This is a genomic window from Streptomyces sp. NPDC001157 (assembly GCF_053598255.1).
Map to the genome: position 1 here is coordinate 1 of NZ_JBSFJW010000034.1, position 56833 is coordinate 56833.

The 56833-nt window shown below is 70.0% G+C and carries 51 protein-coding genes, 2 tRNA genes and 1 riboswitch (1 of these 54 cut by a window edge); of the genes, 20 read left to right on the forward strand and 33 right to left on the reverse strand.

Annotated elements, in window-relative coordinates:
* Window positions 1-392: 392 nt before the first annotated feature.
* Window positions 393-944 carry a MarR family winged helix-turn-helix transcriptional regulator gene (locus ACWDAG_RS38075; protein WP_450700140.1) on the reverse strand — a complete coding sequence of 184 codons (552 nt, stop codon included), beginning with the start codon at window positions 942-944 and terminating at the stop codon, window positions 393-395.
* 110 nt (window positions 945-1054) lie between these two features.
* On the opposite strand from ACWDAG_RS38075, the gene ACWDAG_RS38080 reads away from it, so the two are divergent.
* A complete protein-coding gene (locus ACWDAG_RS38080) occupies window positions 1055-2341 on the forward strand; it encodes an MFS transporter (protein WP_450700141.1) in 1287 nt (428 codons plus the stop codon).
* A 6-nt stretch (window positions 2342-2347) separates the two neighbouring features.
* Here the strand turns inward: ACWDAG_RS38080 and ACWDAG_RS38085 are convergent, their stop codons facing one another.
* The gene (locus ACWDAG_RS38085) at window positions 2348-4000 is read right to left on the reverse strand and encodes an ATP-binding SpoIIE family protein phosphatase (protein WP_450700142.1); all 1653 of its coding nucleotides are present in this window, start codon (window positions 3998-4000) and stop codon (window positions 2348-2350) included.
* A 226-nt stretch (window positions 4001-4226) separates the two neighbouring features.
* The gene (locus ACWDAG_RS38090) at window positions 4227-5606 is read right to left on the reverse strand and encodes an NAD(P)/FAD-dependent oxidoreductase (RefSeq protein WP_450700143.1); all 1380 of its coding nucleotides are present in this window, start codon (window positions 5604-5606) and stop codon (window positions 4227-4229) included.
* A gap of 386 nt (window positions 5607-5992) precedes the next feature.
* Between ACWDAG_RS38090 and ACWDAG_RS38095 the strand changes: the two genes are divergently transcribed.
* Together ACWDAG_RS38095 and ACWDAG_RS38100 are read left to right on the forward strand one after the other, a co-directional pair.
* Window positions 5993-6769: a TetR/AcrR family transcriptional regulator gene (locus ACWDAG_RS38095; RefSeq protein WP_450700144.1), complete on the forward strand. Its 777-nt coding sequence runs from the start codon at window positions 5993-5995 to the stop codon at window positions 6767-6769.
* Between the two features lie 352 nt (window positions 6770-7121).
* The gene (locus ACWDAG_RS38100) at window positions 7122-9086 is read left to right on the forward strand and encodes a sigma-70 family RNA polymerase sigma factor (RefSeq protein ID WP_450700145.1); all 1965 of its coding nucleotides are present in this window, start codon (window positions 7122-7124) and stop codon (window positions 9084-9086) included.
* 22 nt (window positions 9087-9108) lie between these two features.
* Here the strand turns inward: ACWDAG_RS38100 and ACWDAG_RS38105 are convergent, their stop codons facing one another.
* Together ACWDAG_RS38105 and ACWDAG_RS38110 are read right to left on the reverse strand one after the other, a co-directional pair.
* Window positions 9109-12450 carry a BTAD domain-containing putative transcriptional regulator gene (locus ACWDAG_RS38105; protein WP_450700146.1) on the reverse strand — a complete coding sequence of 1114 codons (3342 nt, stop codon included), beginning with the start codon at window positions 12448-12450 and terminating at the stop codon, window positions 9109-9111.
* Window positions 12451-12697: 247 nt separating this feature from the next.
* The gene (locus ACWDAG_RS38110; protein WP_450700147.1) at window positions 12698-14797 is read right to left on the reverse strand and encodes an asparagine synthase-related protein; all 2100 of its coding nucleotides are present in this window, start codon (window positions 14795-14797) and stop codon (window positions 12698-12700) included.
* A 683-nt stretch (window positions 14798-15480) separates the two neighbouring features.
* On the opposite strand from ACWDAG_RS38110, the gene ACWDAG_RS38115 reads away from it, so the two are divergent.
* The 4 genes from ACWDAG_RS38115 to ACWDAG_RS38130 all read left to right on the forward strand — a co-directional run bounded on the left by ACWDAG_RS38115 (window position 15481) and on the right by ACWDAG_RS38130 (window position 20663).
* Window positions 15481-16905 (forward strand): MFS transporter, encoded by a 1425-nt coding sequence (locus tag ACWDAG_RS38115; RefSeq protein WP_450700148.1) that lies wholly within the window; start codon window positions 15481-15483, stop codon window positions 16903-16905.
* 83 nt (window positions 16906-16988) lie between these two features.
* The gene (lhgO, locus tag ACWDAG_RS38120; protein ID WP_450700149.1) at window positions 16989-18209 is read left to right on the forward strand and encodes an L-2-hydroxyglutarate oxidase; all 1221 of its coding nucleotides are present in this window, start codon (window positions 16989-16991) and stop codon (window positions 18207-18209) included.
* Window positions 18210-18433: 224 nt separating this feature from the next.
* Complete coding sequence (trmB, locus tag ACWDAG_RS38125; RefSeq protein WP_450700150.1) at window positions 18434-19273, forward strand: tRNA (guanosine(46)-N7)-methyltransferase TrmB; 840 nt, start codon at window positions 18434-18436, stop codon at window positions 19271-19273.
* 70 nt (window positions 19274-19343) lie between these two features.
* The gene (locus ACWDAG_RS38130) at window positions 19344-20663 is read left to right on the forward strand and encodes a PrsW family intramembrane metalloprotease (protein ID WP_450700151.1); all 1320 of its coding nucleotides are present in this window, start codon (window positions 19344-19346) and stop codon (window positions 20661-20663) included.
* Between the two features lie 33 nt (window positions 20664-20696).
* On the opposite strand, the gene ACWDAG_RS38135 is transcribed toward ACWDAG_RS38130, so the two are convergent.
* From ACWDAG_RS38135 to ACWDAG_RS38160, 6 genes are all read right to left on the reverse strand, one after another.
* Window positions 20697-21647, reverse strand: a complete 951-nt coding sequence (locus ACWDAG_RS38135; protein WP_450700152.1) for an aldo/keto reductase — start codon at window positions 21645-21647, stop codon at window positions 20697-20699.
* Between the two features lie 108 nt (window positions 21648-21755).
* A complete protein-coding gene (locus ACWDAG_RS38140) occupies window positions 21756-22772 on the reverse strand; it encodes a M23 family metallopeptidase (RefSeq protein ID WP_450700153.1) in 1017 nt (338 codons plus the stop codon).
* A gap of 12 nt (window positions 22773-22784) precedes the next feature.
* A riboswitch (cyclic di-AMP (ydaO/yuaA leader) is annotated at window positions 22785-22941 on the reverse strand.
* A 253-nt stretch (window positions 22942-23194) separates the two neighbouring features.
* Entirely contained in the window at window positions 23195-24277 is a 1083-nt protein-coding gene (locus tag ACWDAG_RS38145) for a PP2C family protein-serine/threonine phosphatase (protein WP_450700154.1), read from the reverse strand.
* Between the two features lie 107 nt (window positions 24278-24384).
* Window positions 24385-24458 (reverse strand) — tRNA-Met (locus ACWDAG_RS38150).
* A 99-nt stretch (window positions 24459-24557) separates the two neighbouring features.
* Complete coding sequence (locus ACWDAG_RS38155) at window positions 24558-25781, reverse strand: alginate lyase family protein (protein WP_450700155.1); 1224 nt, start codon at window positions 25779-25781, stop codon at window positions 24558-24560.
* Window positions 25782-25985: 204 nt separating this feature from the next.
* Window positions 25986-27116, reverse strand: coding sequence for a dihydrofolate reductase family protein (locus ACWDAG_RS38160; RefSeq protein WP_450700156.1), 1131 nt, complete (start codon window positions 27114-27116; stop codon window positions 25986-25988).
* A 65-nt stretch (window positions 27117-27181) separates the two neighbouring features.
* On the opposite strand from ACWDAG_RS38160, the gene ACWDAG_RS38165 reads away from it, so the two are divergent.
* Window positions 27182-27697 (forward strand): MarR family winged helix-turn-helix transcriptional regulator, encoded by a 516-nt coding sequence (locus ACWDAG_RS38165; RefSeq protein ID WP_450700157.1) that lies wholly within the window; start codon window positions 27182-27184, stop codon window positions 27695-27697.
* Between the two features lie 123 nt (window positions 27698-27820).
* A complete protein-coding gene (locus tag ACWDAG_RS38170; protein ID WP_450700158.1) occupies window positions 27821-28453 on the forward strand; it encodes a GTP cyclohydrolase II in 633 nt (210 codons plus the stop codon).
* 358 nt (window positions 28454-28811) lie between these two features.
* Here the strand turns inward: ACWDAG_RS38170 and ACWDAG_RS38175 are convergent, their stop codons facing one another.
* Together ACWDAG_RS38175 and ACWDAG_RS38180 are read right to left on the reverse strand one after the other, a co-directional pair.
* On the reverse strand, window positions 28812-29138 hold the full coding sequence (locus ACWDAG_RS38175; protein WP_450700159.1) for an NADPH-dependent FMN reductase: 327 nt from the start codon (window positions 29136-29138) through the stop codon (window positions 28812-28814).
* The gene (locus tag ACWDAG_RS38180; protein ID WP_450700160.1) at window positions 29056-29367 is read right to left on the reverse strand and encodes an NADPH-dependent FMN reductase; all 312 of its coding nucleotides are present in this window, start codon (window positions 29365-29367) and stop codon (window positions 29056-29058) included. The genes ACWDAG_RS38175 and ACWDAG_RS38180 overlap by 83 nt, the downstream gene beginning before the upstream one ends.
* Before the next feature lie 199 nt (window positions 29368-29566).
* On the opposite strand from ACWDAG_RS38180, the gene ACWDAG_RS38185 reads away from it, so the two are divergent.
* The gene (locus ACWDAG_RS38185) at window positions 29567-30118 is read left to right on the forward strand and encodes a TSCPD domain-containing protein (RefSeq protein ID WP_450700161.1); all 552 of its coding nucleotides are present in this window, start codon (window positions 29567-29569) and stop codon (window positions 30116-30118) included.
* 127 nt (window positions 30119-30245) lie between these two features.
* Complete coding sequence (locus ACWDAG_RS38190; RefSeq protein ID WP_450700162.1) at window positions 30246-30509, forward strand: hypothetical protein; 264 nt, start codon at window positions 30246-30248, stop codon at window positions 30507-30509.
* Window positions 30510-30601: 92 nt separating this feature from the next.
* On the opposite strand, the gene ACWDAG_RS38195 is transcribed toward ACWDAG_RS38190, so the two are convergent.
* Window positions 30602-30868 carry a hypothetical protein gene (locus tag ACWDAG_RS38195; RefSeq protein WP_099929897.1) on the reverse strand — a complete coding sequence of 89 codons (267 nt, stop codon included), beginning with the start codon at window positions 30866-30868 and terminating at the stop codon, window positions 30602-30604.
* A 65-nt stretch (window positions 30869-30933) separates the two neighbouring features.
* Window positions 30934-31500, reverse strand: coding sequence for a hypothetical protein (locus ACWDAG_RS38200; protein ID WP_450700163.1), 567 nt, complete (start codon window positions 31498-31500; stop codon window positions 30934-30936).
* A gap of 621 nt (window positions 31501-32121) precedes the next feature.
* Between ACWDAG_RS38200 and ACWDAG_RS38205 the strand changes: the two genes are divergently transcribed.
* Together ACWDAG_RS38205 and ACWDAG_RS38210 are read left to right on the forward strand one after the other, a co-directional pair.
* Window positions 32122-32970 carry a DUF4231 domain-containing protein gene (locus ACWDAG_RS38205; protein ID WP_450700164.1) on the forward strand — a complete coding sequence of 283 codons (849 nt, stop codon included), beginning with the start codon at window positions 32122-32124 and terminating at the stop codon, window positions 32968-32970.
* Between the two features lie 104 nt (window positions 32971-33074).
* Window positions 33075-34061, forward strand: a complete 987-nt coding sequence (locus ACWDAG_RS38210; protein WP_450700165.1) for a hypothetical protein — start codon at window positions 33075-33077, stop codon at window positions 34059-34061.
* A 79-nt stretch (window positions 34062-34140) separates the two neighbouring features.
* On the opposite strand, the gene ACWDAG_RS38215 is transcribed toward ACWDAG_RS38210, so the two are convergent.
* Entirely contained in the window at window positions 34141-34320 is a 180-nt protein-coding gene (locus ACWDAG_RS38215; protein ID WP_450700214.1) for a hypothetical protein, read from the reverse strand.
* Between the two features lie 49 nt (window positions 34321-34369).
* On the reverse strand, window positions 34370-34993 hold the full coding sequence (locus tag ACWDAG_RS38220; protein WP_450700166.1) for a TetR/AcrR family transcriptional regulator: 624 nt from the start codon (window positions 34991-34993) through the stop codon (window positions 34370-34372).
* Window positions 34994-35141: 148 nt separating this feature from the next.
* On the opposite strand from ACWDAG_RS38220, the gene ACWDAG_RS38225 reads away from it, so the two are divergent.
* The 4 genes from ACWDAG_RS38225 (at window position 35142) to ACWDAG_RS38240 (ending at window position 38855) form a co-directional block, all read left to right on the forward strand.
* Entirely contained in the window at window positions 35142-36137 is a 996-nt protein-coding gene (locus ACWDAG_RS38225) for an NADP-dependent oxidoreductase (protein WP_275774681.1), read from the forward strand.
* A gap of 66 nt (window positions 36138-36203) precedes the next feature.
* The gene (locus ACWDAG_RS38230; protein WP_450700167.1) at window positions 36204-37070 is read left to right on the forward strand and encodes an alpha/beta fold hydrolase; all 867 of its coding nucleotides are present in this window, start codon (window positions 36204-36206) and stop codon (window positions 37068-37070) included.
* Window positions 37071-37101: 31 nt separating this feature from the next.
* The gene (locus ACWDAG_RS38235; protein WP_450700168.1) at window positions 37102-37908 is read left to right on the forward strand and encodes a strictosidine synthase; all 807 of its coding nucleotides are present in this window, start codon (window positions 37102-37104) and stop codon (window positions 37906-37908) included.
* Window positions 37909-38027: 119 nt separating this feature from the next.
* Window positions 38028-38855, forward strand: coding sequence for an enoyl-CoA hydratase/isomerase family protein (locus ACWDAG_RS38240; RefSeq protein WP_450700169.1), 828 nt, complete (start codon window positions 38028-38030; stop codon window positions 38853-38855).
* A 566-nt stretch (window positions 38856-39421) separates the two neighbouring features.
* On the opposite strand, the gene ACWDAG_RS38245 is transcribed toward ACWDAG_RS38240, so the two are convergent.
* Window positions 39422-40135 carry an SDR family oxidoreductase gene (locus ACWDAG_RS38245; RefSeq protein ID WP_275774685.1) on the reverse strand — a complete coding sequence of 238 codons (714 nt, stop codon included), beginning with the start codon at window positions 40133-40135 and terminating at the stop codon, window positions 39422-39424.
* 167 nt (window positions 40136-40302) lie between these two features.
* Between ACWDAG_RS38245 and ACWDAG_RS38250 the strand changes: the two genes are divergently transcribed.
* Window positions 40303-40890, forward strand: a complete 588-nt coding sequence (locus ACWDAG_RS38250; protein ID WP_450700170.1) for a TetR/AcrR family transcriptional regulator — start codon at window positions 40303-40305, stop codon at window positions 40888-40890.
* On the opposite strand, the gene ACWDAG_RS38255 is transcribed toward ACWDAG_RS38250, so the two are convergent.
* The 12 genes from ACWDAG_RS38255 to ACWDAG_RS38310 form a co-directional block, all read right to left on the reverse strand.
* Entirely contained in the window at window positions 40799-41893 is a 1095-nt protein-coding gene (locus ACWDAG_RS38255) for a cupin domain-containing protein (RefSeq protein ID WP_450700171.1), read from the reverse strand. The genes ACWDAG_RS38250 and ACWDAG_RS38255 overlap by 92 nt on opposite strands.
* Window positions 41894-41908: 15 nt before the next feature.
* A complete protein-coding gene (locus tag ACWDAG_RS38260) occupies window positions 41909-42043 on the reverse strand; it encodes a hypothetical protein (protein WP_450700172.1) in 135 nt (44 codons plus the stop codon).
* Between the two features lie 183 nt (window positions 42044-42226).
* On the reverse strand, window positions 42227-42550 hold the full coding sequence (locus ACWDAG_RS38265) for a hypothetical protein (protein WP_450700173.1): 324 nt from the start codon (window positions 42548-42550) through the stop codon (window positions 42227-42229).
* A complete protein-coding gene (locus ACWDAG_RS38270) occupies window positions 42544-42951 on the reverse strand; it encodes an ATP-binding protein (protein ID WP_450700211.1) in 408 nt (135 codons plus the stop codon). Before ACWDAG_RS38270 ends, ACWDAG_RS38265 begins: the two co-directional genes overlap by 7 nt.
* A gap of 172 nt (window positions 42952-43123) precedes the next feature.
* Complete coding sequence (locus tag ACWDAG_RS38275) at window positions 43124-43972, reverse strand: helix-turn-helix domain-containing protein (RefSeq protein WP_450700174.1); 849 nt, start codon at window positions 43970-43972, stop codon at window positions 43124-43126.
* Between the two features lie 15 nt (window positions 43973-43987).
* Window positions 43988-44521, reverse strand: a complete 534-nt coding sequence (locus ACWDAG_RS38280; protein ID WP_450700175.1) for a DUF6879 family protein — start codon at window positions 44519-44521, stop codon at window positions 43988-43990.
* Window positions 44490-44756, reverse strand: a complete 267-nt coding sequence (locus ACWDAG_RS38285) for a hypothetical protein (RefSeq protein WP_450700176.1) — start codon at window positions 44754-44756, stop codon at window positions 44490-44492. The genes ACWDAG_RS38280 and ACWDAG_RS38285 overlap by 32 nt, the downstream gene beginning before the upstream one ends.
* 150 nt (window positions 44757-44906) lie before the next feature.
* Window positions 44907-46619, reverse strand: coding sequence for a relaxase/mobilization nuclease domain-containing protein (locus ACWDAG_RS38290; protein ID WP_450700177.1), 1713 nt, complete (start codon window positions 46617-46619; stop codon window positions 44907-44909).
* Complete coding sequence (locus ACWDAG_RS38295) at window positions 46616-47185, reverse strand: MobC family plasmid mobilization relaxosome protein (protein WP_450700178.1); 570 nt, start codon at window positions 47183-47185, stop codon at window positions 46616-46618. The genes ACWDAG_RS38290 and ACWDAG_RS38295 overlap by 4 nt, the downstream gene beginning before the upstream one ends.
* Before the next feature lie 346 nt (window positions 47186-47531).
* A complete protein-coding gene (locus ACWDAG_RS38300) occupies window positions 47532-48368 on the reverse strand; it encodes a DUF2637 domain-containing protein (protein WP_450700179.1) in 837 nt (278 codons plus the stop codon).
* Window positions 48369-48887: 519 nt separating this feature from the next.
* Window positions 48888-50177 carry a DUF3631 domain-containing protein gene (locus ACWDAG_RS38305; protein WP_450700180.1) on the reverse strand — a complete coding sequence of 430 codons (1290 nt, stop codon included), beginning with the start codon at window positions 50175-50177 and terminating at the stop codon, window positions 48888-48890.
* Window positions 50178-50392: 215 nt separating this feature from the next.
* Window positions 50393-50623 (reverse strand): hypothetical protein, encoded by a 231-nt coding sequence (locus ACWDAG_RS38310; RefSeq protein ID WP_450700212.1) that lies wholly within the window; start codon window positions 50621-50623, stop codon window positions 50393-50395.
* Between the two features lie 94 nt (window positions 50624-50717).
* On the opposite strand from ACWDAG_RS38310, the gene ACWDAG_RS38315 reads away from it, so the two are divergent.
* Both ACWDAG_RS38315 and ACWDAG_RS38320 read left to right on the forward strand, forming a co-directional pair.
* On the forward strand, window positions 50718-51401 hold the full coding sequence (locus ACWDAG_RS38315) for a helix-turn-helix domain-containing protein (protein WP_450700181.1): 684 nt from the start codon (window positions 50718-50720) through the stop codon (window positions 51399-51401).
* On the forward strand, window positions 51398-53035 hold the full coding sequence (locus ACWDAG_RS38320) for a site-specific integrase (protein WP_450700182.1): 1638 nt from the start codon (window positions 51398-51400) through the stop codon (window positions 53033-53035). Before ACWDAG_RS38315 ends, ACWDAG_RS38320 begins: the two co-directional genes overlap by 4 nt.
* 34 nt (window positions 53036-53069) lie before the next feature.
* Here ACWDAG_RS38320 and ACWDAG_RS38325 read toward each other — a convergent pair.
* From ACWDAG_RS38325 to ACWDAG_RS38335, 3 genes are all read right to left on the reverse strand, one after another.
* Window positions 53070-53142, reverse strand: a tRNA-Lys gene (locus tag ACWDAG_RS38325).
* 100 nt (window positions 53143-53242) lie between these two features.
* On the reverse strand, window positions 53243-54790 hold the full coding sequence (locus tag ACWDAG_RS38330) for an amino acid permease (protein WP_450700183.1): 1548 nt from the start codon (window positions 54788-54790) through the stop codon (window positions 53243-53245).
* A gap of 48 nt (window positions 54791-54838) precedes the next feature.
* Window positions 54839-56833, reverse strand: partial view of an FG-GAP-like repeat-containing protein gene (locus ACWDAG_RS38335; protein ID WP_450700184.1) — the 3' portion only. Its footprint extends 1131 nt past the window's final position; the window shows 1995 of its 3126 coding nt (coding positions 1132-3126); the start codon falls outside the window, past its right edge; it ends in the stop codon at window positions 54839-54841.

A 56833-nucleotide genomic window follows, 5' to 3' on the forward strand; every position in this document is an offset into this window, starting at 1 on the left:
GTTTCCCGATCCGATTTCCTCGGCGCTTTCCAGGTTCCCGCTTTCGCGTTTCCCTTTCCGGCGGTTCCGACTCTATCAGATCCTTTCGGGCCTGACTCCCAGTCAGAGGGGCTGTCCTCCCGGCCGTTGGGCCGTTCCGACGTCTCAAACCTTAGCGGATCCCTTCGGCAGTTCCTAATCGAGCTGCCGGGTCCGAATCGAATTGAATTCGGGCATGCCGAAATCAATCCCATTGGGAGATCGTTCTGATGGTTTGAGGTGCCGCTTGTGCGGCGGAGGTGCTGTCGCAGAACCGTTACGGCTCCGTGGCAACCCGAAGAACTTTACGGATCCAGGAGGGGGCTGTCAAGCACCCCCTGTCAAGATCTTTTATGGCGACCTCGGTCCAGGCCTCAGTCCAGGTCGCTGAGGCGTCCGCCGGCGTCCGGCTGGGCGTGTTCCACCCTACGGAGGAGACGGGTGAGGACCTCGCCGAGGGCAGTGCGCTCGTCGAGGGACAGGTCCTGGAGGAGGTCCTCCTCGAAGACCGTGGCGAGGCGCATCGCTTCGAGCCACTTCTCGCGGCCCTCCGCGGTCAGCTCCACGATCACCCGGACCCGGTTGGACTCGTCGCGCTCCCGGGTCACCAGGCCCTCGGCGACCATGCGGTCGATCCGGTGGGTCATCGCGGCCGGCGTCAGACCCAGGCGCTTCGCGAGATCGCTCGGGCCCAGCCGGTAGGGGGCGCCGGAGAGGACGAGGGCCTTGAGGACCTCCCACTCGGCGTTGCTGATGCCGAGGGCGGAGGTCTGACGGCCGTAGGCGACGTTCATGCGGCGGTTCAGGCGGGAGAGGGCCGAGACGATCTTTTCGACCTGGGGGTCGAGGTCCCGGAACTCGCGCTGATAGGCGGCGATCTGCTCTTCGAGTGTCGGTTCGCCGAGGGTGCCGGGGGTGTCGCCCATGGGCGAAGTATGGCACGGGCGTGCTTGGCGTTGAAGTTCTTCTGGGTGTACTGTTTAGCTTCGAAGTTTAGCTTCGAAGTCTTCATACCTAACTACTGAGAGAGGTGAACGTGACCAGGGCGATGGGCGCAGCGATGCGCCGGATCCACGTGGGTAACGCACTCAGCGCGTTCGGGCTCGGCTTCACCGTCCCCTACCTGTACGTCTATGTGGCGCAGGTGCGGGGACTGGGGGCCATGACAGCGGGGCTCGTGCTCGCTGTCTTTGCCGTGGCCGCGCTGATCGTGCTGCCGTTCGCCGGACGGGCCATCGTCCGGCGCGGTCCCCGGCCGGTCCTGCTCGCCGCCTTGGTCACTGCCGCCGTTGGAGCGCTGAGCCTGGGGCTGGCGGGCAACAGCACCACCGTTCTGTTGTCGGCGGCCGCGCTGGGCGCCGGACAGGCCGTGATGCAGCCGGCGCTCGCGACGATGATCGTGGACTGCTCCACGGCGGACACGCGCTCGCGCGCCTTTGCCATGCAGTTCTTCCTGCAGAACCTGGGGCTCGGTGTCGGCGGGCTCATCGGCGGCCATCTCGTCGACTCTACGCGCGTCGACTCCTTCACCTTGCTGTTCTCGATCGAGGCTGCGGTGTTCGTGCTGCTCGCGGTCGTGATGGCCACCGTGCGGATGCCGCACTCCCCGCGCATCGAGGACGCGCCCGCGCAGTCCGCGAAGGGCAACTGGAAGCAGCTGCTCGGCAACCGGGCCATGGTGCAGCTGTCCGTGCTGGGCTTTGTGCTGTTCTTCGCCTGCTACGGACAGTTCGAGTCGGGGCTGAGTGCGTACGGGGTCGAGGCCGCGGGCATCTCGACGTCCGCGCTGGGGACGGCGCTCGCCGCCAACACGCTGATGATCGTCGTCGCGCAGTTCGCCGTACTGAGGTTCGTCGAGCGTCGGCGCCGGTCCCGGGTGATCGCCGGTGTCGGGCTGATCTGGGCCCTGGCGTGGGTCCTGGCCGGGTACGCCGGGCTCGGGCACGGCAGCCAGGAGATGGCGACGGCCGCGTTCGTGTCGACGTACGCCTTGTTCGGGCTCGGTGAGGCGATGCTGTCGCCGACCGTCGCTCCGCTGGTCGCCGATCTGGCTCCGAGCGGGATGGCGGGGCAGTACAACTCCGCCTTCGCCCTGGTGAAGCAGCTTGCGCTGGCCGTCGGGCCGGCGGTGGGCGGGCCGCTGGGGGCCTCGCTGCCCGCGCCGTACATCGTGATGTTCCTGCTGTTCTCGCTGGGGATCACCTTCCTCGCGCTGCGGCTGGGGCGGCAGCTCACCGCCGTACAGGACCAGCCGTGGCTCGGGAAGAGCCGGGTGGTCGCCCGGGGCGGGGCTGCTGCGGAGCCGGTGGTCGCGGAGGCCTGAGCGGGGTCAGGTCGAGCCCTTGGGGAGTACGAACTCGCACCAGACCGCCTTGCCTCCGCCCGGGGTGCGCCGTGAGCCCCAGTTCGAGGCGATCGTCGCGACGATGGCGATGCCCCGGCCCGACTCGTCGCCGGGCTCCGCGCGGCGGCGGCGGGGCAGGTGGTCGTCGCCGTCGGTGACCTCGATGATCAGGCGGCGGTCGGTGCGGCGCAGGCGCAGACGCATCGGTGGTGTGCCGTGCTGGAGGGAGTTGGCGACCAGTTCGCTGGCCGCGAGGACGCCGAGGTCGTGGAGGTCGGTGGGGAAGCGCCAGCTCGTCAGGACGCCGGAGGCGAAGGCACGCGCGCGTGGGGCCGCTTCGATGCCGCCGAGGAGTTCCAGGGCCGCGTTGCGGAAAAGGTCGCTGTCCGGGCCTGTGCGGGCCGGGTGCTGGAGGACCAGGACGGCCACGTCGTCGTCGTGGTCCGCCGTCACGCCCGCCGAGCGGACCAGGCGGTCGCAGACGACCTGGGGGGTGCCCGTGGCGCCGGCCAGGGCGCGCTCCAGGGCCGCGATGCCCTCGTCGAGGTCCTCGTTCCTGCGTTCGACCAGGCCGTCCGTGTAGAGGACGGCCGTGGAGCCGGGGCCCAGGGGGATCGAGCCCGACGCGTGCATCCAGCCGCCCGTGCCGAGGGGCGGGCCGGTCGGTTCGTCGGCGCGCAGGACGACTCCGCTCTCGTCGCGGACGAGGATCGGGAGGTGGCCGGCGGAGGCGTACACCAGACGGCCCTCGTTCGGGTCGTGGATGGCGTAGACGCAGGTGGCGATCTGGTTGGCGTCGATCTCCGTGGCCAGGCCGTCGAGGAGTTGCAGGACCTCGTGCGGGGGCAGGTCGAGGCGGGCGTACGCGCGGACCGCCGTGCGGAGTTGGCCCATGACGGCCGCGGCACGTACGCCCCGGCCCATCACATCGCCGATGACCAGGGCCGTGCGGCCGCCGCCGAGGGTGATGACGTCGTACCAGTCGCCGCCGACCGCCGCCTCGGTGCCGCCGGGCTGGTAGGTGGCGGCGATGCGCAGGTCGTCGGGTTCTTCGAGTTCCTGCGGCAGCAGTGAGCGCTGGAGGGTGACCGCTGTCTCGCGCTGGCGGCGTTCGCTGGCGCGCAGGCGTTCGGCGGCCTCTGCGTGGTCGGTGACGTCGGTCGCGAAGACCAGTACGCCCGCGTTCTCGCCTTCTGTCACCGGGGTGCAGGTGAAGGTGTAGGAGCGGCCGTCGGGGGCCTTGCGGGACTTGAGGGTGCGGGGCTTGCGGCTGCGCAGGACCTGGTCGAGGAGCGGGAGCAGGCCCAGTTCGTCGAGTTCGGGGAGAGACTCGCGGGTGGGCTCGCCGAGGGGCCGTACGCCGAAGGCCGTCACATAGGCGTCGTTGATGTAGGCGACGCGGTGGTCGGGGCCGTGGACGAGGGCGACCAGGGCGGGGACCCGGTCGAGGACCTCGCGGACGGGGAGTTCGTCGACGCCCGGTACGGGTGCGTGCTCGTCGGTGAGTTGTTCGGCGCGGGCCGCGGGCACGGCGTTCGGGGGCTCGGCCTGCCGGTCGGGGGCGGCCGTGTGATCGGTCCGCGCTGCGGCGCGGCGCTGCGTTCCGGGGAGCCGGGCGCTCCAGCGCGTGAAGTTCACGAATCCTTGCCTCGTGTCGTCGTCTTCGGCGTCTTCGGCCGGCTCCGGACCCGTCCGGAGGTCTGGGGGGGTGACACCCCCGGGATGCAGCACGGTGGAGAGAGCCTCTTGGGTTCGAAGGGCGAGCATCTGCTCGCCCCGGGGGGCGGGGATCAGTCTGGCAGTGTGGCCTACCGGGGCGACATCCGTGAGACGCCCACCCGGTCGGTGGAGTTCCTGGGTCCGGTCAGGACGACCCCTTCGGGTCGTTCATCGGGTCGGTAGGAGGCTTTCCACCGGCCGCGAGTTCGAACTCCGCTCGGGGATGTTCGAGCGAACCGAGGGAGACGATCTCCCGCTTGAAGAGGCCCGAAAGGGTCCATTCGGCCAGGACGCGGGCCTTGCGGTTGAAGGTCGGCACCCGGCTGAGGTGGTAGACGCGGTGCATGAACCAGGCAGGGTAGCCCTTCAGCTTGCGCCCGTAGACGTGGGCGACGCCCTTGTGGAGGCCCAGGGAGGCGACCGAGCCGACGTATTTGTGCGAGTACGTCTCAAGGGGTTCGCCGCGCAGGGAGTGCGCGATGTTGTCGCCGAGAAGCTTGGCCTGGCGGACCGCGTGCTGGGCGTTGGGGGCGGTCTCCATGCCGGGTTCGGCGGCGGTGACGTCGGGGACGGCGGCGGCGTCTCCCGCCGCCCACGCGTGCGTGGTGCCCTCGATCGTCAGCTGGGGGGTGCATTTCAGCCGACCACGTTCGGTGCGGGGGAGGTCGGTGGCGGCGAGCAGCGGGCTGGGTTTCACGCCGGCTGTCCAGACGACCGTACGGGTCGGGAAGCGGGCGCCGTCGCTGAGGACGGCGACGCGGTCGGCGCAGGACTCCAGGCGGGTCTGCAGGCGTACGTCGATGTTGCGGCGGCGCAGTTCGGTGACCGTGTAGCGGCCCATCTCCTCGCCGACCTCGGGGAGGATGCGGTCCGAGGCCTCCACGAGGATCCACTTCATGTCCTCGGGCCGGACGTTGTGGTAGTAGCGGGCGGCGTAGCGGGCCATGTCCTCGAGTTCGCCGAGCGCCTCGACCCCGGCGAAGCCGCCGCCGACGAAGACGAACGTGAGGGCCGCGTCGCGGATCGCGGGGTCGCGGGTGGAGGAGGCGATGTCCATCTGCTCGATGACGTGGTTGCGCAGGCCGATGGCTTCCTCGACCGACTTGAAACCAATGCCGTGGTCGGCGAGGCCGGGGATGGGCAGTGTGCGCGAGATCGAGCCGGGGGCGAGGACGAGTTCGTCGTACGTCATGTGCTCGGGACCCGCTCCCTCCTCCTCCGTGGCGAGGGTGGTGAGGGTGGCGGTGCGCTTGGCGTGGTCGATCGACCGGACCTCGCCTACCACGACATGGCACTGGTCCAGGACCCGGCGCAGCGGTACGACGACATGCCGGGGTGAAATGGCACCGGCGGCCGCTTCCGGAAGGAATGGCTGATAGGTCATGTACGGGTCTGGAGTGACGACTGTGATCTCGGCCTCGCCCCGCTTGAGTTCCCGTTTCAGCTTCTGCTGGAGGCGCAGGGCCGTGTACATCCCGACGTAGCCACCGCCGACAACGAGAATGCGCGCACGTTCCTTCACCATCCCATGACGCACCCGGCGCTTGCGTTTGTCCACAGCCCCGACAATTTGTGTGACGCGGGGCCGGGGACGCCCAGGGTTGGCCGAATTGCCCGAGTGCACGGAAGGATTGCAGGTCAGCGGGTGTGCGCCGGATGACCTTGGGGGGCGCAATCGGGACGTATGCGACCCGTACTCCGATCGGGGGGCGCTCCGTGCGGAACCTGCCCCTTCTGAATTGACTCCCTCTCAACTATGTTCGTGTCTCGACGGGGTGTAGGGGGATGTGCTCATCGGTCGTCGAGTCCGCGACGGGCGGGCCGGTGAACCGGGCTTGTTCCCACGCTCCGGCAACCAATGAATGGCGGGGAGAGTCTCCGGGGGGAGACGTCATTACCGGGGGAACGCTTATGCATGTTCAGGACTCTCATTGGTCGTCCGCGTCTGCACTGACATCGGGCGGCATGGTGAGCGCGGCGACGGGCAACGGACGCGGGGACGCCTCGCGTACGACGCCGCTGCGCGTGGATGCACAGCGCAATCTGGAGCACGTACTGCGCGCGGCGCGCGAGGTCTTCGGCGAGCTGGGGTACGGCGCGCCGATGGAGGACGTGGCGCGGCGGGCGCGGGTGGGTGTGGGGACCGTGTACCGGCGGTTCCCGAGCAAGGACGTCCTGGTGCGGCGGATAGCCGAGGAGGAGACCTCCCGGCTGACCGACCAGGCCCGGGCGGCGCTCGGCCAGGAGGACGAGCCGTGGTCGGCGCTCTCGCGCTTTCTGCGGACGTCGGTGGCCTCGGGCGCCGGGCGGCTGCTGCCGCCGCAGGTGCTGCGGGTCTCGGTCGCCGACGAGGGGTCCGAGCGGGCCGACGGGACGGTCTTCGACGAGACCCGGGTGCCGCAGCAGCGGACGCAGCCGGGTTCCGGGGAGCTGCGCCTCGTTCCCGAAGGGGCCCCGAGGGCCTCGGCGGAGGACGACACGGGTGCGGCGACGCTGCTCGAGGTCGTGGGCCGGCTCGTGGAGCGGGCGCGCGAGGCGGGTGAGCTGCGGGCCGACGTGTCGGTCTCGGACGTACTGCTGGTCATCGCGACGGCGGCACCCTCGCTGCCGGACGCGGCTCAGCAGGCGGCCGCTTCGGCACGGCTGCTCGACATCCTGCTGGAGGGGCTGCGGTCGCGGCCGGCCTGAGGTGGCGGGCCGGTCTGCGGGAGGGGGCGTGTCAGCGTCTCCGGCCGCCCGTACCTCGAACGGTCCGTCACTCGAAGAGGTGACTGTGGGGCGTGGGCACTGCGCAGCCCGCGCGCCCGGCGTGAGCCCGGAAAGAGCGGGACATTTCCGGCATGCCACTCAACTGCCGCTCAACTTCCGCCTGTCGGGCGTCAATTGAGCCTTCCCCGAATGGGCGAGGGCTAGTACTACGGCACGACAAGTCCCCACGGACGGGTGGATGGTCCGCTCGGATGGGTCCTGAACAAAAGCCAATATGGCACTCTGACCCGGTGTTCGGGACTGGTTGGGCAGGCGTCGGGGGCTTTCCGCGATGAGCGTTGACGGGCGGGACGAGCCACTGGGTGACGGTGACCCGGAGGCCGGCGGTTCGCCGCAGGTGCCGAGTCAGGGCGGGCCGGGCGGACGCGCGGGCGTCCCCCGCGGCGGCGGTCGCCCGGAGACCGTCATCCCGCCGCAGGGCGGCGAGCCGGTCGAGCCCGTCGAGGGCAGCGTCCCGGCGCAGCGCGACCGGCGGGAGGACGGCGTCCTGCCGCCCCCCAGGGATCTGCTGCCCTCCGACGCCGATCTGATCGGGCGGATGCGCTCGGGCGACGACAGCGCGTACGAGGAGCTGTACCGGCGCCACGCGGACGCGGTGCGCCGCTACGCCCGCACCTGCTGCCGTGACGCACACACCGCGGACGACCTCACCGCGGAGGTCTTCGCCCGCATGCTCCAAGCGGTACGCGGCGGCCACGGCCCCGAGCACGCCGTACGCGCGTATCTGCTCACCACGGTCCGGCGCGTGGCCGCGAACTGGACGAAGTCCGCGAAGCGGGAGCAACTGGTCGACGACTTCGCGGTGTTCGCGGCGCAGGCCGCGCGCTCCTCGGAGGTGTCCGACGACACTGCATCCATCGGCTCCTTCGGAGCGGGCTTGGATCTCGGCGCCGACGTGCGCGCGATGCACGAGGCCGAGCAGTCCATGGCCATGCAGGCCTTCCGGTCGCTGCCGGAGCGCTGGCAGGCCGTGCTGTGGCACACCGAGGTCGAGGACGAGTCGCCGAGCGAGGTCGCCACGCTCTTCGGTCTTGACGCCAACGGCACGCGTGTGCTCGCCAGCCGCGCCCGCGAGGGCCTCAAGCAGGCCTACCTCCAGGCCCACGTCAGCGCCGCGCTCGCCGGGGACGAGGAGTGCGCCCGCTACGCCGACCGGCTCGGCGCCTACGCCCGCGGCGGACTGCGTACGCGCGCCGAACGGGGGCTGCGCAAGCACCTGGAGGAGTGCGCCAAGTGCCGACTGGCCGCGGGCCAGATCAAGGAAGTCGCCAGCGGTATCCCGGGCGTCGTGCCGGTCGCGGTCATCGGCTGGTTCGGTGCCGCCGGGTACGCCAAGGTGGCCGCGCTCATCGCGGGCGGCACCGGAGCCGGTGCGGCGGGCGCCGCGGGTGCGGCCGCGGCGGCGAGCGGCGGCTCCTCCAGCGGGGCGGGCACCGGTGGCGCGGCTGCCTCCGAGGGGCTGGGGGCACCCGCGAAGATCGGCATCGCCGCCGGTGTCCTCGCCGCGGCGGGTGTGGCGGTGGCCCTCGCGCTGTCCGGGAGCGACACCCCGGTCAGGAAGCCGGACGCGAAGCCGCCCGCCTCCGCGCCGGTCGTCCGGCCCGAGTCGCCCGAGCCGACACCGCCGACGAAGAAGCCCAAGCCGAAGCCGAAGCCGCCGGTGATCGTGCACGCGGCGGCTGCCACGCCCGCTCCGACCCCGACTCACCCGCCGAAGTCCACCCCGACACCCACCCCCAGGCCGACACCGAAACCGACACCGAAGCCCACGCCCACGCCCACCCCCACTCCGCCGCCGGTTCCGGCCGTCTACCAGTGGAGCGGGCTGTCGTACGACCTCGGCGGCGACGGCACCAAGCCCGAGATGCGGCTCGGTGAGAGCAGCTGGGTGTGGCAGCGGTACGGCATGGCGATCGCCGGCAAGCAGTACACGCAGGGTGTGACCGTGCACGGCACGTCCTCCGTCACCGTCGACCTCAACCGCACCTGCTCCGCCTACGACGCCGTGGTCGGTATCGACGACATGACCCTGGGGCTCGGCAAGGTCTACTTCTCCGTCTACGCCGACGGAGTCCGGCTGTGGCAGTCCGGGCTGATCCAGGCCGGCTACCAGGCGGTCCCGGTCCATGCGAACCTCGCCGGGCACCGGACCGTACGGCTGGTCGTCCAGCCGCAGAGCAGCTTCGACACCCTGACGCTCGCGGACTGGGCCGAGTCGAAGTTCACCTGCTCATAGCGCCGTACAGCCCCCGTCCGGGCTACGGGAGCTGCTCGGCCGGGTGTCTGCGCAACGCCTCGCCGAGTTCGGCGAGGAGGCCGTCGGCGAGGAGGCCGTCGGCGGTGAGGGCGGCGCCCCGGGTGCGCTCCTCCTCGTACTCCTCGGCGCACAGTGCGGCGCGGGCGGCGGCCTCGGCCCGCTCGGCCTCGGAGCGCTCCGGCACGGGGCGCGGTTCGCCGCCCCGCAAGTGCTCCGCGGCGGCGAGCAGGCGGACCGCGCGCGGATGGTCTCCCAGATCGGACAGCAGGACCGCCGCACCGTCCACGAGGCTTGCCATGACCACGTCGGCGCAGCGCCGCTCCATCGCCTCGCGGACGGTGTCGGCCAGCTTCGGCAGTCCGTGCGCCGGGCCCGACTCGGCGACCGTCACCAGGCCGTCGATCGCGTTCAGCATCACCATGAACTGGGGCGGAGGCGTGCCCCGCTCGATCTCCGCGCGAGCCGCGTCGTGCAGTGCGCGGGCGCGGGCGGTGTCCTTCTCGTCCAGCGCGAGCTGGGCGCGCATCAGCAGGACGAACGCCCTCGAGTCCGGTACGCCGTAGCGGTCCGCGGCGGCGGTCGCCTCGTCCAGACCGCGGACCGCGGCCACGCGATCGCCCGCCCGGTAGGCGATCTCGGCGAGCCGGGCCAGCAGGAACGGCGTCTCGGCGTACGCGCCCACCTCGTAGGCCAGCCGCAGCGCCTCCCCGTACTCGCCCTCGGCCTCCTCCAGGCGGCTTCGGGCCATCGCCGCCTCGCCGGCCGCACTGCACACCTGGGCCCGCATCCAGCGGTCGCCGACGCGCCTGCTCAGCTCCCTGAGCTCCGCCAGGTCCTCGTCCACGCCCTTCATGCCGCCCGGTGAGTCGACAGCCATGTGCGTACGGAACATCAGGGCGACGCCGACCGCCCAGTCGTCGCCGTGGACACGGCAGTTGGCGACGGAGACGTCCAAGGCGGCGCGGGCGTCCTCCGCGCTGTCCAGGACGAAGGTGGTGAACGGCCAGACGAGGCCCGGCATACGGGCCGCCTCCGGACCGCCCCGCTCGAAGAACTCCCGCAGCCGGCCGACGTACTGACGCATCCGGTCGCTCAGCAGCGACTCCATCGGTTGGGTGTCCGACTTCATGAAGAGTTGCAGCATCCGGAGGTTCATCCGGAGGGTGTGGCGGGGGTGGTGTGCCTCGGCGTCGGGGGCGGAGAGGAAGGCGTCCATGGGATCCAGGGGATCTGTCGCGGCTTGCCGGGTCGGGGCGGGGGTCGGCGAGGCGACGGTGGTGTTGTCCAGAGCGACGCCCAGGCGGAGGACCTGGTCCAGCCAGGACCCGGCCTCGTGGCGGTAGTTGCGCAGCCACCAGAACCAGCCCATGGAGAGGGTGAGCGCGGCGGCCTCCGGCTCATCGCCCGCGGTGAGGGCACGGTGGAGAGCGGCGCGGATGTTGTCCAGCTCGGTCTCCAGACGGGAGATCCACGGGAGTTGGCCGCCGGAACGCAGGAGGGGGTCGGCCTCCTCCACGAGCGCGCGCACCCACGCGCTGTGCCGGCGCTCGGCCGCGGCGCGCAGTTCGGGGACCTCCGCGGCGCGCTCCGCGGCGTACTCGTGGATGGTCTCCAGCATGCGGTAGCGCATGCCGCCGGAACCGGTCCCGTCGCACGGCGTCTCCGTCGCGGTGGCGACGATCAGGGACTTGTCGACGAGCGCCCCGACGACATCGGTCGCGGGGCCGGTGCACACGGCCTCCGCCGCCGCGAGGTCCCAGCCGCCGGCGAACACGGAGACCTCGCGCAGCACCGTGCGCTCCCGTTCGTCGAGCAGTTCCCAGGACCAGTCGACGACTGCGCGCAGGGTCTGCTGGCGGGGCAGGACCGTACGGCTTCCTGAAGTGAGGAGGCGGAAGCGGTCGTCGAGACGGTCGGCGATCTGGCGGGGGGTGAGCAGCCGGAGCCGGGCCGCGGCCAGTTCGATGGCCAGCGGCAGGCCGTCCAGGCGGCGGCAGATCTCCTCCACCGCCTCGCGGTCGCGGAGCACGGCGGCCGCGTCGGGACGGACGGCGCACGCGCGCTCCTCGAAGAGGCGGTGCGCCTGGTCGAGGACGAGGGGTTCGACCGGGCGCACGGACTCGCCGGGGACGCCCAGCGGCTCACGGCTGGTGGCAAGGATCGTGAGCCCGGGGCAGCGGGTGAGCAGCGTCTCGGCGAGGGCTGCCGCTGCTTCGATGACATGTTCGCAGTTGTCAAGGATCAGGAGTTGGCTGCGCGGGGCGCAGTACTCGACGAGCAGGGCGAGGGGGTCGTCCTGCGGAGCCGTCAGCTCGGAGGTCATCAGCACGGTCTCGCGCAGACCGAGCGCGCTGACCACCGCGCCGGGCACCGCCTCCGGGCGGTCCAGCGGTGCCAGTTCGACCAGCCACGCCTGGGGGAGCCCGGCGGCGGCTTCCTCGGCGAGGCGGGTCTTTCCGGAGCCGCCCGGACCCGTGAGGGTGACGAGCCTTGCCCTGTGCAATTCGGAACGGATGGCGTCGAGTTCTGGTTCCCGGCCCACGAAAGAGGTAAGGCGGGGACGGATGTTGCCGGTGTGGGTGGGGGGTTCGGGTGGGACGGGCGTAGGCGTGGGACGTGGTGTTGTCGCCGGGGTGAGCAGTTCCGTGTGCAGGGCGCGCAGTTGGGGGCCGGGGTCGGTGCCCAGGCCTTCGGCGAGGGCTCGGCGGGCTGTCTCGTATGCGGCGAGGGCGTCGGCTGTGCGGCCCGTGTCGCGCAGGGCGCGCATGAGCAGGGCGTGCAGCGGTTCGTCGTACGGGTGCGCCGCGGTCAGTTCCTTCAGGTGCGGTACGACGGCGTGGGCGCGGCCGAGGTGCAGGTCCGCGTCGATGCGGGCCCTTGTCGCCTCGCGGTGCAGCGCGTCGGGGCGGGTGGCGGCGAGGCGGTCCGGGAGGTCGGCGAGGGCGGGGCCGCGGTACAGGGCGAGGGCCTGGTCCAGTGTGTGGGCGGCGGTGTGCGGGTCGCCGTGGTCGAGGGCTGTTGTGCCCTGCCGTACCAGTCGCTCGAAGACGAACAGGTCTACGTCGTCCTGGGTCGCCTCGAGGCGGTAGCCGCCGGGGGCGGAGGTGATGCTCTGTCTGCCCAGGGTGCGGCGGAGGCGGGCGATGAGGGCCTGGAGGGCGGCGGGGGCGTCCTGGGGCGGGGTGTCCGACCAGACCTCGTCGATCAGGGTGTCGGGGGTGGTGACTCGGCCTGGGCGTAGGGCCAGAGCGGTGAGGAGGGTGCGGAGGCGTTGGCCGGGGACGGGTAGGGAGGTGCCGTGGTCGTCCTCGGCCTGGGTGACGCCCAGGATTCTGTACCGCACCAGGTCATTGTCGCCGGGGGTGGCGGTGGGGGCACGGTGTTTTGTGGTGGTGGGGGTTTCGGGGGTCGGGCGGAGATGCAGGCGCCGGGGAGTTTTTCGCCCCCGCCGCCCCTACCCGTCCCGTACCTGGGGGCTGCCGCCCCCAGACCCCCGCTTCGGCCTGAACGGCCTCGTCCTCAAACGCCGGACAGGCTGAGAGATCGAGAACCGGACGGGCTGGAAGGTCAAGCACCGGAAGGTTCCAGGCTCACGCAACGCCCGCTCCCCCACCAGAAGCCAGCGCCCCCCTCCGGGGTGTGATCCCTGCCGGTACCGCCCTCTGGCGGGCGGGGGTGCCCGTCCAGCAGGTGCCTCGGCGGGCCAGCAGGCGGCGTAGCCACAGCTCCAGGGAGACCAGGTCTGCCAGGCCGTCCAGGGGGAGGGGTTCGCCTGCGGCTGCTGCGCGCAGGGCCTTGCGGACGACTCGGGCCTCCACCAGGCCCGCCTCCGCCAGCAAGGGGGTGCCGAAGAGAGCCATCAGGGAGTCGGCGGCCACCCTCAGGCCGGTGCGGGCCGCCACCGCTGCCGAGGCGTGGGAAGGGGCGCCCCAGCCGGGTGGGAGGTCGCTCACCCCGGCGCCTTCCAGGACCGTGCGCAGGATCGCGGCGCGCGCGCCCGGCTGCACGCGCAGCGCCTCGGGCAGGGCTCGGCAGGCGCGGACCACCTGGTTGTCGAGGAACGGCGCGTGCAGGCGTTGGGAACGGATCTCGGCCGCTTGTTCCAGGATGCGCAGGTCCGCCGCGTGACGGGCCAGGGCCGCGCGTGCGCGGTAGTCGCCCGGGCGCTGGGCCGGGCCGACGCTCGCGCGGCTCGTCGTCGCCTGCAGGCGAACCGATACTTCAGCGAGGGCCTCGCCGGTCAGCCAGCGTGCCGCCGGGCCCGGTCTGGCCCAGGTGAGGGCCGCGAGCGAAGCTCCCACCGCGCCTCCGGGTTCGTCGAAGCGGCGTTGCAGGAGGCGTTCGGCGAGGACGTCGAGGCCCGCCCGGTACGGGGTCCTGGCGAGCTTCCGGGCCGCGCCGTACACGCGCGCGGGGACCATCACCGAGCCGTCCGCCTTCGCGAGTGCCGCGACGGGGCGGACCAGGTGGCGGCGTTTGCGGTCCATCAGGAGGTCGGCCAGGCGGGCCGGGTGCGCGTCCAGGACCTGGCGGGCGCCGTAGCCCGTGAAGTGGTCCGCGCTGCCCGAGGCCAGGCGGGTGCGGTGGCGGGCCGCCGTCACCAGGGACTGGCCCGGTTCGTCCGTCAACGGGCCGTCCAGTTCGGCATAGGGGAGCGCCTCTTCGCCCCCGGTCACCACCACGTGGTGCAGGCGCGGGTTGGCGGCCAGCGATCCCGCCCGCTCCAGTTCCGCCTCGCGGCCGCCGACCGCCAGGTCGTTGAAGGTCACCGCCAGCAGGCGTTCGCCCGCCCCGGTGCCGTGGCCCAGGACCGTGCCCGGCATGCCCGGCAGGCCGGCCGCCAGCAGGGCGAGCGTCCCGGACGCCGGGCCGCCGGAGAGGTCCGCGCCGATGCCCGCCACCGGCATCCCGCGCGCGGCGCGCCGCTCCGCCGGGCCCATGCCGGGGACAGGACCGGGGTCTATGTCGGCGCCCGGAACGTGTCTCGGTGCCGCCAAGCGCGCGCGTACCGCCTCCACCAGCGCGTCGCGCACCGCGTCGACCGCGCTGTCCGGGTCCGCCGAGGGCGCCGCCACCGCGAGCGAGGCGACCGGCTCGTAGCCGGCGATCTCACGCGCCCCCGCGCGCAGGATCAGCGCATGCCCCGGCGGAATACGCCGTACGCCGTCGTAGGGCGTGGAGTCGTGCAACGCGGCCGGTACGTCGGGGGCGGCGAGGAGCGCGGCGAGATGGCCGAAGTCGAGGTTCGCCTCGATGAGGTCGGCGAGGGGGAGCGCGGCGGTGGCGTAGGCCGTGCCACCCGCCCACGGGGTGTAGAAGACGGGGCGGGCGCCCGCCAGGTCGCCGCACACGGTGACCCGGCGGCCGACCTGGACGATCGCCGTGTAGCTGCCCGGCCACGCCGTCAGATGGCGCAGTGCGCCTCCGCGCGCGGCGAAGAGACCGACCCGCAGCTCCTCGTCGGACGCCCCGCACGTGCCCAGGACCGCGATCCGGGTCTGGGCGTCGGCCTTCACCACCCGCACCTCGTCGGGCCGCCAGTCGCCGACCGCCCACAGCGGATCCGGGTCGCCCCACAGCAGTTGGGAGCCCACCGGGTGCACGGTCTCGCCGTCCTGTCCGGTGGCCCCCGCGGAACCGATCTGCGAAGCCCCCGCGGCGGTGCTGCTCCACCCCACCAACCACCGCATGGACGCCTCCACAGGCTGTGGACAACCAGTGCACCGTACGAACTGGTTCACCATGCTGCCATGAAGGGCGCACGCTGGAGGCGTGGTGGAGCCGCTTACGATCCCCGGAAGACGCTTCGGCGCTCAACCGCCCGGAGAGCCGAACACCCGTACCCGGCAAGGCGCCTGCGACGCGAATGCGCCCCCGAAACGCTCCCTGAAAACGCCCTTCGCGCCCTCAAGTTCCGTGGTGGGAGCGGCAATTACCCGAGAAGCACGGGGGCGATTTTCAGCCAAATCGGTGATGGCGAGACAGGTTTGGACACGCTCCGTACATGCTCTGAGCATCGCATCACCCGCGCGCAGCCCGGGAGACGGAGTTCGCCCCCCGGGCCCGTCCGCCGCCCGCGGGGATGAAGGCGGCGGTGTCCCCCAGCCCGCTGGATCCAGTACAGCGGGCCGACCCACGCACCATCCATGGAAGCGCTCCCCGCATGGCCGGAGAAGAGCGCACGGACGGGCGCACGGCCACACAGCGGGAGCATGGCGCAACTGCGCGTATCGGACCCGTACTTCAGTACGGACCACAATCCCGCCAACCGGAACAATGCCCCTTAACGCTTGGGATGCGGCGAACTACGCTGGGTTTACGAATGCCGCGTGGTTATGCCAGCGCGGCAGCCGTCTGTGTCGAGGGGTGGCGCATGTCCAGGGAGCAACGCGGGCCGAACGAAAAACTCGGCGCCGTTCTCGCCCTCGCGGGAATCAGCAACGCAGGACTCGCGCGTCGCGTCAACGATCTTGGCGCTCAACGCGGGTTGACTCTTCGCTACGACAAGACCTCGGTGGCGCGCTGGGTGTCGAAGGGCATGGTGCCGCAGGGTGCCGCGCCGCACCTCATCGCCGCCGCGATAGGCCAGAAGCTCGGCCGCCCGGTGCCGCTCCACGAGATCGGCCTGGCGGACGCGGATCCCGCACCCGAAGTGGGTCTCGCCTTCCCCAGGGACGTAGGACAGGCGGTGCGGTCGGCGACGGAGCTCTACCGTCTCGACCTCGCCGGCCGCCGGGCCGGCTCCGGCGGCATCTGGCAGTCGCTGGCCGGATCGTTCGCAGTAAGCGCATACGCAACGCCCGCCTCACGGTGGCTGATAACACCGGCCGACAGTTCGGTGGCGCGCGAGGCGAACTCCGCCGACGGCTCGGGCGCACCGCTCAAAGTCGGCCACAGCGATGTGCAGAAGCTGCGGGAGGCCGCCGAGGACGCCCGGCGCTGGGACTCCAAGTACGGCGGAGGCGACTGGCGTTCGTCGATGGTGCCCGAGTGCTTAAGGGTGGAGGCGGCTCCGCTGCTGCTCGGTGCGTACTCGGACGAGGTCGGGCGCGCGCTGTTCGGGGCGAGCGCCGAACTGACCCGGCTCGCGGGCTGGATGGCCTTCGACACCGGGCAGCAGGAGGCCGCGCAGCGGTACTACATCCAGGCGCTGCGGCTGGCCCGGGCCGCGGCGGACGTGCCCCTCGGGGGCTATGTGCTGGCGTCCATGTCGCTGCAGGCGACCTATCGCGGCTTCGGCGACGAGGGCGTCGATCTCGCGCAGGCCGCCCTTGAGCGCAACCGGGGGCTGGCGACCGCCCGCACCATGAGCTTCTTCCGGCTCGTCGAGGCACGGGCGCACGCGCGCGCGGGTGACGCGCAGGCGGCGGGAGCGGCGCTGCGGGCCGCCGAAGGGTGGCTGGAGCGGGCCCGTGACGGTGACAACGACCCGTCATGGCTCGGTTTCTACTCGTACGACCGTTTTGCGGCGGATGCGGCGGAGTGCTACCGCGATCTGAAGGCACCGCGTCAGGTGCGGCGGTTCACCGAGCAGGCGCTGTCGAAGCCGACGGAGGAGTTCGTGCGCTCGCACGGGCTGCGGCTGGTGGTCTCGGCGGTGGCCGAGCTGGAGTCGGGCAATCTCGATGCGGCGTGCGAGCAGGGGGTGCGGGCGGTGGAGGTCGCCGGACGGATCTCGTCCGCGCGGACCACTGAGTATGTGAAGGATCTTCTGCACCGGCTGGAGCCGTACGGTGACGAGCCTCAGGTGGTGGAGTTGCGGGAGCGGGCGCGGCCCTTGCTGATGGCCCCGGCCTGAGCCGGGACAGGTGGACGAGGACCTCTTCTCCTCCCACGTTTGAAGTGGTTGTCAGTGGCGCAGTGCACTATCGGTAGCGGGAGGTGGTGCACGTGCGGCCGGGGATCGCGTACGACTGTGATGTGCTGGTGGTGGGGGGTGGCATCGTCGGGCTGTCCACGGCGTTCGCGATCACGCGAATCGCGCCGGGGACCCGGGTGACCGTGCTGGAGAAGGAGCCGGGGCCGGCCCGGCATCAGACGGGGCGCAACAGCGGGGTGATCCACAGCGGGATCTACTACCGTCCGGGCTCCCTGAAGGCGCGGTACGCGGTGCGGGGCGCCGCCGAGATGGTGAAGTTCTGCGCGGAGTACGGGATCGCGCATGCCGTCACCGGCAAGCTGATCGTCGCGACCGAGAAGGACGAGCTGCCGCGCCTGCACGCCCTGGTCCAGCGCGGCCGGGAGAACGGGATTCCGGTACGGGAACTGGGCGGCCCCCAGATCGCGGAGTACGAGCCGGAGGTGCGCGGGCTCGCCGCCATACACGTCGGGACGACCGGGATATGCGACTTCGTGGGGGTCGCCCGGCAGCTGGCCGAGGCATCCGGGGCGGAGATCCGGTACGGGGCCCGGGTCGAGCGGATCGACCGGCGCCCGGAGCTCGGGGTGGCCGTGCGGACGACGAGCGGTGAGGTCGTCCGCGGGCGCGTGCTGGTGAACTGCGCCGGGCTGTACTGCGACGAGGTGGCCTGGCTGACCGGGGACGACCCCGAGATGCGGATCGTGCCCTTCCGGGGCGAGTACTACGAGCTGGCCCGCCCCGACCTGGTGCGCGGGCTGGTGTATCCGGTGCCGGATCCGGCGTTCCCGTTCCTCGGCGTGCACCTCACGCGCGGGATCGACGGAGGCGTGCACATCGGACCGAACGCGGTGCCGGCGCTGGCGCGCGAGGGCTACGACTGGGGGGTCGTACGGCCGCGGGAGGTGGCGCGGACGCTGGCCTGGCCGGGGGCTTGGCGTATGGCCGGGCGGCACTGGCGGTACGGGGCCGGGGAGCTTGCGCGGTCGGTGTCCAAGGCGGCGTTCACCACGGCCGTGCGTCGGCTGCTGCCGGCGGTGACGGCGGACGATCTGGTGCCGACGGCGGCGGGGGTGCGGGCGCAGGCGGTGCTGCGGGACGGGGGGCTGGTGGACGACTTTCTGATCAAGGAGGGGGCTCGGGCCGTGCATGTGCTGAATGCGCCCTCTCCTGCGGCGACGGCTTCGCTGCCGATCGGGCGGGAGGTGGCTGGGCGGGCGCTGGCCATGCTGGGCTCGGTATGAGCTTGCCCGGCGGCGGCTCGGGCCCGCGGCGGAGCCGCTGATGGATGCAGCTCGCCCCCGCCGCCCCTACCCGTCCCGTACCTGGGGGCTGCCGCCCCCAGACCCCCGCTTCGGCCCTTGAAGGGCCTCGCCCTCAAACGCGGGACGGGCTGAGAGATGCCGCCCGGGGCTGAGGGTTGCGCCCGGGACTGAGGAGTGTCCGCACCCCTTAAAATCGACCCACTGTGTCTGACTCCCTCAACAACCCCGAAGCACCCCGCTCCGCCCACCCGACCCCCGGAGTGTCCATCCGGCATACCCGTGCCAAGGGAGAGCCCCGGTTCCCGGACGGGCCGAAGGCCGATCCTGCCGGGTCGCACTTCGAGCGGCGGATCCGGAGTTTCCAGCCGCGGCGGAGCCGGGTGACCGCCGGGCAGGCGGACGCGCTGCAGCGGCTGTGGCCCAAGTGGGGGCTGGACATCGACGGGCAGCGGACCCTCGATCTCGGCGAGCTGTTCGGGAACGACAGTCCCGTCGTGCTGGAGATCGGGTTCGGGATGGGTGAGGCCACCGCGCAGATGGCCGCCGCGGACCCGGAGACGAACATCCTCGCCGTGGACGTGCACACCCCGGGGCAGGGGAATCTGCTCAACCTCGCCGACCACGACGGGCTGTCCAACATCCGCGTGGCCAACGGGGACGCGATCATCCTGCTGCGCGAGATGCTCACCCCGGATTCGCTGGACGGGCTGCGCGTCTTCTTCCCCGACCCGTGGCCGAAGAAGCGGCATCACAAGCGGCGGCTGATCCAGCCGGAGTTCCTCGACCTCGCCGCGGCCCGGATCAGGCCCGGCGGCATCGTGCACTGCGCGACCGACTGGGAGCCGTACGCCGAACAGATGCTCGAAGTGCTGACGGCGCATCCGGAGTTCGAGAACACGCGGCCGGAGGGCGGTTTTGCGCCCCGTCCCGACTTCCGGCCGCTGACCCGTTTCGAGGGCCAGGGACTGGACAAGGGACATGTCGTGAACGACCTGCTCTTCCGTCGCGTACAGCACCACAACCAGCCCCCCACTGGCGCCTGAAGCCCCACGGCCCTGCGGGCAATCCGAAGTACCGTCGCGGGCGGCGCCCTCCCTCGTTAGGGTCAATGCCGTGGCCACCTTTCCCCCGTACCCGACGCATCCGCCACACCCCGGCGGCCCGGCCGGCGGTGCGCTCGGGCATGCTCACTGGTGGCAGCGCAGAGCGGTGCGGTACGGCGCGCTGTGCACGCTGCTCGCGCTCTCCGGGCTCGTCATCCTGGCCCTGGTGCGCGAACAGACCGGCACCGAAGGGTTCCTGGTGGGGCTCGGGCTGGCCGTGCTGCCCGTGCCGCTTCTCATAGCCGCCTTCCGCTGGCTGGACCGGGTCGCCCCCGGCCCCTGGCGCAACCTGCTGTTCGCCTTCGCCTGGGGGGCCTGTGCGGCGGCACTGATAGCGATCGTCGCCAACAGCTTCGCCACGAAGTGGATAGCGACGGCGACCGCCGACCCGTCCAGCGCGGACACCCTCGGAGCGACCGTCATAGCGCCCATAGTCGAGGAGTCCTCGAAGGCGGCGGCCGTGTTGCTCGTCTTCCTGTTCCGCAGACGCGACTTCACCGGGATCGTCGACGGGGTGGTGATAGCCGGGGTCACCGCCACCGGCTTCGCGTTCACCGAGAACATCCTCTACCTGGGCACCGCCTTCGGCACCGACCAGCTCAACGGCGACCGCGGCATCGCCTCCGTCACCGCGGCGACCTTCTTCGTGCGCATCATCATGTCCCCCTTCGCGCACCCGCTGTTCACCGTCCTCACCGGCATCGGCTTCGGCATCGCCGCGCTCTCCGCGGAGCGCCAGCACCTGCGGCGCGTGCTCGTACCGCTCTTCGGCCTGCTGCTCGCGATGAGCATGCACGCGATCTGGAACGGCTCCTCGAACTTCGGCGAGTACGGATTCTTCGCGGTGTACGCGGCCTTCATGGTCCCCGCGTTCGGCCTGCTGACCTGGCTGGTCATCTGGACCCGCCAGCGCGAACTGCGCACGGTGCGAGAGGAACTGCCCGCCTACGCCGTCGCGGGCTGGCTCACCCCCGCCGAGCCCTACGCCCTCGGCTCGATGCGGGCCCGCCGCCTGGCCCGCGAACACGCCGCCCACCACCTCGGCAAGCCCGCCGCACGCGAGGTCGCACAGTACGAGGCGTACGCGACCTCGCTGGCCTTCCTGCGGCACCGGGGGCGCCGTGGCCGCGCCAGCGCCGACTTCGTCGTCAGGGAACGGGAGTTGCTGCACGAGCTGTGGCGGCGCCGCGAGGTGGCGCGCCCGGCGCTGGACCACGCGGCGCGGATGACGGCGCCCCCGGTGCCGGTGGCGCCGCCGCCCTGGCCGGTGTACGGGGCGTACGGGTACCCGGCGGTGCCGAATCCCGCGTACAACCCGTACCGGTCGTAGGCCCCGAGGGGGTCAGAGCTCGTTCACTGGCTCTCAGGCCGACGCTTCCGTCAGACGCGCGACCTCGGCCTCGGTGAGCGTCAGCTCGCCCACTGCGAGCAGCGCCGGGAGCTGCTCCACCGTCCGCGCGGACGCGATCGGGGCGGCGACCGTCGGCTGGGCCGCGAGCCAGGCCAGGGCCACCGTGGCGACCGGGGCGTCGTGGGCCTCGGCGATCTCGTCGAGGGCGGTCAGGACCCGCTGCCCCCGCTCGGACTCCAGGTGCTTGGCCGCGCCGCCCGCCCGCGGGCTGTCGACCGTCGTGCCGGGCCGGTACTTGCCGGTGAGGAAGCCGGAGGCGAGGGAGAAGTACGGGACGGCGGCCAGACCGTAGCGCGCGGCCAGGTCCTGCAGCTCGCCCTCGTACGTGTCGCGCGAGACCAGGTTGTAGTGCGGCTGCAGGGCCACGTACTTGGCCAGGCCCTCGCGGTCGGAGAACTCCAGGGAGGCGCGGAGCCGGTCGGGCGAGATGTTGGACGCGGCGATGTGCCGGACCTTGCCCGCCTTCACCAGTTCGTCGAGCGCGCCGATGATCTCCTCGACCGGCACCTCGGGCTTGTCGAAGTGGGTGTAGTAGAGGTCGATGTGGTCGGTGTCGAGGCGGCGCAGGGACGCCTCGGCCGCGGCCTTGATGTTGGCGGCCGACAGGCCCTGGAACTCGGGGTGCTGGCTGACCTTGGTCGCGATGACCACGTCGTCGCGGTTGCCGCGCGCCCTGACCCACTTGCCGATGATCGTCTCGGACTCGCCGCCCTGGTTGCCGTCGACCCACGACGAATAGGAGTCGGCGGTGTCGACGAAGTTGCCGCCGGCGGCCGCATAGGCGTCGAGCACGGCGAAGGACGTGGCCTCGTCGGCGGTCCAGCCGAAGACGTTGCCGCCCAGGGAGAGCGGGAAGACCTCAAGACCGGAGGAGCCGAGCTTGCGCAGAGAAGGAGAAGTCATGCTGCACGTCAACGCCCGCCCCCGAGACCGGTCTTCCACGACGGGCGCAAAGATCCCGTAAACAAGCGGACTACGGCACTCCGGGAGCGGACGAGGAACGTACGGGTGTCAGGGGTTGAGGCCCTTGCTGCGCAGCCACGGCATCGGGTCGATGCCGCTGGCCTGGCCGTCGGGGTGGACCTCGAGGTGGCAGTGCGGGCCGGTCACGTTGCCGGTGGCGCCGACGCGGCCGATGACGTCACCCGTGCTGACCTTCTGGCCGACGCTGACGCTGATCGACGACTGGTGGCAGAACCAGAGCTCCGTACCGTCGTCGAGGGTGAGGATCGTGCGGTAGCCGTACGCGCCCGCCCAGCCGGCCTGCGTGATGGTGCCGGAGTGGATGGCCTTGATGAGCGTGCCCGTGGGGGCGGCGAAGTCGAGGCCCGTGTGGTAGCCGGAGGACCACATGGAGCCGGCCTGACCGAAGGTGCCGGTGATCGTGTACGACACGACCGGCAGCGTGTACTGCTTGGCCAGCTCCGCGAGCTTCGCGGCCTCGGCCGCCTTCTTGGCCGCCGCCTCCGCCTTGTCCTTGGCGGCCTGGGCCTTGGCGGCCGCGTCCTTCTCCGCCTTGGCGGCCGCGTCGTCGATCTGCTTGGCGAGGGCCGCCTCGGTGGCCGCCTGGCTCTTGCTGTCGATCTGGACCTGCTGCGACTCGGCCTGCGCCATGATCCGGTCGCGCAGCGCCTCACCGGCGCCCCGCGCGGTGCCCGCGGACGTGGTGGCGACGTCGCTGAGCGCGGTCGCGGAGCCCTTGGGGGCGTCGGAGCCGCCGTCGAAGACATGGCCCACGGAGGCGAGATCGGGCATGGAGATCGACACCGGCGGCTTGCCGGTGTTGGCGCTGGCCATGCCGCCCGCGCCGACCGCGGCTATGACGCCGACGCCCAGGACCGTGGAGCTGCGGGCGAGTCCCCCGCCGCGCTGCTTGGCGACGCGGTGGCGGCCGCGCACCGGGGCGATGGACTCCTCGGTGGGATTCCACTCCTCCCAGGGGCCCTCGTCGGTGCGTCGGACGGCGAAGCCGAAGGGCTCGGTGCTCGGCACGAACGGGGCTGCCGGGGCAGGCGGGTTGGACGCCACGTGGGCGTGCTCCTTTCCTTCCTTCTCGCCTACCGGGTTAGCTGACGGGTTCGGAGCAGGAAGGTCTCCTACGCGCGTATACCTGCCGTGCTGCCACGGCGGTATCCGTGCGATTCACCCCAGGGTGGTGGTTCCCCGGTTCCCTTGCGGGATTCGGCGCGTGCGCACGGAGCCGCCTCTTGTGACGGCTGGGACGACCGCGCTGCGTTATCGAACGTTAATAGACCCGGGGTGCCGATTCCAAGGTGTTCCGCTTGATCATTAACCTTTCTGACCTGGACGTACGGCGCATGAATGGCGAAAAACGGGCGAGTTGACCGCGCCTCAGGAACCCCACAGGTATTGACCGTATGTCAGTTGTTATGCGGAGTGGGTTCACCTGATCACACCTGGTCACATACGGGCAGGAGGTGTGAAGACGGTCAGGGCCGTCGTACGGCGAGCAGCGCCATGTCGTCCGCCATGGCCTCACCGGCGTATCTGCGCACCTCCCGCGCGAGGGTGCCGAGCAGCGCGGCGGGGTCGTGGAAGACCCGGCCGGCGAGCCGGTCCGCGGGTTCGAAGAACCGCCCGTGCTCGTCCCGCGCCTCGGACAGCCCGTCGGTGTACAGCAGCAACGTGGCCCCGCTGCCGAACGGGGTCTCCTCCGCGCGGTCGGGCCGGCTCCCGAACTCGCTCATGCCGAGCGGCAGGGCGGGCTCGCGGGCGTGCAGGATGTGCACGGCGCCGTCCGGGCACAGCAGCAGCGGGGGCGGGTGGCCGCGGGTGACGATGCGTACGACGCCCTCGCCGTGGGGGAGTTCGGCGAGCACGGCGGTCGTGAACCCCTCGAACAGCTCGATCCCCGCCCGCCGCGCCGCCTCGCGCTCCAGCGCCCGGTCCAGCCGCTGCGCGACCGCCTCCAGCGTGGCCTCCTGCTCGGCGGCCTCCCGGAAGGCCCCGATGACGACGGCCACGGCCGCCACCGCCCCCATCCCCTTTCCGCGTACGTCGCCCACGACCAGCCGTACGCCGTGCGGGCTGTCCTGCACCGCGTACAGGTCGCCGCCGATGGACGCGTCCGCCTGCGCCGCCTCGTAGCGTGCCGCGATCGCGAATCCGCCGATCCGCTCGGCGGGCTCGGGCAGCACGGCACGCTGGGCGGCCTCGGCGATCTCGCGCTGCGAGGCGAGCTCCTCGCGGCTGCGGCGGACGAGGAGGTTGATGAGGACGGCCAGCACCGAGACCGTCGCCGCGGTGGCCAGCTCGGTGACCGCCTCGACCTGGAAGAGGATGCCCACGTCGGCGTGGATCGCGCTGACGACCAGGACGGTCGCGACGCCGGTGAGGACCGTGCCCCGGCGCGAGTAGAGCGGGGCGGCGACCAGGGGTGCGGCGGTGAAGAGGGGGCCCGCCGTGAACCGCGACGGGGTGAGGTAGTCGTAGCAGGTCCCGCCGACGAGCAGCAGCGCCGGGAGCAGCCGTACGAAGGTGCGCGCGTATGAGATCGGCCCCTCCTGCTCCACCCCTCCAGGTTTCCCGGGAGGGCGGCGGGGGGCGAGCCGGGTGGCCCGACCGGGGGAAACACTCAGGGCCGGAGTCCAGTGACTGGACTCCGGCCCTGAGCCTTGAGTAGCGGGGACAGGATTTGAACCTGCGACCTCTGGGTTATGAGCCCAGCGAGCTACCGAGCTGCTCCACCCCGCGTCGTTGTGTAACCAGCATACGCCATCCGCGGGGCTGTCTGCGCCAGGGTTTACGTCCGGCCTCGTTCACCTGTGTTTTTTGGGGCGCGCGGGGCCTGCGTCAGGCAGCCGGGTTGTCCGCGTGGGTGAGGGTCTCCCAGGAGACGAAGAGGTCGTCGGTGCCTGCCGGGCGGGTCTGCTCGACCAGCTTGTGGGCGGCCGGGACGGGGGTGCCGAGCCGGTTCTCCAGGTGGTTGAGGACGACCTCCAGGTCGGGGCCCATGTTCCCGACGACCCTGCCGCCGCACAGCCACCGCGGGGGCTTCTCCCCCATCTCGTAGCGGGCGTGGAAGTCGAGGGCGGCCTTCAGGCGGTCCTTGACGTCGGCGTACAGGTCGACGCCCTGGTGCCAGGCGGTCTCGGCGATGTGCGCGGTGGCGGCGAGGGAGTAGCCGACGTGCTTGAAGTTGCGGCAGGTCTCCTGCGCGATCCCGTCCTCGAACTTCGTCTCCTTGAACCAGTACGTCTCCAGCTTCTGCACGGTGTTGGCGTCGGAGCCGGCCGGGGTGAGCGGGATCTTGCCGTCCTTGCGCAGGTAGAAGTAGTCGGGCACCAGGCCGCGGAAGCGTTTGACGGCGGCGTCGAAGGTCTTGTGGTCGTCGGTGAAGACGGCGATCCCGATGGCGGCGTCGGTCATCGCCAGGTCCCAGTTGCCGTTGTAGTCGGGGAGGTCCCTGGTGACCTCGGGGAGGTAGGCGGTGCGCAGCATGGCCGCGAACCGCCGTACGCGGTCGGCGGGCCAGCCGGCGCCCGGTGCGTAACGGATGATCTCCGCGGCCCGCGCCCAGGTCGACCCGGCCCACGAGGACTGCAGCTGAGCGTCCTGCGCCGTGTGCCGCTTCAGCTGCGCCGACCAGGCGTCCATGATCTCCCGCGCCTTGAGGGCGTGCTGCCGCTCGCCGGTGACGCTGTACAGGAGGGCCTGTGTGTAGGCGGCGATGGCGTCCTGCCGCTCCTCCAGACAGCCCTTCGCGCCCTTGCCGCCCCAGGGACAGTTGACGACCGCGGACGGCTGGGCCATGTACTTGTACGACCCGTACTTGCTGTCCCGCATGTCGAGGAACGCCTGCAGCCAGGGCTGTTTACCTGCGATGACGTTCTTGCGTACGGCGTCCAGCTGGGCCTTGCTGACGAGGACACCCGGGTGGGTGAAGGGTGCGCCCGGGGGGAGTGCCCTCGCCATGGTGCGGGTGCCCGGGTCGGTGCCGCAGGAGGCGACGAGCGCCGTCAGCAGGAGGACGAGGAGAACTGCCGCCGCACGTCTGGGAACTGACCTCACTGGCACTACCTCCGCGATCGCCTCCGGCCGGTACGGTCAGGGTCGCCCTTCCGGAGGTCGGGCGCAGGATCTGTTGGGCCGATCGGCCGGTGCGGGGTGGTTGTGGCGGGCGGTGCTGGGGGCTGCCGCCCCCAGACCCCCGCTTTCGGCCTGAACGGCCTCGTCCTCAAACGCCGGACGGGCTGAAAGATGCCGCCCGGCGCCGAAATGTCACCCCAACAAATGATCGTTCGGCGCCTTTGCCCGGTCCGCGTACTCCTCCAGTACGACCACCTCTACCCCCCGCCCCGTCAGCAGTCCGCTCCCGTCCGCCCCCGCCACGAATGTGTCCGGTTCGCGCCAGGCCGTGACCACCCGTCGGACCCCCGCGTCGAGGATCAGCCGTGCGCACGGCTTGGGGCGGGAGGCGCGGTGGGCGCAGGGTTCCAGGCTGCTGTAGACCGTTGCCGACGCCAGTCTGGGGTCGGCCGGGTCCAGTTTGGACAGGGCCGCCTCCTCGGCGTGGACGACCGGGTCGTCGCCCTCGCGGGAGTGGCCGCGGGCGAGTTCCGTGCCGTCGGCGGCGACGATCACCGCGCCGACGCTGAAGGCCGTGCGCGAGGGCGGGCACTCGGCCGCGAGGTCGCAGGCGAGGGCGAGCCAGTGGTGGTCGGCGGCGGTGGGGAGCTGGCCGGTGCCGGGGGCCGTGGGCTCGTAGCGCATGAGGACCACGTCCTCGATCCGGCGGCTTTCCGTCAGACGCAGGCGTCCGGCCTGGTAGGTACCGGGGCCGAAGAGGCGGGGGGCGTCCGGGTCGCCCACGAAGAGGGGGGCGAGGACGAGTTGGAGCTCGTCGGCGAGGCCCTGCTGGAGGAGCTGGGTGTGGATCGTGCCGCCACCCTCGACCATCAGGCGGCGCACGCCGCGTACCTCGTGCAGATGCTCCAGGAGGCGGCGCCAGTCGAGGTCGGGGCCGAGCGGGACGACGTCGGCGGCGAGGCCGAGGGCGCGGGCACGCTCGGCGCCCTTGTCGGTCGTGAAGACGAGCTTTTCGCCTCCCGTGTGCCAGAAATTGGCGTCCGGGTCCAGGTCTCCGGAGCCGCTGACCGTGACCTTGAGCGGGTACTCCGGCTGTCCGGCCGCGACGCGGGCGGCGCGACGGGCGGGCGAGTTGACCAGCAGGCGCGGGTTGTCCGCGCGGATCGTGCCGGCGCCGATGAGGATCGCGTCGACGGAGGCACGGACCTCGTCCACGCGGTCGAAGTCCGCCGGGCTGGAGAGCAGGAGGCGCTCGGGTCCGGTGTCGTCGAGGTAGCCGTCGAGGGAGACGGCGGCGGACAGCAGGACGTACGGGTACGGCATCGACGCGCTCACTCTCGGCGGCGGGCAGGCTTGGTTAAAGTTTGAAACAAACTTACACTGGGGGCATGACGACTCGCTGGCTCACGGAGAAGGAGCAGCGCGCCTGGCGCGCGTACATCGCGGCGACGCACCTCCTGGAGGACGCGATCGACCGGCAGCTCCAGCAGGACGCCGGCATGCCGCATCTGTACTACTCCATCCTGGCCAACCTCTCCGAGGCGCCGGACGGCAGGCTGCGCATGACCGATCTCGCGGAGCAGGCGAAGATCACGCGCAGCCGGCTGACGTACGCCGTGACCCGGCTGGAGAAGGACGGTCTGATCCGGCGCGAGGACTGCCAGTGGGACAAGCGCAGCAGCTTCGCCATGCTGACCGACGAGGGGATGGCCGTACTGGAGCGGACGGCGCCGGGTCATGTGGAGACCGTGCGTTCGCTGCTCTTCGACCAGCTGACCCCGCAGCAGGTCGAGCAGCTGGAGGAGATCTTCTCGGGCGTGGTGCAGGCGCTGGAGCGGGACGAGGAGCGTCCCACCGCGGAGGACGTCCCCTGGCGCCGCCGCTCCTCCGGTCCGTGTTCCTGAGACGGCCCGGAAACCCGGAGTATCCCGAAAAGCTATTGCTTCAAATTTAAAGCATGAGGTAGGGTTCACGACCATGCACCTGCTTCAAAACTGAAGCAGATATGGACGACCCCGGAGACCCGCATGCCCGACTTCCCCGCCGCCACCCCGCGCTCCCGCGTCCGGGTCCCGCTGCGCTTCCAGGACGGCTACAGCGTCGACGCCGAACTGGTCACCTTCCACGGCCTGACCGACGGCCAGGAGCACGTGGCCGTCGTCCTGGGCGACCCGGCTCCCGGTACAACGCCCCTGGTCCGCCTGCATTCCGAGTGCCTGACCGGCGATGTGTTCGGCTCGGCCCGCTGCGACTGCGGTCCGCAGCTGCGGGAGGCGGTCGAGCGGATCGCGGAGCGCGGCGGTGTGCTGCTCTACCTGCGCCAGGAGGGCCGCGGCATCGGCCTCTACAACAAGCTGGACGCGTACGCCCTCCAGGACCAGGGCCTCGACACGTACGAGGCGAACGCGGCCCTGGGGCTGCCCGAGGACGACCGCGACTACACGGCGGCGGCGCAGATGCTCAAGGCCTTGGGCATCGACAGCCTGGACCTGCTCTCCAACAACCCCGACAAGGCGGGCCAGCTCCGCGACCTGGGCATCGACGTCCACGACCGCGTCCCCACCGGCGTCTTCACCACGGCCCACAACGTCCGCTACCTGCGTGCGAAGGTCCTCCAGACCCAGCACACGCTGCCGCTCGCGGAGCTGAGCGCGGGCTGACCCCGGGCCGGCTCGGGCCGATGACCGCGGGATGCCGGGCAGCCGCCGTTCACCACGCGCACGGCAGCAGCACGTCGATCACCCGCACCCGAAGCCCGCATCTGAGCCGTTCGAGCCGGACCGAGGCCCGGGTGCACCGCTGTACTTGGCGGCGTTGGTCAGCGCCTCCGCCACCACGAAGTACGCGGCCGCCTTTCCCATACCGCCACGCCAAGCGACCCCCACCCGGCGGCACGGTGCAGCGGGCTACACCATCTGCGCCGGTCAGGTACGCCGGGGGCGGCGGCGCACAGGTGTCACAGGCCGAGCCGCCCGATGAGCGTGAGCCGCCCAAGCCGCGCCCCGCCCTCCTCGCGCCTCACGCAGTCCCGGCCCCCCGAGCCGCCAACAGCCGTAGCACCTCAGCGAGTTGGCGGTGCATCTCCGGATCGGTGACAACCCCGTCCGCACCGACCGTCTCCCGCCCCACCGCGATCCTCACGCAGGCCTCCTCCACGATGTCGGCGCCGGTGTAGCCGAGCACCGTCCGCAGCGTGGCCTCCGCGCCCTGCCCGCGTCCCGGTGCCGCCGCGTTGACCCAGGCCACCGGCTTGTCACAGATCTCAGTGCCGCCGACCGTCCAGTCGAGCAGGTTCTTGAACGCCCCCGGCAGGGTCCCCGCGTACTCCGGAGTGCAGACCAACACCCCGGCCGCCCCATCGATCGCCCCCCCCCCGCAGTCCGGCCACGGCCTCCGGCAACGGGTCCACGTCGTCATCGGGGTTGAAGTGCGGAAGGCCCGCCAGACCGTCGTAGAGCACGGCCTCCACCGGCACCGAGGGCGCCACGGCCCGCGCGGTGCGCAGCACGGCCTCGTTGGTGGAGCCGACCCGCAGGCTCCCGGACAGCAACAGGATCACCGGCAACGTGGACATCCGCCCAACTTACTGCGGACCAAGCCCCCTTCCGGCGCGCCACAGCCGCTCCCTCGCCCTCCCGCCCTTATCTTCAACCCCAACATGTTGTGGCCGACGGCGAGTTGATACCCACAGATTGTGTACAAGGGTGCGCCCGGCCGGAATTGGGCCACGCATGTCCCAGGCAGCCGCAGATCGACGACGAGTGAGGACGTTCATGACTGAGCGATTCGGAGACGGTACGACACGGGTGGGCGGCGAGACGCTGGCGACGGCCCGGCCCGCCGTACCGCGCCCCGGGAGGCGTATGCGGTCGACGACCCGGTCATTCAGCGTCGGCGAGGGCAAGGGATACCTCACCGTCGCGCACACCCCCGACGGCCGCGTCGCCGAGGTGATGGTCCGCATGGCCAAGCAGGGCTCCACGCTCGCGGGCATGATGGACGCCTTCTCCTCGACCGTCACCCGGGGCCTCCAGCACGGCGTCCCGCTCGAAATCCTCGTCGCGGACTACGTCGGGACCCGCTTCGAACCCTCCGGCCTCACCAACGACCCGGACATCAAGCAGGCCGGCTCCGTCATGGACTACGTCGGCCGCCGCCTCGCCCTCGACCACCTGCCCTACGAGATCCGGGTCGGCCTCGGCATCCTCACCGCCGGGGAACGCGCCGCGAAACAGACCCTCGACGGGGTCGGCGACGCCGTGTGGACCGACCTCGTGGGCCTGTCCATGTCCGCACCGATGGTGGGGCGACCCCGCCGCGGCTGAGTCATACGAAAAAACGACACGGCACGCAAACAACCCCAAGATCCCAAATGACTACTATAAGTGCATATATTGTCACAATACGTAGTCGAGCCAGGGCGTCGCGCCCGGGTTAAGAAAGGGTCTAACCATGCGTAAGTTCCAGCGCGTTGCCGTCGTAGCCGCAGCGATCGCGGGCCTGTCCGCCTTCGGCGCCGGTGCCAGCTTCGCCCACGACCACGGCCACGACCACGACGACGAGGGCGTCACCGCGGTGGCCAACTCGCAGTCCAACGCCGTGGCCTACGACGACGACAGCCACAGCGGGCGCCACGGCAGCCCGGACGCGGCTCCCGCCTTCACGACGGGGAGCGACTTCAACCTCGGCAACGTCACTCCGCCGGCGGCCAAGTAACAAAGCCCTGTCCAGCAGGCCGTGGTGAACGGCCACGGCCTGCTGGGCACTCCGCCCAGCAGGCCGTTCATCCGACAGCGGCCGTCTACGCCTTACTTGCCGAAGGCGTTGCTGCAGCCCATGTCCGAACCCTCGGAGGTGCTCTGCGCCCCCGTGTTGCCCTCGCCGTTGAGCGCGTTGCCCAACAGGCCGTTGATGAGCCCGACCTCACCGAGGACGCTGATGTTCAGGTCGTGCGACCTGCAGGTGGTGCTCTGCTGGACGCCGACGCCACCATCGGCGTGCGCGCCGCCGGCGCTCAGAAACCCGACACTCCCGAGGGCGGCGAGCAGGACGGCAGCCTTGCGAAGCTTGTGCATGTCATCTCCGGTGGAGCGAAGTGGATGCGACCTGTGACAGATCAACTCCTTGTTGCAACGGGAGATTAGTGGTAAATACCCCAAAACGGACGGCAGCGCGCCAGGTGTCGTGATCTCGCATGTGTTCTCGCAGCGAAAACCCCGCGGCCGACCTCAGATGCCTCGGAAGGTGACGGGCAGCCTGCCGGTCGGCTCGATGTCGCCGAACAGCGCCTCGGCGACCGCCCCGCCCCCGCGTGCACCTCCTTCAGAAGCCTCTCCTGTACGCCGGTCAGGTCCAGCGAGGCGGTGTCCTTCAGTTCGCCGTCGGTGCGGTCCGGGGAGAAGTAGCCGCCCTTCGTCTGCTCGCCGACCACGACGACCGCCACGTCCGCCCGGAGCGCCGCGCAGTTGACGACCCGCTCGGCCCGGTCCGGATCGGCGTAGGGGTTCTCGAAGAGGCCGAGCCGCTCCTTCAGGGTCGGCACCCGGCGTACGGCACGGTCGAGCAGCGCTTCGTCTACGCCGCCCTCCCGTACGGCGGCGGCCAGTTGGTCGAGGGAGATCTCGTCCCACGACAGGCTGATGTCGACTCCGGCCCGCAGGGCGAGCCCGGCCGCCTCGCGCGCGGTGCCCGCCACGTGCTCGCGCACGAGACTGCGTAATCGCCCCGGAACCGGAGTGTCTCGTCTTCACCCATGAAGCCAACCTGCCACCGGCCGCGGCGCCCACGCGTCGCCCCTTCGCCGGCCGCCCCGTGACTTTGGTAGCCGGGCGCCGGTCCGCACACCGCCGAAAGTCAGCGTCCTCCCTGCGCCGCTCATCCGCTCACGCATGGCTCCGAAAACGAGCCAGCGCCCGAGCCGACCGAAGCCGACCCGAGCGCTGCGCAGCAGGTCAGAGGGCGTATCCCCCGACCACCACCGGTAGGCCCTGTGGGACTCGAACCCACAACCAATGGATTAAAAGTCCTGGTGTGATCTTGCTGGGTGGTTCCGGACACTGCTTCGGTTTCCGGAACTGCCTGGTCAGGACAGGTGTTGGTTGATGAGCGGTCTGCTCCGTGGTGACCGCTGCTGCACCGTCCGCTCACGCATCGCTCACGCAAGACAAGCTGGTGACCAGTACTTTTCCACCCTTCTGCCTGACGTCTCCCTGGCCTTCATGGCAGGGTCAGCAGTGATCCGGGCTGATCGTATGCGACGGGGTCGGGTGAGGCCCGTCCCGCCGACCGAGCGGCCATACGGAGGAACGGGAGGGATACCCAATCCGTGGTGCGCAGTTTGGACGACGACGCTCCCAGCCGCTTAGGGGGAGCGGGCCGACGCTTTCCGTTCGACACTCGCAATGATGTGCGAGCCGCGGAAGTCCTGCTCTCCCGGCGCCTGATGATCAACCGTGCTCAGCGCATCGCTCTGATGATCGGGGTGGCGGCAGCCCTGACCGCCGCCTGCGGAACCGCATTGACGTGGGAATCCTCGCGCTTCCTCAAAGGCAACATCATCTGCGGTGCAGTGATCGTGTTGTGCGCTGCGGCCATCGTGATCACGACGGACAGGTCGCTCAAGAACAGGCACGAGTTGGAAGCGGAACTGGAGGAGACCCGGGAGTCGCTGCGCCGGCTGAACGCCCATGAGCATCCTCCGCTGTCCGAGCGGCGCCTGCTCTACCGCGAGGACGTCACTGGAATCATCGAGCAGTACCAGGCCGACAGCCGTAAGTACCGCCGCGTTCACAACATCCTGCAGTCCCTCATCATCATCGGCTCCGCCACAACGACGACCATTGCTGCCCTGGATACGGGCCAGCAGTTGACCTGGCAGAGCGTTTCTCTCACCGGCATCAGCTTCGCTGTCACGCTCGCGGCGGCGTTCACCGGCTACTACAAGTACCGCGAGCGCAGCTTCTTCCTGCAGCAGACCGCCGACGATGTCGAGAAAGAAGCCAATGCGGTCGCTCTCGGGATGGGTCCGTACAGCGAGTTCGAACCTGCCCAAGAGCAGGAGGCCCTCAAGTTGTTCACTCAGCGCGTCGAGGACCTGCGCAACGAGCAACGTCGGCGTCAGCAACAGCTGGACCAGCCCACGGAACAGGCTTCGCCCACCACGCCACCCGCTGCGTGAGTCACAACGAGCAGTAGTCAGAAAGGGACCGGAAACTCGTGAGTTCGTTAGCCCTGCGGTCTGGCTGGTGGATGCTCCGCCGCTGGGCCAGATGGCGGCGCTGGATGCAGAAACAGAGCCAAATAGGCTGGGCTGCACAAAGGCGAGCAGAGCTGGAGGCTGCGCTTTCCGCGTTGGAGATACCGCTCGAAGATGCGGCGAAGATCCGCGGGACCTTGCGGTCATGGCGTCCCTACCCTGAACTGATCGTCGTTGGCCTCGGTATCTTCCTGGCGATGGCGCTTCTGTGGCGGTTCTCGGTGAACGTGGCGGAGAGCGCGGTACACGCCGGCGATTGGCCATGGGGAGAACGAGCTGTTGCCCACTATCGATGGCTGGCAGCCCGGAGCAACAACAGCGCATCTCCTCATCTGAGTCCGAGGGACTGGGCAGCGTGGTGCGCGTTCATGGCCCTGTGGGCCCTCCCGCCCATGGCGTGGTGTTTCCGTCACAGCACAACCGCGAGGAACGCCTTGGTTCTCAAGTGCATCCACGCTGTCGTCGCGTGTGCGAAGGCCCGCACGGCACGCGGTCGAGCTCGCGCAACCGCATTTCGACGGGTCGACAAGAGCTGCCGAGAAATAGAGCAGTACTTGTTCAAGGTTCACCGGGCATCTCGCTCTGTGTCCCGGAGATCGCCGAGAATCAGACCAATAAAGCAGCATGCAGCGCTCGTTGCCGGCGCTCAGCGCGACGCCCTGCAAAGAGTCGATGTCGATCCTCGCCAGGCGCTCAGCGAGCTGGCCCGATTGCAGATCGCTATCGCAGAGAGCCACCTTGAAGGCAAGCATGCAGCGCTGCTACCGGCTGATCAGCTTGAGGGCGTGCGCCCCGTCTCACGCCTTCGCAGCCAATGGCGGGAATCCGCGCACATCGCGGCTGCGATCCTGGCGGCGATGGGGGCCGCGATAGGAGCGGCCAAGGTATTCGCAGCCTTCGGTGTGAGTAAGGACCTGACTCCGTGGCTGACCATTGGCACTGCAGCGCTGGCCGCAATCATCGTTGCTGGCTGGGCCCGCGTGTCCCGCATGCTGGAGCTACTGCCGGGATGACTTCTGGCGGGCGACGGCGCCGCGGCCTGGTATGGGGTGGACGTCTCCCAATCGCGAGCCTCACCAGCGGAGGTGGAATCTACGCCCACCCATCAAGCGGCACCCGGGGCCCACCGTGCGGTGTTATGGACAGGGTTTGCGGCTGTCCGTTGTCCGCACTGCCGGACTGGATGTTCTTGCCGAGTTGCGCGGCGCGGATCGCGGCGACGTACCCGCTCGGGCCGGCGCCAAGGGCGACGACGTCGTAGTGCGCACTCATGACGTGCCCCTTGCCAAGGTGTTCGATGGTTGGCTCGTGGAGCGAGTGGTCATGCCGCGCGGTGGTGGGGTGCCAGAGTGGCGTGGATCTGGTCGCGGATGTCGCCGAGGACGGCTTCGTCGCTGCGGTGCAGGTACAGAGTGGCGGTGGTGCTGATGTGGATGATCGCGGTGATCACCCGCGCCAGCGTCGCCGCGTCGGCGGCATCGATGTACTCGTTGTGGGTGAGCAGGCCGGTGATGCCGTCCTCGAGGCGGTCGGCAAGGGCTAGACCCGCTTGCCGGTAGGGCTCGGCCGGGTCGCCGAAGACGAGTTCGTGCAGGTATGTGCGGCCGTTCTCGGTGTGCTCCCTCAGGCACTCCACCACGGGACGGAGGAGAGCGATGACCGGCTCCAGCACGCCCTGTCCGACGGCGGCGTTGGCGGCGGCGAGGCCGGAATCGATGGCGGCGGCAAACTTCTCGTTCTGCACCATGATCAGCAACTCGGCCTTCGTGGACGCGTACAGGTAGAGGGTGCCGATCGCGACGTCGGCCCGGTGGGCGACCTGCTGTGTCGTGACCCCGCTGACGCCGTGTTCGGCGAACAGTTCGCGGGCTGCGGTCATGATGCGCTCGCGCTTGGCCTGTTTGGCCCGCTCGCGGCGCCCGATCGGCATGCGGCCGCGTGCCATGGGACCTCCCTTGACAATAATTCTGAGTCGACTCATAATTGAGTGTACTCGGGTTGATGGAGTGAGGCGAGGCCCCAGACGTCACGCCGACTTGGCCGATCTGGCCTCATGCCTGGATCAATAGGACGAAGACAAGGAGTGGCGCCCCATGCGAGCGTTCGTCGTCACCAAGTACAAGGAGCCGCTGCAGGAGGCGGACGTCCCCGAACCCACCATGGGGGAGCACGACGTGCTCGTCCGGGTGGAGGCCGCCGGACTGAACCCGCTGGATGAGAAGATCCGCGCCGGTGAGTTCAAGCAGATCTTGCCCTACAAGGTGCCGCTGATCCTGGGCAACGACGTTGCGGGCACCGTCGTCCGCGTCGGGACGGCAGTTCGCGGCTTCAAGCCCGGAGACGAGGTCTACGCCCGGCCCCACCAGGACCGCATCGGCACGTTCGCCGAGCGCATCGCCGTAGCGGAGGGCGACCTGGCGCTCAAGCCCGCTTCGATCAGCATGGAAGAGGCCGGCTCGCTGCCGCTGGCGGCGCTCACGGCGTGGCAGGCGCTGGTGGAGCGCGGGAAGCTGCGGCCCGGGCAGAAGGTTCTCATCCACGCCGGCGCCGGCGGGGTCGGTTCGATCGCGATCCAGCTCGCCGCGCACCTCGGCGCGAGCGTCGCCACCACCGCCAGCGGTTCCAACGCGGCCTACGTGCGCGCGCTCGGCGCGGACACGGTGATCGATTACCGCACCCAGGACTTCGAGCAGCTCCTGACCGGCTACGACCTGGTGCTGGACAGCATCGGTGGGGAGACCCTCGAGAAGTCCCTGCGGGTGCTCAAGCCCGGCGGCAAGGCCATCGGGATCGCCGGTCCCCCGGACCCCGCGTTCGCCCGCCAGGCCGGCCTGAACCCGCTGCTGCGCCTCGCGGTCACAGCCCTGAGCCGCAAGATCCGCAAGCAGGCGAAGAAGCTCGGCGTGACGTACGAGTTCCTGTTCATGCACGCCAGCGGCGACCAGCTCCGCCAGATCACCACCCTCATCGACCAGGGCGCGGTGCGCCCGGTCGTGGGAAAGGTGTTCCCCTTCGACCAGACCCCGCAGGCGCTGCAGTCCCTGTCCCAGGGCGGCATCCGCGGCAAGGCCGTCATCGGCAACAGCTGACCCGCCGCAACCGCGACGGGCGACACGAAACACACAGCGACACGGAACACGCAAGGAGAATCCGTCATGAGCAGCACAGACACCCCGAACGAACCCGTCATCACCTCCTACGCGAAGGCCCCGGCCCGCACCGTCCGCGCAGGCGGCGTCACCTACGCCTACCGCGAGCTGGGCCCGAAGGGCGGCATCCCCGTCGTCTTCTTCGTCCACCTCGCCGCGACCCTGGACAACTGGGACCCCCGCATCATCGATCCCATCGCGAAGGGCCGTCACGTCATCGCCTTCGACAACCGCGGTGTCGGGGCATCCACCGGCCAGGTGCCGGACAGTGTCGAGGCGATGGCCGACGACGCCTACACCTTCATCAGGGCGCTCGGGTACGACAAGATCGACGTCTTCTCGTTCTCCCTCGGCGGCATGGTCGCCCAGGCCCTGGTGGTGAAGCACCCCGAGCTCGTCCGCAAGCTGGTCCTCACCGGCACCGGGCCCAAGGGCGGCAAGGACATGGACAAGGTCGCCAGAATCACGTACTGGGACATCCTGCGCGCCACCTTGACCCGTTCGGACCCCAAGGAGTTCCTGTTCTTCAACCGCAACGCCACCGGCAAGCCCGCCGCGCGCGCGTTCGTCAACCGGCTCAAGGAGCGCACCGTCGACCGCGACGCGGACATCAAGACCAAGGCGTTCCAGACGCAGCTGAAGGCGATCAAGAAGTGGGGGCGCTCCACCCCCGACGACCTGTCGTCGATCACGCAGCCCACCCTGATCGCCAACGGCGACAACGACCGCATGGTGCCGTCGGTCCTGTCGGAGGACCTGCACCGGCGCATCAAGGGCAGCGAGCTGATCATCTACCCCGACTCCGGGCATGGCGGCATCTTCCAGTACCACCAGGAGTTCGCCCCCGTAGCGGTCGAGTTCCTGGCCCGATGACCGCCATCTGACCAGGAAAAAGGGCAACATCATGAGCACGTCGCCGGTCGCCGCGCCCCCGGAAGTGAAGAAGCCTCTCACCTCCTCGATCCTGCTGTGGGTGCGCACCGACCAGCCCCGCCAGACCGGCATGGACCACTGGAAGGGCCCGCACTCAGGGATCATCTCCGCCACCCCGGGCCTGGAGGAGTACCGGCAGATCCACCTCGCCGAGCACAACCCGGGCCGGTGGCCGGCCATCGACGGGGTCCAGACCGCGATCCCCGCCGACCGGAAGATCGACGGCGTCGCGGAAGTCACCTTCCAATCGGCGCTTGCACCCCTGAAAGGGCGCAAGCAGACGAAGCTGGCCTACGCCGACGAGATCAACGTGTTCCGCCGCACCCTGCTCTACACCGGCCCGCCGAACTCATCCCGCTGGTACGACGTCGCAGGCCCCGGACAGACGGTCGGTGCCCGCGCGCTGATCTACCTTCGCCGCAGGGACGGCGTCGGCGCCGGCGCCTTCCGGAAGTTCGTCAACGAGCAGCTCGCCCCCGCGCTCGCCGGCACCGGAGCGCTGACGGAACTGCGCACGCAGACGTTCCTGCCCTGGACGAAAAAGCTCTGGGACACCCCGGACGTCGCCCACGACAACCCCCACGACCAGCGCTTCCACGCCTCGGTCAGCCTCGGGTTCACCGACACCGCGGCACGGGACGCCTTCTTCAGCGGCAACGCGATCGAGGACCTGTCCGACCGGCTGGCACCGCAGGTCTCCGCGATCCACGCCTACGACGTCGCCGCCGCCCTCACCTACGTCAAGGACGGCGAGATCCTCCCGCACTACCAGGAGTGAGCAGCGCGGACGGGAAGCGGGACCGCCGGATCTGCTCGGCACATCCATCCGCCCCGGCTTCCTTGCCCTCCTCGCACCCCAATCGCCGTCTGATACCCACCACGCATCCGGAGCCAGCCATGAGCGAGCAGCAGAGCACCATCCACTACGAGCGCACCTCACCGCAGATCGCGAAGATCACCTTCGCCAACCCGCCCGTCAACCTCATCGTCGGCGAGACAGTCCTGCGCCTCATCGAGATCGTCACCGAACTGGCCACCGACCCGGACATCCAGGTCGTGCTGTTCGACAGCGCCACCCCCGACTTCTTCTACAACCACTTCGACCTGGCTGCCGCAGCCGACTTCCCCGCCCCCGAGGACCCGGACGCGGCGCCGGCCTGGACGAATCTGGTCCTGGAACTCTCCAAAGCGCCCTACATCACCATCGCGGCCATCCGTGGACGCACCCGCGGCGGCGGGAACGAGCTCGCCCTCGCCCTCGATCTGCGCTACGCCAGTCGTGAGAAGGCGATCTTCGGACAGCCCGAGGTCGGTAGCGGACTGCTGCCCGGCGGTGGTGGCAGCGAACGCCTGCCCCGGGCCATCGGACGCGACCGCGCCCTGGAAGCCATCCTCACCAGCGACGACTACGACGCCGACACCGCCGAGCGTTGGGGCTGGGTCACCCGCGCCCTCCCCGACAGCGAACTCGACGACTTCGTCGGCACCGTCGCCGCCCGGCTCGCCTCCTTCGACCGCACCTCACTCGCCTCGGCCAAAGCCCAGATCAACCGGGCATCCCTGCCCCCGGACGCGGACCTGGTCGCCGCGTACGGCGAGTTCACCCACTCCCTCACCCTCCCCGGGTTCCTCACCCGGGCCGCAGGCACGCAGGCCGTCGTCGAACAGGCCGGCATCGACTTCGAGTACCGTCTCGGGCACTACATCGGCATCGCCAACCAGTAACGCTGACACCCACCAGGAAACGAGCACGGACGCAGCGGATGCCGCGTCCGTCCTCTTTTGCCGCGGGGCCCACCTGATTTCCGACGTCTTCGGCACCTTGGTCGACCGGGCACCAACATCACGGGCGAATTCGAACGCGTCGGCGCCCTCTTCGGGCCACGGGCCGATTGACCAGGACTCACCGCCAAGTGGCGCAGCCTGTACCCGCCGACACCGCTGCGAGTGGCGGCGGGGGAAGTGCCCCGGCGGTCGCTGGACGAACTACACCGGATGATGCGCGGACGAGTGCGCGCCGAGCATGGCCTGACCAATCTTCACCGACACCGACCGGGCCGACCTCGCGATGCCTGGCACCGCCTGAGCCCGTGGCCCGAAAGCCGCGATGGTCTGTCACCACGGTGGTGCCCCGCTGCTGATCGGGCTGCTACCGGATCGACCGCCGATGTCATCCACGGCTCGACGGCCGCGACGGTGCACCCCTTCTCGACACCGGCCGGCCAACTGTTCAAACGCCATGGATCACGGAGCCCGACGTGAAGAGATCACGTCGGGGCCGAAGAACAAGCTCAGGCGTCCGTGCTGTGAAGGTCCGGGTAAAGCGCCTCGACCGGGCCGCTCAGAGCCGCCTTGACCCCCTTGGTCAACTCGTCGGCCAGGACCTCGTATTCTCCGGCCTCGACGGCGTCGTAGACCGTCGTCACCAGCTGCGTCGGCAGCATCTTGGGTCCGTCAGCGTGCGCGGCCATATCGGTGTCGACATAGCCCATGTGCACCCCCGTCACGTGGACGCCCATGGGTGCGAACTCGATGCGCAGCGAGTTGGTGGCCGACCACAGTGCGGCCTTGGACGCGCTGTAGGCGCCGCCGAAGGCATACCAGCTGGCAACGGAGTGCACGTCGATGAGGACTGACCCCTTCTTGGCGGCGAGGACCGGTGCAAAGGCGCGGGCGAGGAAGACCGGTCCGAAGAAGTTCGTCTCCATGTTCGCCCGGATGTCCGCCTCGGTGACGTCCAGCAGGCTCGCGCTCGGCGGGATGGCGCCCGCGTTGTTGACGAGCACGGTGACATCCGCCGCGGCTGCCACGGCCGCGTCGATCGACGCGCGGTCGGTCACGTCAAGGGTCAGGGGGACGATGCGGTCATCGTCCCAGGCGCGGGGGAAGCGGGCAGTGGCGTAGACCTTGACGGCGCCGCGAGCCAGGGCGTCGTGGACGAAGTGGGTACCGATACCGCCATTGGCGCCGGTGACGAGGACGACTGCTCCATCGAGGGAGGGCATGGGCTCCTTCTTTCCGAGGGGGATGCGAGGTACGTGGCTGCGCACGGATGGAGCAACGACACGCCGCCCCGCGATGGGAGAATGAGCGGAGCCACAGTCGAGCTCACACGGCACTGAGTACAATCATAACTGACTATAGTCAGAATCGAATCCTGGAGGACACTGCCATGCCTGTCGGACGGCGCGAGCGGAACAAGCAGGAAAAGCTCGACCGCATCGTCGCTGCCGCCAGTGAACTGTTCGCCGAACACGGCGTCGATGAGGTCACGACCCAGCAGATCGCGGACAAGGCCGACATCGGCACCGGGACCTTGTTCCTTTATGCCAAGACCAAGGGCGAACTCCTCCTGCTTGTGCAGAACGCCAAGTACGCCGAAGCGCTCGAGCAGGGCCGGGCGGACGCCGAGACCGTCCCACGCGTGCTGGACGCGGTGCTGGCGATCGTCCGGCCGATCGTCGAGTGCAACCGCACCCAGATCGACAACGGACGCACCTACCTGCGAGAGATGGCCTTCGGTGACCCCGAGGAGCCCCGGCACAGCGAAGCACTCGCCATCGTCGCGCAGACCGAGGAGGCCATCGCCGCCGTGCTGCGCCGAGACGAGAGGGTCGCAGAGGGCGACGCCGCGACGCTGGCACACATCGTGTCCGCCGTGATGTTCCTCAGCATGGCGGCGAGCGTGAACATCGCCTTGAGCGTCGAGGAGATCGTGCAGGACATCCAGGGGCAGATTGAGGTCCTGCTGCCTCGCTGAAGCGCGGCCCCAGCCTCAGGCCCAGGCGACCATCCGGGTGGTCCTCGGCTGCGTCATGGCCCGCACCCCCTAAATGGCAGGTCATCCGGCCGTTACTGCCCATTCCGAGGAACGGCAGTGACGGCATGGGGCGGCCCGGTTCGACGCCGTCCCGCGCGGTGAGGAAGTCCCCGATCGCGCCGTCCTGGAGGGCCTCCACGACTTCCTTGCGGAGGAGTTCGAGGTAGGCGGCCTGTTCCTGCGGAGAGGCGAAGACGGGCAGGTGCGCGCGTACGGTTTCCGAGGTCCGCAGCCGGTCCGAGAGCCAGCCGAGCAGATCCGCGCCGGTTGTGGTCTGGAGTCCGCACGTCAGGTGCAGGGTGCGGCCATCGGTGGCTGCCACCGCGTGCCACCAGCCCCGGGGCAGGTACAGCATGTCGCCGGCGCGCAGGACGATTTCTTCTATGGGATCGTCTGCCGGCGGCTCCGGGGCTTCAGTGTCACGGTGGAGCGGGTTGATTCGGGTCGGCCCATACAGGCGCCACTGCTTGGCCCCTTCGAGTTGGACCACGATGACGTCGTGATCGTCCCAGTGGGTGCCGAAGCCCTCCGTGGCGGTCCAGGAGGCGTACGCGTTGATCTGGACACGGCCTCGGAAGACCCCTTCGAGAGCCTGTGCCAAGTGTTCGGCGGGCTGGTGGAGTTCATCCACGGCGTCCAGGACCAGCGAGGCGCCGTCGTGGAGTTGGCCGTGCAGCTGCGAGGGTTGGATGCGCTGCCAGACCACGTTCCAGCGGGTGGTGACGCCGGTGGCGTAGTGCTGCCAGGGGATGAGTTCGCCGTCGCGGTGAAGGCGGAGGCGAGGCGCTTCGAGGCGTCCCAGGCCGATGACCGTGTTGAGGTCGTCCCACGTCAGGACGGACGAGAAGTCGGCGACGCTGCGCCAGATGCGGTAAGTGCCGCCGAAGGCCCCGGTGGGGAAGTCCCCACCGAGGCGTTCGACCACCTTCGAGAAGGCGGTCACTTCTGTCGGCTCCGCTCAGTCGTTGGAGTCGGAGACACCGGTCGAGCCGCCGTCGGACGGCTGCTCCGCACGGGAGCGTGCGGCGGCGATGGACTTCCGGGAGACGATCAGTCCGTCCTCGGCGGGCTTCATGACGACGTTCTCGGGCATCGTGCACTCCTGTTCTCTGGGCTTGCTCCCGCTCAGCCAGAGCGAGAGGTCATGAGCAGATCCGCTGTGTCGGTTGTGTCGGTCACTGGCTGCGGATCTGGAGCAGCGCCCGCCCGCCTTGGGGGCACGGGCGCCGTACCGCCCGGGGCTGTCCTTCGGTACACCGGGCGGGGCCTATGGGGGCTACAGAGAGGTCCGCAGGCCCTGCAGGACACGCGAAAGCAGAGCCGCCTCCGGCTCGTTGGCCTCGACAGCGGCTCGCCCCTCGGCGTGCCACTCCCCGAGCAGTTCGCGCCACGCGGCCTCGGCACGCATGACTTCGGTGCGGATGTCCGCCAGCGCCAGATCGGTTTCCGTGCGGAGCCGTACCAGGTCGGCGGGTGTCAGGCGCAGAGTGCGGACGGTGACCGTGCCTTTGGTGCGGCGGGGCACGGACAGCTCCACGCATCGCTGCGGATCGGCGACGCCCGCCAGTTCACCTTCGGGCAGCAGCCGTAAGGTCAGCACGGCGGAACCGCCAGCTCCGCCCAGACGGTTTTGCCCCAGTGCATCTCGTCGTAGCCCCAGCGGTGCGACAGCGCGTCGACCATCACCAGGCCGCGTCCGGTCTCATCGCCGTCGGTGACCAGATCCATCTTGGGCAGCGCGTGGGACTTGTCGGTGACGCCGATCCGTACGAGATCGTTCGTGACGCGGCGGACGGACACCCGGACCAGACGGCAAGGGGTGTGGCGGACCGCGTTGGCCACCAGCTCGGAGACGATCAACGTGCCTGCGTCGGCCAACTCGCCTATGCCCCAGGTATTCAGTGCGGCCGTAACGAGCAGCCGGGCACGACGGGCCGTCTCAGGCTTGCAAGGGAGGGTTTCGGTGTAGGCGGGCGGTCCGACTGCGGTGGGTCTGGTCATGACGCTCACGGGGTCGTCTCCTCGGGGCTGGGACGTCGCGCTCACAACTGGGGGAACGAGCGGGACTCTCCTGCACTGCCGCCGAGGGGGAGCCTGGCTTGTCCGGCGACGCCAACGACCGTACGGAGAACCGAAGTTCTGCCTCAACGAAATTGCGGGGAATTGCGCAACGTCATCCGAGAGAGTTGATCGCCGCGTTGATCAGGGCGCGGGCGGCGTTGCCGTGGACTGCCATCTTCATCAGCTCCCCGAACGCCTTGCGGTAGTCGGCGAGTTCGCGCGGCTGAACCACGTTGACCTCGGCTGTGAGGGTTTCCACGACGCTGCGTGTGCCGTCGTGGAGGTAGAACGCCTCCAGCGGCCACATGGTCCTTCGAGCCGTGAAGGGGATGACGCCGAGGGAGACAGAAGGGAGCGGCATCACGGTCAGCAGATGCCTCAGCTGTCCGGCCATCGTGTCGGCGTCGCCGACGAGGTAGCGGAGGACGCACTCCTCCATGAGCACGACGAACCGGTGTCCGCCCTCGTACAGAAACCGGCTCCGGGCGACGCGCGCCGCGACGGCCTCGGAGACGTCGTTGGGGGTGCCCTGGAAGTCAGTGATGGCCTCCATCAGGGCCGTGGCGTAGGCGGGGGTCTGGAAGAAGCCGGGCACGACGTTGGAGACGTACGCGCGGGTGACGCCGCTCTGCGCGTAGCGGTCGTAGATGTCCTCCTGGGTCTTGCGCATGCCGGTCCGGTGGGCCCTGCGCCACTCCAGATACATCGAATCGACGGCACGGGCCGTGGCGATCAGGTCTTCGGCCTGGTCGGCGGCACCGCAGGCAGCACACCAGGAGCGGATGTCCGTGTCGGTGGGCTGCACCTCGCCTTTTTGGATGCGGGTGGTTTTCGCGGGGTGCCAGCCGCACCGGGCGGAGAGTTCCTTTCCTGTGAGGCCGGCGTCCTTCCGAAGGTGTGTCAGGCGCACGGCGAGCGCTTCACGGGCCGCTTGCGCGCTGGACGAGGGGGAGGCGGTCATGGGGTGGGGCGGGGGTCAGACGGTGTACTTCTCGTGGTCGACGGCGCGCTCCCATACGGCCTCGAAGGCGTCGGAGCAGAGCTTGACCACTGCGGGGTCCTCGCTGAATTCCTTGGGCGGATCCGCCCAATCACCGTCCCCGGTGAAGATGTTGAACTGCACGAGGCGGTCGTCGAACAGCCAGAAGTCGGCTCCTGGCAGGGCGATGTCCACGGCCCGCCGGCGGGGCAGCCAGCGCACCAGCTCACCGGCATCGACATTCAGCGGGGTAGTGGTGTGCTCCCACCGGATGTAGTCCGTCACGGGCTCGGAAACGATCCTGGCCCGGCGCATCACCACACCACGGGCGACGGCCTCCCGCACGGTGCCCAGCCATGTTGGCCACCACCGTGCCGTCGGATCGATATCGACATGGCCGGTGCGCTTGAACTGCTCGAACTCCTCGGCTTCGTCACCGACGCCGTACGCGTCTCGCATCTCCAGGTGCACCGCGCTGCGGCGCGTACCGGCCAGCAGCTCAGCGAAGCTCAGCACGCCGCTCTGCGACATCGCACGCCTCCCTCAGAATCGGCACCATGCGGGCGGGGATGCGGATCACCGTCTCGTGGGCGGGAATTCCCACCGCGTGCCCGGCCACCCACTCCGTACCGCTGATCAGTGCCTCCAGCACTTCCTCGGCCTTGACGCCCTGGAGGACCAGGTCAGCCGTCTCCTCTTCCACCCACACCGTCGGCGACCCCTCGCCGCCGGTGTTCGGGTCGATCCCGATGAACTGTAGGTCCACAATGCCCTCCCGGATCAACTGGGTTGCGCGTTCTTGCGTGCGACGGTTCCGAAGGGGGCCTGGGCCGTCAAGGGCGCCTAGGGGGTTCGGGGACGACGTTGGCTTGAAGGCACCGGCTCTCAGTCGCATAAGCCGCGTAGGGCTTGGTCTCTACCGGCGCGGTCGATGCTGCTGTCCGGTGAGGGTCGGCGCCGCTGTGGGCTGGTGCCCCTGACTCTGTTGAGCGGAGAACGAGGCTGCGATGGTCGAGCGTCGGCGGGCCGCTTCGGCGCGACGGTTGGGTGCCGGGTTTCGGCCGGTGTGCTGGATCCGGGTGATCAGCACGCGGGCGGGTTGGCGGGCGGTGGTCAACTCGCGCTGAGCGGCAGCCTCCTTGAGGAGCTGGTGGGGTTGATGCCCATGGGCTTCGGCATCGGCGAGGACGGTGGCGAGCGCGGGCCAGGCCGGGTCGTTGAGAATCCGCTCGGCGTGGTCGGGGACAGCTGCTCGTACATCGCTGGCCAGAACGCGACGGGTTTCCTCCCTAGGCGGGCGGGCTGCGAGTTCGGTGAGCGCCGGGTGAAGGGCACGGTCGGCGGCGGTCTGGAGGTGCTGTAGAGCCTGGTGGGCTGCGTCGGCCTGGTGGGCGTGGTTCTTTGCTTCGTGCCATCGCCCGGCGATGATGGCGGCCCACACCAGGGCTGCGATCAGAGCGGCCAGCGCGCTGCCGTCGGGGCCGGTGGCGGTGTGGACGATGTCGCGTGCCGCGCTGCGCAGTGCGTATGCAGCGCGGTCTTCTGCCTGGATCTGAGACCGCTGAGCCCGGGCGAACGCCCTTGATGCGGCTTGGAGTTCGGCGCGCAGGTTGTCGGGGGCCTTCTGGGCGGTAGCTTCGATCAGTTCGCCGAGGGCGGTGATGTGGGCTTGGGCGTAGGTGTCGTCGGCGAGGTTGGCGCGAAGGGTGTCGAGGGCGTCGGTGGCCTGGTGCCAGGGGGTGCTGGGGCGATCGCGGCGGGCAGTGGGCTGCTCCTCCGGCACGACGTTTTCCAGACGGGCCTTGATCTTGGGCAGGGTGAGATCGGGGGCGATCCTCTTCCCGGGGTGGAAGATCTGCTCGCCACCTTCGTTGAGGTCCCCGGGGCGGCCGGCGGCGTAGCCGAGAAGGTCGCCTGACGGGCCGCGCCTGGCCTTGATCAGGATGCCGTCGGCTTCGAGGTAGGCGATGAATTCCTCGGCATTGGTCACGTGCGGGATCGCTGCCCGGATGCGGTCTTCGAGCCACTCGGGACTCGTCTGGTCCCAGCCAAGGCGTTCGGCCTTGTGCATCTCGCCCTGTGTGGGGCGGCGGGTGCCCGTGCGGTCGCCCTTTTTCAGCTGGCGCAGCCCGTAGTCCTTCTCGATCTCGCGGCAAGCGTCGCCGACGCGGAGGCCGCTGTCGTGGAGTTTGGGGCGGCGGCCGTCTTCGCGGACGGTGGTGGCGAGGATGTGGATGTGGTCTTCGGCGTGGCGTACGGCGATCCAGCGGCAGGCGAGGTCGTCACCGGCGGGGGCGATGCCGGCCGCCTCGACGATGCGCTGGGCGATCTCGCCCCACTCGGCGTCGGAGAGGTAGCGGTCCTCGGGTGCGGCCCGGACGGGGCAGTGCCAGACGTGGTCGGTGACCTTCTTGCCGAACTCGCCGTTGCGCAGCCGGACAGGTTCATCGAGGTACCGGGCGAGTTCGGTGAGGGTAGCGCTCTCGTCGCGGCCGGGGTCGGGCATGCCGAGCATCGCGAACCCGGCCACGATGTGCGGATCAAGGTGCTCGTCGTGGCGGCCGGGGCCGTAGAGGTAAGCGAGCAGGCCGCGGGTGTTGGACCCGGCCGGTTTGATGGCGGCGATCACGCGGCTTCCTCTGTCTCCGGGTCGGCGGGCTGACGCAGGACTTCGGCGATCAGCTCCAGCAGCTGGTGGAGTTCGGTGAGGCGTTGGCGGATGTCGGGTGGGGTGAGGTCGCTGTTGAGGGCGCGGGCGATCTGGTTGACGTTGACGCCGATCCGGTTGAGCTGGCGCAGGACCTGGGCGCGGAAGATGTGGGTGCGGCGGCGGTCCTCGGACAGGGGCAGGTCGGCGGTGAACCGGCCGGTGACGAAGGCGAGGACGATGTCGGCGGCGAAGCCTGAGTCGCCCTTGTAGCCGTGCTCGGCGGCTGCCTCCTGGAGTTGGGTGTGCTCGTCGCTGGTGAAGCGCAGGGGGCCGACGCGGGCGACGCGCTTAGCGCCGGTGAAGCGGCGGATCGTGGGCTGGACGCTCTTCACGACAGGCTCACCGCCGACGCTCTCAGCGGTGTCGGTGGCGCGTACGGGGCGGAGGGTCTCGCGCTGGACGGTGTGGAGTGTGTCCTCGTCGGGGCCGCCCTCGACCCCGACGTCCTGGCCTGGCGCCCCCTGGCGCTGGGCCTCCTCCGCCACCCCTGGGGCGGAGATCCCCGAAGACCGGCCTTGAGTCGGACTCGGGGTACTACTGGCTCCGCCCGGGGCAGGTCGTCCAAACGCGCGGCGCCAACGGTCCATCAACGTAGGCGACTTCGTCAGCTGCGGCAGCTCGTCGGGGGCGTTCTCGGGGTCGAGCGGGTCGTGCGTCATGGACGGTTCTCCGGAGAGGGGTGGGGAGGGTGTACGGGTCACGGCGGAGATCGGATGGAATTCGGACGGCTGCCGCCCCATCCACAGGTGTGGACGATCACGCGATTCTTTGGGGGGCGGTACGGCAGGCCGGGTGACCGGAAGGGTTCCGGTCACCCGACAGCGGTTCCGGTCAGTCGCCGGGCCGATCGGTCTCGGCTGCTGCTTCGAGTTCGGCCCGGAGGACATTCATCACCTCGGTCAGCCGCTTGCTGCCGATCGTCAGCCCTTTGTCCTCAACTGCCGTCCGGACGACGGCCCGGGTGAGCTTGCCCTGCTCAGCGGCAGCAGCCCGGCCGATCTCCACGAGTACCTGGAGCGGGGCGCCGGGCGGACGGCCACCGCGCAGCTTGCCCGCTGCAGCGTCGGCGGGCGATTCCGGCGACTGGACGGATACGGCGGCCGACGGCTCAGTGGTCTGGCCAGGCTCAACCAGCAGACCCGCAGGCCGGACGTACTCGACCGGAACCTCGCCGGACTGGCCGACCGCGATGGCCGGCGCCTCGGCGGGCTGGACGGAAGTGGCGGCGGGTGCTTCCGGCACCTGCGCTGAATCGGGGGCCGAGTGGTCGACAGGCTGCGCAACGAGCTCGTGGATCTGCCGCATCAGCACACCGAAGGCCACCATCGCGGCGGCGGGAGGAACCGCGGCGACCACGTAGTCGAGCAACGGAACACTGCCGACTTGGCGAGTGCCGGTCACCCCGGCCACGTTGAGCCCGATGGAGCCGAATGATCCGATGACGGTGACGCCGATGGCCCATTTGTCAGTGACGCGGCGCAGGCCCGCACGGAGCATGAGGAGCTCGCCCGCGACGATGAACGCGTCCAGCGTCGCGGGCCACGCCCATCGGCGGGTCGGCGAGTCACGGAGTCCGTGCTGAGCGGCGACCTCGGCCAGGTGCGCGTAGGAGAGCCAGAACGCACCGGCCGTAAGGGCCACGATGACGACGCCGGCCGTTCGGAGCACGTACTGCTCCGCAGTGAGCTTCGTCTTCGCTGGTTGCTCCTGACCAGGATGGTCGTCCAGCGGCGGGCGGTCTCGGCGACGAGATATGAGCGGGATCCTCAAGCGGGATACTCCTGGGGTAGTGGTGTGGTGCGTCTTTGCCGTCTTGGCCGTTGCAGGCGCAGGTCACAGGGGGTACGGCAACCCCCTCGGCCCTCCGTCCCGGCAGGCTCTGTCGGCGTCTTGTTCCGAGACGGAACAAGCGCGGGATGTCCTGGCGGGCCTGGTGTCGGTGTGGCCGTGCCCGCGGTCGGGACGGTGGCGTTGCGTCTTCCGTCCCGAGAGGCAGCGCTGCGACCTGCGGTGATACGGCAGGACGGCGGTGGACGGCGCAAGACGGATACGGACGGCGGCTTGGCGGCAGAGGCGCGATTGATGATCGCGTTTCCGTCTTGGCCCCGGTTGCCGTCTTGCCTGTAGGCCGTGTGACCTGCGAGATCACGGCAAGGACGGCAAGTACGGCAACCAGGGGCGCCGGGCTCAGCCCTCGCCGCGAGTGGTGTCGGCGTCGACGGGGTGGACGGCGGGGCAGTACCGGCGCCAGGCGTCGAGGAACTTGTTGCGCATGTACCCCTTGCGCTGCGTTCCGTCAGCCACGCGGACGTTGCCGGACTTGATGCCGTACTCGCGGAGCATCGCGCCGAGATCACGGGCTGTCAGCCCGTTGCGCCCCCACTCTGCCCACGGGCTTTCTACGTCCTGGCGGAGGAGGTAGAGAAGTTCCTCGGTGGACAGGCTCTCGGGCTCGCCCCGGCCCGCGAAGATCCGGCGGATGTCGGCGAGGATGCGGGCACCGCTGGGGTGATCCTCCTCGGCCGCCGCTTCGGCGGCGACCATCCGCGCACACGCCGCACGCGCCAGACGGGGCCACGCACCGCCTGCCAGGTCGGCGACGATCACCAAGGGCTCCCAGGTGTCCGCAGCGCGGTCCTCCACCGGCATCGCCGGCTCCAAGTTCGCCGCCTCGTCCAGCAGCGGCCTGGCCCACGCGGCGATCCGGTCACGCAGGTCGTGCAGAGCCGGGGTATCGCGACGGGAGCGGAACGGCTTGACGCTCTCGCCCTCAGCCCGGCGGCGCATGCGGATCACGATCGCCCGGTCCATGATCGTGTCGGGCAGGTCGCCGATCCCCGCGATCGCCGCCATGGCGAAGGTGGCGAAGCGGTGTGGGGTGTGGTCGTTGCCGACGACCCGGGTCACGTAGCGGTTGCGCTGGTGGCCGGCGTTCAGCAGGCCGCGCATCTCCTCGTTCTTCTCCGCCACCTTCGGACTGCCGAAGATGGTGTCCGCCTCGTCCACCAGCAGCGTCGGCGGGTTTTCCTCGGTGATGGAGCGGAAAATCGCCGCAGGCGTGGTGTTGATGGTGAGCATCGGTTCGTGGACCGTCTCGGTCAGCACGTCCAGCAGCCGCGACTTGCCGCACCGCTTCGCCGGACCCACCACCGCCAGACGCGGTGCGTGCTGCCAGGCGGGCTGCAGATGCGTCGCCGCCACCCACAGCGTGACCGCGTCCAGTGCCTCTGACGAGGGCAGGATCACGAACCGCGCTATCTGGGCACGCAGTTCGTCCAGCAGCGCCGAGCCGGCGGTCGGCTCCGGATCCGGCACCACCTCCTCGGCGGATATGTCCGCCGAAGTGGGGCCCGGCGCACCGTCGTTGGCCGACGTAGGCGCTTCGCCGGCGTGGTGGCCGGGCTGGCCGGGGACGGCGACCGGCGGCCACGAAGGCTCGTTGGAGTTGGAATAGGGGTCGGCTCCCGCATGTTGCACAGGGCAGCTCCTCGTCTGGCGGTGGCGGGCTTGCGCGCCCTTGCCGCCGGGTTGGTTCTTCCAGGGCCGTTCGGGGTTGCTGGAGCCTCCGGCGTTGCGCCGCCGGGGGCTCCCTTCGTTCCGCGAGGGAACACGGACAGTACGTCCACGCCTTGGCACAGTCCAGCGATTCTGTGTCAGCTCAGCGCAGAACTGTCTGCTACCGAGTCGCCCCCTCACGCGGCCAAGCCCAGTAGGTTCAGCAGGTCGGCGGTCACGACTCGATAAGCGTTGCCCAGCCGGAGCACCTTGCAGGGGTACTGGCCGCGCTTGGCCAGCTCGTACCCCTTGCTCCGCCCCAGTCCCAAGGCGCGATTGCTGGTCTCCAGGTCAACGGACACTGGCAGTCGCAGCAGCTCCTCCCTGCTCATGCCCTTCGCCCGCTCGGCGGGGCCGTTTTCGCGCATACGCACTCCATCCATGACTGAGCCCTCGGCGAACGTGCTGATCACGTCCGGCTCCAGGCCACTAAATCAAGGATGGCGAAGCTAATGTGTCTTCATGACACAACACGATTCTGATGCTGGATACGACGACGAGGACGACGTCCCCGAGTGGGTCGACCACGTCATGGCCACCGTGGCCACCGAAGTCAGACGCCGAAGGAAGGAGCTACGCATGAGCGCCCAGGACCTCGCCGACCGGTGCGAGGAGATGGGTCACTCGATCCCCCGCAACGTCATCGCCAATATGGAATCCGGCCGCCGCGCCAACCTGCCCCTGGTCGACGTCATGGTCCTGGCCAGGGCATTGCGCACGAACCCGATCTGCCTCATCTACCCGATCGGTTACGTCGCCGAGGTCCAGCGGCTCCCGTACGAGCACCGAATCGCTCCGTGGGAGGCCATGGTTTGGTTCATCGCCCAGGACAGCGGCTCCCTCGCCGACCGCGACATGCTCCGCTACCAGCGCGAGCACATTCAGGCCCTCGGCGAAGCGCAGGCCGCGATGGCCAGCGAAAGCTACGCGCAATACGCCGTCGAGCACGCAACCAGTGCAGCGGAGCGGGCGGAGGCCCTGCGAGACCAGGCCACCTGCCTGGAGCGCATCGACCAGGCCAAGCAACGCCTTCGCGTAGCCCGCTCCTTCATCCGCCGCGACCACGGCCTGCTCCCCTACCTGCCGCCCGAACTAGCCGACGTCGACCCACCCATCGACAGCACCACCGAGGAGAACGATCTTTGAAGGGTTCCACCCACCGCCGCTGCTACTGCCGCGACCCCAAGACCGGCAAACCGCTCGGCAAGAGCTGCCCCAAGCTCACCAGCCGCAAGCACGGCTACCACTCCATACGCCAGGAGTTGCCGCCCGGAGAAGACGGCACCCGTCGCTCCTTCAGCCGCACCGGCTATGAGTCCCTGAAGGATGCTCAGGCGGACCTCGACCACGTCCGTTCCCTGCTCGCCCTGGCAGACAAGGACGATCCGGACAGCCTCCAGCGCCTCGTCACCATGCTGGAGGAAGTCGCGGTCGAGAAGGCCCCGCTGCCCGCTATCGACGAGACTCGGCGCCGCCTGAGGGCGGGCCTCGCCCTCCGCGGCAGCCTCACCGTCGGCGAGTGGCTCGACCAGTGGTTCGCCGCGAAGAAGCGCCGCAAGACCACGCTGAACGGCTACGCCTCCCACATCCGCGTCCACCTGAAGCCGCGCATAGGCCACGTGCGCCTCGACCGCCTCAACGTCGGCCACCTGGTGGAGATGTTCGACGCGATAGCCGACGAGAACGAGGTGATCGCGGCCGAGAACGAGGCCCGCCGCGAGCAGATCGCCCGCTGCAAGCCGAGCAAGCCCGGCCGCCCCGTAGGAGCCGAGCGGAAGCTGCTCGCGGCCGAACGAGCCAAGCTGGACGAGATGAAGCCGTTCCGCAAGATCACCGGACCGGCCACCCGCCAGGCGATCCGCCGCACCCTGCGCGCGGCCCTGAACTCGGCGATCGCCCAGCAGCTCATCACCTTCAACCCGGCGTCCCACGTCGAGTTGGAGTCCGGCAGGCGCCCGAAGCCCCTCCTGTGGACGGACGAGCGAGTCCGGCGCTGGCGCGAAACGGGCGAGATCCCCGGCCCCGTCATGGTGTGGACGCCCCAGCAGTTCGGCGCCTTCCTCGACGCGGCCGAGGGTGACCGGCTCTACGCGGTCTTCCACCTCATGGGCACCCGCGGTCTCCGTCGAGGCGAAGCCGTCGGCCAGGACTGGCACGAGATCGACCTCGACGCCGGCCTCATCACCCCCGCCAAGGAGATCGTGGTCGACGGCTGGGACCCCTACGAGTCCGAGCTGAAGACGGACGGCAGCGCCAACACCATCGCGCTCGACGGCATGAACATCGCCGTCCTACGAGACCACAAGGCCCGCCAGGAGAAGGAGCGCGCCAAGTGGGGCACCGCCTGGCGGGACACCGGCAAGGTGTTCACCAAGGAGGACGGCTCCTGGCTCCACCCGGAGACGCTCTCCGAGACCTTCCGCCGCATCCTCGCCACGACCGACCTGCCGCCCATCACCCTGCGGGACCTGCGCCACGTCGCCGCAACGCTCACGCACGGAGGCGGCGGCGACATCCACACGGTGAAAGAGACGCTGCGGCACTCCACGATCACGCTGACCTCGGACACGTACACGAGCCTGCTCCCTGAACTGGACCGCGAAATCGCCGAGAAGGCAGCGAAGCTGATCCCCAGGTCGCGTCCGGCGGCTGCTGATTCGTCCGCCCAAGCAGCGCCCAATCCGCAGGCCACGAGCGCATCCGCTCACGCATCGCTCACGCAGTGGCTCGAAAACGAAGCAGCGCCCGACCCGACCGAAGCCGACCCAGGCGCTGCGTAGCAGGTCAGAGGCTGTTTCCCTCCCCCGCCACCGGTAGGCCCTGTGGGACTCGAACCCACAACCAATGGATTAAAAGTCCACTGCTCTGCCAATTGAGCTAAGGGCCCCTGGCGATGTTGCCTCCCCGAGCATAGCCGGACACGGCCGTGTCTCCGATCGGGTATCGGGGACACGGCCGTGTCCGGAGGAGAAGATCCGGCCGGAGTGTCAGGGATCGACCTTTTCGGGAGCACCGCCGGAGGCCGCCGCGCGTGATGCCTCCCTGGCGAGTGTGCGCTCGTGGTCCGGGTTGAGGAACCAGTGCCGGGCCGACGCACCCCACCACGCCGCCGCGAAGCCGAGGACGACCAGGACGGCGACCGGGGCGTAGTTGAAGCTCTCCCAGGTGACCGGTGAGACCTGGGGCAGCATGAAGAGGACCGTGATGACGCCCACCCAGACGACCGAGACGATGCCGATCGGGCGTGACCAGCGGCCCAGGTGCCACGGCCCGCGTTCGAAGGCGTCGCCCTTGCCGAGCCGCAGCAGCGTCGGGATGACGTACGCGATGTAGAGGCCGATGACGGCGACGGACGTCACCGCCGCGTAGGCCGTGTAGTTGATCAGATACGGCAGGCCCAGCACGAGCGCCCCGGCCGCCGCCAGCCACACGGCGGCCACGGGCGTCCGGGTCCGCGGGCTCACCGTGTGCCACACGCGCGAGAAGGGCAGCGCCCCGTCGCGTGAAAAGGCGTAGATCATGCGGCTGTTGGCCGTCACCGACGCCATTCCGCAGAACAGCTGCGCGCCGATGACGACCAGGAGCAGCAGCTTGCCCGCCGTGGCGCCCAGGGCGTCGAGCAGGATCTGGGCCGGCGGCGCCCCCGTGGGCGAGGCCAGCTCCTTGTCGTAGGACTGGATGGCGAAGGTGAAGCCCAGCAGCAGGACGAAGCCCGCGATCCACGACGTCCAGATGGACTGGACGATGCCCTTCGGGCCCGCTGTCGACGCGTCGTGCGTCTCCTCCGTCATATGGGCGGAGGCGTCGTAGCCGGTGAAGGTGTACTGCGCCATCAGCAGGCCCAGGAGCACGACGTACACACCGCTGCCCCAGCCCGTGTTGTTCACGAACTTCGTGAACACGAAGGACGCCGACTGGTGATGGTCCGGTACGAAGGCCAGCGCGCCGACGATGACACCGACGCCGAGCACGTGCCACCACACGCTGATGTCGTTGAGGAGCGCGACGATCTTCACGCCGAAGGTGTTCAGCAGGCCGTGCAGCACCAGGATCCCGGCGAAGAGCAGCACCGTCCGGCCCGGCGTCACCTTGAAGTCGAACTGCAGGTTCAGGTAGGCGCCGAGGAAGGACGCCGCGCCGAAGTCGATGCCCGCCGTCACCGCCACCTGGCCCAGCACGTTGAACCAGCCCGTGAACCAGGCCCAGGCCGCGGCCGAACGCGGGGGCGCCAGACGGTGGGCCCAGAAGTACAGGCCCGCCGAGGTCGGGTAGGCCGAGCAGATCTCGGCCATCGACAGGCCGACGAACAGCGTCATCAGGCCGACGGCCACCCAGCCCCAGGTGATCACGGCGGGGCCGCCCGTGTTCATCCCGAAGAGGTAGAGGGTCAGGCAGCCCGACAGGACGGAGATGATCGTGAAGGAGACGGCGTAGTTGGAGAACGCCGACATCCGGCGGGCGAGGACCTGGGTGTAACCGAGCTGGGCAAGCCGTTCCTCGTCCGACAGCCCACTCTCTATCGCGTCATCTGTCATGCCCCCAGCGATTCCCACCCCGGGGGCGTGACACACGTCACAACTTGGCTAGAAAATACCCTTGTAGTTCTGCCAGCCGGACGCGATCTGCGTCCGCCCGCCGAAGGAACCATTGCCCTTGCCGCCGTAGCGGTAGAGGCGGCCCGCGGTGTCCCGTACGACCAGGTCGTTCTTCCCGTCACCGGTGAGGTCGCCGACGCCGACGACCGCGTTGTACGAGGCTCCCCAGCCGGCCGAGACCTTTACCCGCTCCTTCAGAAGCCCGGTGCCGGTCCCGTCGTAGCGCCACAAGGTGCCCGCCTCGTCCCGCGCCAGCACATCACCGATGCCGTCGCCGGTCAGATCCCCGGCACCCACGATCTTCGTATAGCCGGTCCACTTGGTGCGGATCTTCCGGCCGGCCGCGAGCGTCCCGTCGCTCCTCGCCGCGAAGAGGTAGACGTCCCCGGTGGACGCCTTGCGCGCCAGCAGGTCGTCCCGGCCGTCGCCGGTGAGATCGCCGGGAGAGGTGAGCACGTTGTACGCGTTCCAGCCGGTGCCCAGTTTCGTGTACGGCGTCGAAGGCGTCGGCGCCTGACCGCACTTGGGCTTGTAACCGCGCAGCGAGCCGTCCGCCATCCGCACCAGCACGTCGTTGCAGCGATCCCCGTTCAGGTCGCCGAACGGCACGGCCACCGCCTTGGTGGACCAGCCGCCGCCGGACACTTTCCCGGCGAAGCCGCCCTTGCCGTCGCCCTGTTGGAAGGTGAGCGTGCCGGAGGAGTCGAGGGTGAGCAGGTCGCCGATGCCGTCGCCGACGACGTGGTCGTGGCGCACGGCGGCACCGTCGCGCAGGGCGGCCTTCCCGGTCCGGGTCAGGGGTACGCCCTGGCCGTCGGCGGGCTGGGCGGTGAGCGTCCAGGTGTACGTGCCGTTCGGCGCGTAGCCGCCCGCCGTGGTCCTGCCGTCCCAGACGGCCGTGAGCGTCCCCCGGGCCTCACCGCCGGTGAGCGTGCGCACGGTGGCGCCCGCCGGGGACTTCAGTGTCAGCTTCCAGGAGGCGGCCGGCTTGGACAGCTGCCAGGACGCCCGCCAGCCGGCCGGCGCCTTGAAGGAGGCCGGTGTGGTGGCCACGGCCGCGGTCAGCGGCGAGGCGGGCACCCCGCTGGCAAGGACGTGGACGACGTTCTCCTTGTCGACGTAGGCGATACCACCGCCGAAGCGGTCCACCGCCCAGGTGCGGCGGCGGCTGTCGCTGCCGTCGGTCGACATGGGGATGCCCAGGTCCCGGGTGACGGCGGTGCCGCTGTGGAAGTCCGTCAGGCGCAGATTCGAGCTGGTGTAGCGCTGGTTGACGAAGTAGCCGTCGCCGAGCAGACCGCCCCGGCCGGCCGGCAGCGCGATCTTGGCGCCGGTGTCCACGTTCACCACGCCGTGCTGTTGGAACTGCGGGCACGTCCAGTACAGCCACGGCCCGGCGCTCTGCAGCTCGACCGGGACGCAGGGCGCGCCCGTGTCGAGGGTCCCGGTGTCCTTGCCGGTGGCGAGGTCCTTGCGGGCGACCGTGCCCGCCGTCGCCGTACCCGTGTAGAGCGTGCTGCCCCACACGGTCGCGCCGGTCTCCGCCCGCTGGTCGACGACCGAGCCGGTGTCCAGGTCGACGACGATCGTCTTCCCGTCCTCCACCGGGTACCCCGGCCCGGTCGGCCGACCGCTCTGGTAGACGGCGTACCGCCCGAAGGAATCGGTCAGCCGCCCGTCGAAGTCCCCGGTCAGGGCCCGGTCCGCCCGGTCGGGTCCGCGCCGGCCGACGATCTCGACCTGGGCAGGGCTCGACTGGTAGTTGCGGACCTGATAGACGCTGCGCCCGTCCCCGCTGTTGAACAGCTGGGTGCACGGCATCTGCCCGCAGACCGTGTAGTCGTACGACCGTCCGCTCTCGCGTCCCACCCACACCGGGTCGGAGGCGGAGGCGGGCGCCTGGGCGGGGCTGAGGGTGCGGTTGTAGAAGCCGGCGCCCTGCGGGCCCTCCTTCTCCACCGTGGAGAGGGTGCCCGCGCTCAG

What these genes read in the sequence shown, in the direction of transcription:
- ACWDAG_RS38075 (WP_450700140.1), bottom strand. Translation starts at nt 944, where the DNA reads ATGGGCGACACCCCCGGCACCCTCGGCGAACCGACACTCGAAGAGCAG.
- ACWDAG_RS38090 (WP_450700143.1), bottom strand. Translation starts at nt 5,606, where the DNA reads ATGGTGAAGGAACGTGCGCGCATTCTCGTTGTCGGCGGTGGCTACGTC.
- ACWDAG_RS38095 (WP_450700144.1), top strand. Translation starts at nt 5,993, where the DNA reads ATGCATGTTCAGGACTCTCATTGGTCGTCCGCGTCTGCACTGACATCG.
- ACWDAG_RS38100 (WP_450700145.1), top strand. Translation starts at nt 7,122, where the DNA reads ATGAGCGTTGACGGGCGGGACGAGCCACTGGGTGACGGTGACCCGGAG.
- ACWDAG_RS38110 (WP_450700147.1), bottom strand. Translation starts at nt 14,797, where the DNA reads ATGCGGTGGTTGGTGGGGTGGAGCAGCACCGCCGCGGGGGCTTCGCAG.
- ACWDAG_RS38115 (WP_450700148.1), top strand. Translation starts at nt 15,481, where the DNA reads ATGTCCAGGGAGCAACGCGGGCCGAACGAAAAACTCGGCGCCGTTCTC.
- ACWDAG_RS38135 (WP_450700152.1), bottom strand. Translation starts at nt 21,647, where the DNA reads ATGACTTCTCCTTCTCTGCGCAAGCTCGGCTCCTCCGGTCTTGAGGTC.
- ACWDAG_RS38160 (WP_450700156.1), bottom strand. Translation starts at nt 27,116, where the DNA reads ATGCCGTACCCGTACGTCCTGCTGTCCGCCGCCGTCTCCCTCGACGGC.
- ACWDAG_RS38165 (WP_450700157.1), top strand. Translation starts at nt 27,182, where the DNA reads ATGACGACTCGCTGGCTCACGGAGAAGGAGCAGCGCGCCTGGCGCGCG.
- ACWDAG_RS38170 (WP_450700158.1), top strand. Translation starts at nt 27,821, where the DNA reads ATGCCCGACTTCCCCGCCGCCACCCCGCGCTCCCGCGTCCGGGTCCCG.
- ACWDAG_RS38180 (WP_450700160.1), bottom strand. Translation starts at nt 29,367, where the DNA reads ATGTCCACGTTGCCGGTGATCCTGTTGCTGTCCGGGAGCCTGCGGGTC.
- ACWDAG_RS38185 (WP_450700161.1), top strand. Translation starts at nt 29,567, where the DNA reads ATGACTGAGCGATTCGGAGACGGTACGACACGGGTGGGCGGCGAGACG.
- ACWDAG_RS38190 (WP_450700162.1), top strand. Translation starts at nt 30,246, where the DNA reads ATGCGTAAGTTCCAGCGCGTTGCCGTCGTAGCCGCAGCGATCGCGGGC.
- ACWDAG_RS38195 (WP_099929897.1), bottom strand. Translation starts at nt 30,868, where the DNA reads ATGCACAAGCTTCGCAAGGCTGCCGTCCTGCTCGCCGCCCTCGGGAGT.
- ACWDAG_RS38210 (WP_450700165.1), top strand. Translation starts at nt 33,075, where the DNA reads ATGCAGAAACAGAGCCAAATAGGCTGGGCTGCACAAAGGCGAGCAGAG.
- ACWDAG_RS38215 (WP_450700214.1), bottom strand. Translation starts at nt 34,320, where the DNA reads ATGAGTGCGCACTACGACGTCGTCGCCCTTGGCGCCGGCCCGAGCGGG.
- ACWDAG_RS38220 (WP_450700166.1), bottom strand. Translation starts at nt 34,993, where the DNA reads ATGGCACGCGGCCGCATGCCGATCGGGCGCCGCGAGCGGGCCAAACAG.
- ACWDAG_RS38225 (WP_275774681.1), top strand. Translation starts at nt 35,142, where the DNA reads ATGCGAGCGTTCGTCGTCACCAAGTACAAGGAGCCGCTGCAGGAGGCG.
- ACWDAG_RS38230 (WP_450700167.1), top strand. Translation starts at nt 36,204, where the DNA reads ATGAGCAGCACAGACACCCCGAACGAACCCGTCATCACCTCCTACGCG.
- ACWDAG_RS38235 (WP_450700168.1), top strand. Translation starts at nt 37,102, where the DNA reads ATGAGCACGTCGCCGGTCGCCGCGCCCCCGGAAGTGAAGAAGCCTCTC.
- ACWDAG_RS38240 (WP_450700169.1), top strand. Translation starts at nt 38,028, where the DNA reads ATGAGCGAGCAGCAGAGCACCATCCACTACGAGCGCACCTCACCGCAG.
- ACWDAG_RS38245 (WP_275774685.1), bottom strand. Translation starts at nt 40,135, where the DNA reads ATGCCCTCCCTCGATGGAGCAGTCGTCCTCGTCACCGGCGCCAATGGC.
- ACWDAG_RS38250 (WP_450700170.1), top strand. Translation starts at nt 40,303, where the DNA reads ATGCCTGTCGGACGGCGCGAGCGGAACAAGCAGGAAAAGCTCGACCGC.
- ACWDAG_RS38260 (WP_450700172.1), bottom strand. Translation starts at nt 42,043, where the DNA reads ATGCCCGAGAACGTCGTCATGAAGCCCGCCGAGGACGGACTGATCGTC.
- ACWDAG_RS38270 (WP_450700211.1), bottom strand. Translation starts at nt 42,951, where the DNA reads ATGACCAGACCCACCGCAGTCGGACCGCCCGCCTACACCGAAACCCTC.
- ACWDAG_RS38275 (WP_450700174.1), bottom strand. Translation starts at nt 43,972, where the DNA reads ATGACCGCCTCCCCCTCGTCCAGCGCGCAAGCGGCCCGTGAAGCGCTC.
- ACWDAG_RS38280 (WP_450700175.1), bottom strand. Translation starts at nt 44,521, where the DNA reads ATGTCGCAGAGCGGCGTGCTGAGCTTCGCTGAGCTGCTGGCCGGTACG.
- ACWDAG_RS38310 (WP_450700212.1), bottom strand. Translation starts at nt 50,623, where the DNA reads ATGCGCGAAAACGGCCCCGCCGAGCGGGCGAAGGGCATGAGCAGGGAG.
- ACWDAG_RS38315 (WP_450700181.1), top strand. Translation starts at nt 50,718, where the DNA reads ATGACACAACACGATTCTGATGCTGGATACGACGACGAGGACGACGTC.
- ACWDAG_RS38330 (WP_450700183.1), bottom strand. Translation starts at nt 54,790, where the DNA reads ATGACAGATGACGCGATAGAGAGTGGGCTGTCGGACGAGGAACGGCTT.